This is a genomic window from Brevibacterium antiquum CNRZ 918 (genome assembly GCF_900169145.1).
GTDB classification, from domain to species: Bacteria; Actinomycetota; Actinomycetes; order Actinomycetales; family Brevibacteriaceae; genus Brevibacterium; species Brevibacterium koreense.
Map to the genome: position 1 here is coordinate 1 of NZ_FXZD01000012.1, position 57,018 is coordinate 57,018.

Here is a 57,018-nt window from a genome sequence, read left to right on the forward strand (position 1 = left end):
CAGACCACAGCCGAGTCCGTCATTGCCCAGTACAAGCAAGTCGCTGAGAGTCTGCGGGCGTCGTTTCCCGCCATCGCCGACATGCTCGATGCTGCGCTACCGGACTTGACGGCGTTCGCGTCTATGCCGCGGGAGCATTGGCAGAAGATCTGGTCGAATAACCCGATCGAGCGGTTGAACCGGGAGATCAAACGCCGTGCTGATGTCGTTCAGATCTTTCCGAACCGGGAGTCGGTGACTCGGTTGATCGGGGCCGTGTTGCAGGAGCAGCACGAGGAATGGCAGTACGGTGAGCGACGCTATTTGTCGGAGATCTCGATGCGCAAACTCGTGACGGTGTTGCATGGGCAGGCCGAGGTCGACCCGGTCGGGGTGGTGATGCCACTGACCGCGTGATTCGTAGCCCGACCCCGCTGCTTAATACCAAGTTAAAGGAACTACCGAAGAACACCACGAAAAGGGACTTGACCGCCGCATGGTCGTCATGGCTGGGCAGCTCGCTGGAGTACATGGATTTCACCCTCTACACCCTGGCCTCGGCTTTGGTCTTCGGACCGCTCTTCTTTCCCAACGAAACGCCTGCCGTTGCACTGATCGCCAGCCTCGGCGTCTATGGGTCAGGGTTCGTCGTCCGACCGATCGGCGGGTACATCTTCGGACGCGTCGGTGACAAACACGGGCGTCGAATCGTCCTCATCACCACCCTGTCCATGATGGGCATTGCCACCATGGGAATCGGGCTCCTGCCCACCTATGCTCAGATCGGAGTCTGGGCCCCGGCCTTCCTGGTCGTGCTGCGCCTCGTCCAGGGATTCGGAGCCGGAGCCGAACTGGCAGGAGCCTCTGTGCTCCTCGTCGAATCGGCACCGGTTCGACGGCGCGGACTCTTCGGGGCCATCGTCGCGATGGGCACCAACAGCGGAATCTTCCTGGCCACGGTGCTGTGGACACTGCTGACGCTGCTGCCCGATGATGACTTCCTCAGCTGGGGCTGGCGAGTTCCGTTCCTGCTCAGCATCATCACGACCTTCGTGGCGCTGGCCATTCGCACCAAGGTCAAGGAATCTCCCGTGTTCGAGGAAGCCAAGGAACGGCGTGCCGCTCTCAGCGCTGCCGAGGTGGAGCAGCCGAGCATCCTGGTCGAGGCCAGGCGTTCGACGAAGTCGTTCCTGCTCGCCCTCGGCATTCGGATGGGAGAGAACTCCGCGGTGTACCTGGTCAAGGGCTTCATGGTGGGTTGGGTCGTGACCACGACCGGCACGGACTCCTCTGTTGTCACCACGGGGATCATGATCGGAACCATCATCGGCTTCGCCACCGTGCCATTCTTCGGCAAGCTCAGCGACAAGGTGGGCCGGCGACCGGTCTTCTTGGCCTTCACCGTCTTCCAGATCCTCTTCGCCGTGCCGGCCATGCTGCTCATCGACACCGGCAGCCCGGTCCTCATCGCCTGCGTCTTCGCCATCTTCGTCGGTGGTCCACTGCCGAATATGTACGGAGTCGAATCAAGCTGGTTGGTCGAACTCTTCGGATCCACACACCGGTACACCTTCATGACCACGATCAAGGAGATCGGCTCCGTCGTCTCCGGCGGGCTGGCCCCAGTCATCGCGGCGGGTCTTGTCGCCGTGATCACAGACTCCTGGTGGCCTGTCGCGGTGGTGCTCATCCTGTTCGCCGGCTGCGGACTGCTGGGTGCCTACTTCGCGCCGGAGACCCGAGGGCGTGACCTGACCACCGAGGCGGACGCGGTTGATGACCAGGTTGAACACGTGGACAGGACTGCGGCAACCGTCAGATGAACTGTTGGAGTACGCGTCGGCGGAGCCTATTCCACGTCGAGGCCGAAGCCGATACCTGTGAGTTCTTCGGAGACTTCCCATAGCCGGCGGGCCACGGTGAGGTCACTGGCTTCCGCCGACCGGCCGACCAGGGTGGGGGAGCCACGGAGTTCACCGCGTCCGTCCGGGCCGATGTAGCTGGCTCCCGGGAGATCATGGGTCGACGCATACAACGTGGGCAGTGCCGCGTGCTCACTGGTTTGAGCGAAGAGTCGCCCCGCGGCCGTCGCCGCGGCGACGAGAACTCGCGGTTGCCCCTGGGTGCCGAGCTTCGTCGCCGCATAGCCGGGGTGGGAAGCCAAGGAGCGAACGCTCGAACCGGCCTGCCGCAGACGACGTTCGAGCTCGAGGGTGAAGAGCAGATTGGCCAGCTTCGACTGGCCGTAGGACGCAGCGAATCCGTACCTGCGCTGGCGCAGGGCCAAATCGTCGAAATGGATCTCGCCTGCTCTGTGCGCGCCGGAGGCTACCGTGACCACCCGATCGGTGAGGTGGGGCAGGAGGAGATTTGTCAGAGCGAAGTGGCCCAGGTGGTTGGTGCCGAACTGCAGATCGAATCCGTCCTTGGTCCGAGCCCCACGAAGCCCTGCCACTCCGGCATTGTTGACGAGAATGTCGAGCGGAGCGTGCCAGGCCTGTGTGAACGATCTGATCGAGGACAGGTCGGCGAGGTCGAGTTCTCTCACCTCGGTGCTCCCATCCAGGGACCGAGCGGCTGCCTGCCCGCGTTGCGTGTCACGTACGGCCAAGATGACATGCGCTCCGGCCCTCGTGAACGCCGCCGCGGTCGCCGCGCCGACTCCACTGCTGGCGCCGGTGACGACCACCGTACGACCCTCCAGGGAGGGCATATCATCTGCGGTCCACCGATACTTCACCATCATCCGAGACTACTCGCCCCTCCTCGGCGGACGCGGTTTCAGGCCTGCGTGTACAGGACTTCTCCCGCAGCGGCTCCGGCAGCAGTCCCCGCGGCCAAGCGAACGGGGCTTCCGGTGAGGCATAGGCTGTGGCCATGGACGCATACGAAGTACAGCTGGCCAGCTACCCTGACGGCGGCATCGAGGCGAAGAACTTCAGGGTCGAACCGGTGGCCGTCCCGGAGCTGCGTGACGGTCAAGTGAAGGTGCGGCTGCGCAGGCTGGGGCTCAACGCCGGGCTCGCCAACCGGATCGGTGGCCCGGACACCACCTATGGGCCGGGCATCAATCCGGGAGATGTGCCAGGCAGCGACGGCGTGATGGAGATCCTCGAATCCCGCAGCCAGTCATTTGAACCAGGCGACCTCGCCGTTGGGAAGACGCAGTGGCGCAGCATCGACGTCACCGATGCGCCGCAGCTGCGCCGCATCCCTGCATCCGAGGCCGATGTTCCACTGGAAACGCACCTGACGGTGCTCGGACATGTCGGCTTCACCGCATACACAGGGTTGAGACGTTTCGGTGATCTGCGAGCCGAAGACATCGTCTATGTGTCCGGAGCTGCGGGAGGAGTGGGCAGCTGCGCCGTCCAGTTCGCCAAGGCCGTCGGAGCCACAGTCATCGGCAGTGCCGGCACAGCCGAAAAGGTCAGACTTCTGCGCGAGTTGGGAGTCGATGCGGCCATCAACCACCATGATGGGCCGGCACTGGATCTGCTTCGGCAGGCCGCACCGGATGGAATCGATCTGTTCTATGACAATGTAGGCGGAGAACAGTTGGAAGCCGCACTGGAGGCACTGCGCTTCCGCGGACGCATCGTGATCTGCGGGGCCGCCTCACAATACGGGAAAGGCAGTGACCGCCAAGGACCGGCGAACTACCAGCGAATGATCTTCGGGCAGCTGACCATGCGCGGCTTCGACGTGAGTTCGAACGAGGACCTGCGCCAGGACTACGAAGCGGCCGTTGCCAGTTGGCTGAGTGAGGGAAAGGTCCGCAGCCTGCACACACTCAACACGGGCTTCAGCCAGACCCCCGAGGCCTTCGCCTCACTGCTTTCCGGCGGCAATCAGGGCCGCATGATCGTCGACTGCGACAGCTGACTAGGTTGAGACTCCACATCGGGAAGACACAAACCGCATTGGTGAAGGCAGAAAGACAACTGGTGCTGCCTCTGAGGCGTTCTGTCTCGATTTCTGCACGCTGACGTCGGGTGCGACGGCAGAACTTGCACTCTGCACAGCAGTCGACAGAGGTCTCACCGGGCCGCGATCTCGACGAGCTCGGCGAGTGCTCCCACGGGGATTCTGGCTCCGGACCACACCGCGGTCAGCGGGCGCCGGGGCACGGTGATGTCGAGAGGCACCTGCAGCACCTCGCCTGTGGCCAGTTGGCTGGCCACAGCAAGCTGACTGAGCACCGCGGGACCCGCTCCGGAGGCCACGCCTGTGCGCACCGCAGTGTTGCTGTGCAGCACCTGGGCAGGCGGAACGGGATCGCAGCCGACGAGCATCTGCTCGAGAGCCTCCCGGGTTCCCGAGCCGCGTTCACGCACGATGAGTGGGGTGCGTGCCAATTCTTCGAGGCTGAGTCTGCCGCTGAGCTCTGCCCACGGGTGGTCAGAGGAGACGATGACGACGAGTTCGTCCTCGGCGACGACGCTGGCATTGATGCCGACCGGCAGTTGGGGGGGTCTCGACGAACCCCAGGTCGATCTCAGAGAGTTTGATCTTCGCGATGACCTCACTCGAATTGAGCACCTCGAGCGTGGTCCGGGCCTGGGGGACCTCGCGTCGCCACTGCGCCATCCAGCGAGGCAGGAGGCTTTCGGCCACGGTCATGCTCGCGGCCACTCGGATGTCTTCGACGCGGCGGTCGTCGTCGGCCCGGAGAGTCGAATCGAAGGCATGAGCCTGAGCGAGCAGCGCCTGCGCCGCGGTCAGGACGGTCGCACCGCGGGCCGTGAGCTGTGATCCCCGAGGTCCGCGCTGGAGCAGCGTGGTTCCCGCCGCCGCTTCGAGCTGCCGCATCAGCTTGCTGGCATTCGGCTGAGCCATACCGACCCGCCTGGCACCGCTGCCGATGCTGCCCGCCTCGGCGATGGCGACGAAGAGCTCGAGCGTCGGCAGATCGGGAAACGATGGGGGCATATGCCAATCATATGCCCCCATAGTCGAGCAACGTCTACTCAGACTGTGCGTCAGATGAGAATCTGTTGATATGAGCACACGCACCGATCATCCCAGCGCAGAGACCTCAGCGCCGCCGCATATTCTCCGCACCTATGCACCGGGCTTGGGGGTCTGCCTCGTTGCCGTCGCCATCGCGATGGGCGTCAACCACTTCTTCACCGGGCTCAGCCCACTCATCGTCGCGATCGTCCTCGGCATCCTCACGACCAACCTCGTGCGACTGCCCGAAGCCACGTCTCCCGGCATCACCTTCGCCTCGAAGAAGCTCCTGCGGGTGGGCATCGTGTTCCTCGGTCTCCAGCTCGTCCTCGGTGACATCGTGTCGCTGGGGGCCCCGATGCTCATTGTCATCATCTGCATCGTCGCGGGCGGGATCTTCGGCACCGTGCTTCTCGGCAAGCTGCTGAAGATGCGGTCGGGCCAGACCCTGCTCATCGCCTGCGGATTCTCCATCTGCGGTGCCGCCGCGGTGGCAGGTGTGGAAGGCGTCACCGATTCCGATGAAGAGGACGTCGTGACCGCAGTCGCGCTCGTCGTCATCTTCGGCACCCTGATGATCCCCCTCGTTCCACTCGTCGGGGGAGCGCTCGGATTGAGCGCCGAGCTCAACGGACTGTGGGCCGGAGGCTCGATCCATGAGATCGCTCAGGTCGTCGCGGCCGGCGGTGTCATCGGCGGCGGAGCACTTGCGGTGGCCGTCATCGTCAAGCTCGCCCGAGTCCTCATGCTGGCTCCGGTCGTCGCCGTTCTCAGCCTCATGCAGCGACGCAAGACCAAGTCCGAGGGGACCGACACCGGCACACGTCCACCCATCGTGCCGCTGTTCATCATCGCCTTCCTCGCGTTGGTCATCCTGCGCTCGAGCGTCGATCTGCCCGAGGTGGTGCTGTCGACGGGACACTTCATCCAGACCGCCCTGCTGGCCGCTGCGATGTTCGGCCTCGGTTGCGGAGTCAAGATCCGCAACCTCATCCGGGTCGGACTCCGACCCTTCGTCCTCGCCTCACTGTCGACCATCCTCGTCGCGGGCATCGCCCTGGCCGGCATCGTGCTCGTCCACCCAGCCGGCTGAAAGCAGATCACTCCTGCGGGCCTAGAACTCATCACAGACCATCCTGGTCGGGGTCGACGGGGTCGCGGCTCTTCGCCACGCTGCCGGTCTGGCAGGCAGCCTCGGCGCGTCTGCTGGTGATCGGCACTCGCGGGCACTGCGAATCACTGCGGGTTCGGGCAGACGACGCAGCCGAGACCGCGATATGTCACGATGGGCATCGTTGGGCTGGCTGCTCTCCTGCGGGCATGTGTGCGGGACACACCGGCTCTGAGTTGTCCAGCAGAGGAGAGAGCACAGTGGCCCACAGCATTTCACAGCGGATCAAGGACTTCATCCGCCGCCCGGAGTTCCTCACCGACCTGCTCCAGGTCGTCAAGAGTGTGCTTGCGGCCACGCTTGCATGGTGGCTCTCAACCGCTGTGCTCAAATCCGAGATGGCCTTCCTGGCGCCATGGACGGCGTTGCTGACGGTTCACGCCACGGTGTATCGGTCGCTCTCGCGGGGAGTCCAGTCGACGGTGGCTTCGACGATCGGGGTGGGAATCTCCTTTCTCATCGGCAACTTCCTGGGCGTGAGCCTCTGGACGTTTGCGCTGGCGCTGTTCGTGGGTTTGGCCGGAGCCCGCCTGACCTGGATTCGGGATGAAGGTGTGGCGATAGCCACGACAGCGATCTTCATCCTCGGCTCTGGCTTCGACTCCCAGCAGCCGCTGCTCACAGACCGGCTGCTCGAGCTTATTCTCGGTGTGGCAGTCGGACTCGCGGTCAACCTCATCGTCATTCCGCCGGTGCGCGACCAGCAGGCCGTGCGCTACATCGACAGCATCAACCGGCAGATGGGTGATGTTCTCAGCGACATGGCGACTGAGTTCAGCCAGTCATGGAACACCGACCAGGCAGAGAACTGGTTCAACGAGACCGAATCGATGAGCCAGGAGCTGAATTCGGCATGGCAGTCGGTGCGCTTCGCCCGAGAGAGCCGCCGTATCAACCCGCGCATCGTACTTCCGCGCAGTTCTCACCGGGGGCACCAGGTGAACGCCGGTCCCGCGGAGCCAGAGAGCTACGAGAGCATTCTGAAGAGGGTCGATGAAGGGATCTCCCATCTGCGGAACCTGGCGCGGACCCTGCGCGAGGCCAGTTATGCCGAAGGCGAATGGGACACTCGGTTCCGCGAGCAGTGGACGGAGATCGTTGCCGACGCCGGGCGCTCCATCGCCGATCCTGACGCAGAGGTTGAACCGGTCTACGATCGGTTGGAGAAGCTGGCCGTCGACCTCTCCGACGACCAGCTGCTGCCGAAGGCATCCTGGCCGCTCTACGGCTCCCTCATCACGGGCCTGCGCCACATCGTCGTCATCGTCGACGATGTGGCTTCGGCGCGAGAAGCCAGGGAGACCGAGCGCCGGAAGTAGCAGTGCGTGCTTTTAGGGGGTTGATAGTCCTGAGGCATCCGATACCCTGAAGAAACAGGGAGTCATTGCTGGCTCCCTTCTTCGAAATTCTAGGAGGAACCAGTCATGGTTGACACCGTAGGAGTCCCGCAGTCTGCAGGAGCCAAGACCACGAAGACCGAGAATGCCGAGCACGGATTCGAGGCATCACCGTCGTTGGCCAAGAACCTTCAGACCGTGCTGGTCGATTTCATCGCCCTGCAGCTCGTCGGAAAACAAGCCCACTGGAACGTCGTGGGGCCCAACTTCCGGGACCTGCACCTCAACCTCGACGAGGTGGTGAGCATCGCCCGTGAAGGCGCCGACACTATCGCTGAGCGGATGCGTGCGCTCCATGCCACAGCAGACGGCCGTCCTGCAGTCGTCGCCGAACAGACCGCACTTCCGGAATTCCCCGCCGGGGAGGTGCACACCCACGACGCGATCGACCTCGCGGTGCGCGCCGTCGAAACGACCGTGGCCACGATGCGTGGAGTCCACGACGAGGTCGACGAAGTCGATCCGACGACTGCTGATATCTTCCACGATTTCATCGGACAACTGGAACAGCAGGCGTGGTTCCTCAGCGCGGAGACCCGTCAACCGTCGAACTGAGTGCATCGGCTGAGCTTTCGCCGGCGACTTTCTTCACTGCGAGTCGCCGGCGAACCTCATTCATCACCCGCATCTTTGGACTCGTCAGTTCTCGTGATGGTCATAGGGGCGACGTATGAGAGCGCGAGTTTCGCGTGCTTCGCGGCCCTTTGAGGTCAGGTTCAGTCGTCTTGTGGCAATCGCATCACAGGACTAGTGTTGAGCTTCACCGGAGGCAGAAGCTTTTCCGGGAGCGAAGGAGCTCAACATGGACAGCAATACGCCGCGTGAAACACCTACGGACGAGATGTCGGGCCCTGACCCTCGTTCGATCGGAGACTGGTCAGACCTCGGGCGTGAGATGTGGTCGTATCTGACTGGTCGTCAAGCCACGGTCAGTTATGCCTTCGACGACATGGTCATCGAAGTTCCGCGCGACATAGGACCCGATGCGCCCCGGGCCACATGGCGGATCAATGGGACTATCCGAGTCACGACAAGTGACAACTCCGTATCTGACATCTCCTAGGGTGCTGCGATGATCACCGTCGACGCTGAGCTCAGCATCTCTCTCGATGAGGAGGCCGGGGATCTGCCCTTCGACATCAACGTAACCGGTGCAGGATCAACACTGACAGTCCACATCAGTGATCCCACCCGCCTGCCTGCTGGTGACCGAAGTCGCCTCCAGGATCTGGCGACCTTCGCCGGTTCATTGGCCGACGAGGGCGCCCGTGTGCAGGTCGTCGGACCTGATGGTCTGATCATAGAATTCGGCGCAGTGAACGCAGGCATGATCGGGCGCATCTTCTCCGGATCGTCACATATCCGACTGGGTTCTCCTGAGGTTCGTAGGGCCCTGGGGCTTCGGTCCTCAAAAAAAGCGACACTGCCGATTCCTCCAATCGCTCCGATGCTCCGGCCTCTGCTGCCAATGATCCGACGCGGCAGCCACTCGCCCGTGACGACGACTCACTACGCGCGGGGGGCAGGGCGCCCGCGACTGATTTTCACTCGTGAAGCCGATGTCTGGGACGGATCCCCGCCGGGAATCTTCGAGCTCACAAGCGATGTCATACTCCTAGGCTCTGCTCCGAGCTGCGATCTGGTTCTGCCCGGTCTGGCCGAGGTTCACGCAGAGATCCGACATGATGACGATGACGAGTATGTCGTCTTCCCGCGCGAACCGATCGGCGGGGGAGCCCAGGATCCGGCGCTCGAGGCGACAGCAGGGCGGGTTCTGCGTACAGGAGCACGCCTGACCATCGGAAAATGGCGTTTGGCGTTCTTCCGGGAGGAGTATGCGGACCATGGGAGACCATACGGCGGTCGACAAGGTGGCGAACTCTCCCAGCAGCGTCGTCAGCCGCCGCGCAACGAGATCATGGGCAATCGCTCGGACCACCGCACCTGACTGGCCCGCTGCCCCTTCAAACCCACATTGCATAGTCGGCCCGGCACCTTGAGCACAGCCACAGGGGCAGGACCGAGAAGACGAGTTTCGCACGATGAGAGGTCAAGGCTATGACGGATGCGAGCATCACAGCATCGAGGATCATCGATGCGTCATCGGATGCCATCTTCGATGTGCTCTCCAACCCGGAGAAACACGCACAGATCGATGGTTCTGGCATGGTGCAATCCGATGAGAAGACAGATCGCATCACTGCGGTCGGGCAGGTCTTCACGATGAACATGTTCTGGGACAAACTGGGTGGCGACTACAGAACGGACAACCACGTCGTCGGCTTCGACGAGAACAAGCTGTTGGCGTGGAAGACCGCTGACAGTGGGCAGGAGCCTGCAGGGTGGGAATGGGTCTGGGAGCTCGAACCTCAGGGACCTGACTCAACGAATGTCTCGGTGACGTATGACTGGAGCTCGGTCACGGACAAGGACGTTCTGAAGACGATCAGCTTTCCTGTGGTCGAACAGGAATCACTCGAGGAGTCGTTGGGCAATCTGGCCTCCGCAGTCTCGCAGGTCTGATCCGTCGGCGGCTGCGGCACCACTGGGATCGAATGAGGGAGTGTGGGTGACCTATGGCGGGAGGAGAGCAGGTTCCATCTCCGAAGAACAGAGATGATCCCATTCCTGAAGGTCTGAAGGTGGGCGCTCGCTTCACTGGTTATCTGCTGGTGATCATCGCAGGCCTCACCGTCGCGGGTTTCATCGCGTTCCAGCTGTCAGAGATCGTCATCCCCTTCTTGGCCGGGCTGATCCTCTCCGCTCTCCTGGTTCCGATGTCGTCGTTCCTGCAGCGTCATCGTTGGCCGAAATGGTTGGCCGTGATCACGGTGTGGGTGATTGTTCTCGGCGCCCTGGCCGGGTTGATCTTCCTCATCGTCTATCAGGTCAAGAACGAACTCTCCTCAATCCAGGATCAGGTGGGCGTATCGCTTGAAGCCGGGCAGAAGTTTCTCGCGAGCGAACCTTTCGGATTGACCGATCAGAAAGTCAACGAGTTCATTGCTTCCTCGGGCCAATGGCTCCAAGATCATGCGGCGGGTCTGCAGTCGGGAGCTGCGGAGGTCGGATCCACCGCCGCCCATATCGTTGAAGGCATCCTCATCGTCTTGTTCGTGACCCTCTTCGCGCTGATCGACGGCAGAGGAATCTGGTCCTGGGCGGTGCACATCTGGCCGGCCAAATCGCATTCGCGAATCGAAGCAGCCGGAGAAGCCGGGTGGAAGACCCTGTCGAACTTCATCAGAATCCAGCTTGTGGTGGCCGCCACCGACGCCGTCGGAATCGGAGTGGGCGCGCTGATCCTCGGTGTGCCGTTGGCCGTTCCCATCGCAACCGTCGTGTTCCTGGGTGCCTTCGTCCCCTTCGTCGGAGCCATCGTCGGCGGCGTCTTCGCGGTCGGGCTGGCGCTGCTGTTCAACGGGTGGATCCATGCTCTGATCATGCTCGGAATCGTGATCCTGGTGCAGCAGATCGAAAGTCACGTCCTCCACCCGCTGCTGACCGGTTCAAGGGTGAAGATCCACCCCCTGGCGGTGATCCTCGGCGTGACCGCAGGGGCAGCCATGGCCGGCATCGCCGGGGCATTCTTCGCGGTGCCTGTCATTGCGACACTGAATGCGATGGTCCGCGCTGCCCGGCATCACATCGACGACCCCGCAGTGGTGACACCTCAGATGGCGAGTGGAGACGATGACGGGGCTCATCATTGTGATGACGATGCCTCTGAGTGATTGCAGAAGAACTTCCCTGCCGGGCGCAGGACTTCATTGTCGTCAAAGGTCTTCAAAACATGCCACCTGAGCGGTCGGCAACCTCGGCGAAATCGTTGATTTCAGGTGATCTGCCCTGGGTGATGAGCTATGCTGGCGAGGTTGCACGACGTGACCTATGAGGTCAGAGCTCGCCTTTATGCGAGTCGGTCTTGCCCTGCGCGCCCTTGGTTCGTCCTTCACAAAGGATGTGATCCACGTACTGCGCAGACGTCACCGCCACATCCTTGCTGGTGACTGCTCTTCGATTCGACCGCTGCCAGATATGCCCCGTGGTACGGCACTGCGGTTTGACGAACACTGATGACGGCCTCGGCGCGAAGCCTGCCGTCACACGACCACGAGGATCCATTATGACGACACTGCCCGATGCTTCCACCACGACCGATTCCACACCGACCCGGCTGCCGGCCATCACCGACGAGGAGATCTTCTCCGCCCACGAGGGCGGCAAACTCTCTGCCGAGCTCACTCGACCGCTGGAAACGCAGCGCGATCTCTCGATCGCCTACACCCCAGGTGTCGCCAAGGTCTGCACCGCCATCAAGGACACGCCGGAACTGGCTCGGACCCACACCTGGACGGGCCGCCTCGTCGCTGTCGTCTCCGATGGCTCAGCCGTACTAGGGCTCGGCGACATCGGGGCGAAGGCCTCCCTGCCGGTCATGGAGGGCAAGTGCGCCCTGTTCAAACGCTTCTCCGGCCTCGACGCGATCCCGATCGTCCTCGACACGAATGATGTCGACGAGATCGTCGAGACCCTGGTGCGTCTGCGCCCCTCCTTCGGCGCCGTCAACCTCGAAGACATCTCGGCTCCGCGCTGCTTCGAAGTCGAAGAGCGGGTCAAAGCCGCCCTCGACATTCCCGTCATGCATGACGATCAGCACGGAACCGCGATCGTCGTGCTCGCCGCGCTGACGAATGCGCTGCGCGTGGTGGACAAGTCGTTCACATCGATCAAGGTCGTTCTCTCCGGCGCAGGCGCTGCCGGAGTGGCCGTGGCCAAGATCCTCGGGGACGCGGGAGTCGAGAATGTCATCGTCCTCGACTCCAAGGGCATCATCGATTCCCAGCGCTCTGATCTGACTGCGACGAAGGAATGGATTGCGTCGAATACGAACCCGGGAGGCATCTCTGGTGGAATCGACACTGCTCTCGACGGTGCGGACGTGTTCATCGGAGTCTCCGGCGGCACCATCGACGAGGAGCACCTGCCGCAGATGGCCGACGACGCGATCATCTTCGCACTGTCGAACCCGAACCCGGAGATCATCCCGGACATCGCCTCGAAGTACGCGACAGTGGTGGCCACGGGCCGCAGCGACTTCCCGAACCAGATCAACAACGTCCTCGCCTTCCCCGGCATCTTCCGCGGGGCGCTGGACTCAGGTGCCACCGACATCACTGACGCGATGAAGCTGTCCGCGGCGCGTGCCATTGCCGATCTGGTCGGCGACGACCTGGCGCCGGACTATATTGTGCCCGGAGCCCTCGATGCTCGAGTGGCACCGGCCGTTGCCGATGCCGTCGAAAGTGCCGCACACGCCCAGGGTGTGGTTCGGTAGCAGCTCTCCACTGTCCTTGAGCATCGAGGCCAGAGTGTGGCGTTCCATGCGTCCGTCGCCGGGGCCGCTGCCTCCAGGTATGCGAACGGGCGCCAGCACGATATTTCGCGCTGGCGCCCGTTTCGCGGTCGCAGGACCGCGGCTAGGAGATGCTCTGAGGCGCTCGGCTCAGGAGTCGTGGGTCGTCGGACCCTCTCGATCAGCCCTGGTCCCGTGTGCAGCCCGATCCTTCGCCGCCTTGGCGTCGTTCGCTGCTGTCTTCGAGACTGCATATCCGTAGGACTGGGGGCCGGATTCGCCCTCAAGGCCCACGGTGTTTGCGGCGTCCTCAGACGCATTGGCCGCGAACAGGGCGGTCCTGATCTCGCTCCCGATCTCACCGAGTCCGCCGGGATTTGAGGGCATGAACAGCACATTCGAGCGACCTTCTTGGGCCACGTTCTGCATGGTGTCGAAGTACTGGGTCATCATGAGCAGCTGCTCGGCGGTTTTGTCGATGCCCACCTCTTGCAGCTTGGAGTACTGTTCGGCGATGCCTTGGGCAATGGCCTTTCGCTGGGCGGCCACACCCTCACCGTGCAGGCGCATCGCCTCGGATTCTGCCTGAGCCTGGGTGACTCGCTTGATCTTGTCGGCCTCCGCCAGGGACTGCGCCGCCACCCGATCGCGCTGTGCGGCATTGATCGAGTTCATGGAATCGCGGACCTTGGAGTCCGGGGTGATGTCGGTGACCAGTGTGCTCACGATCTTGAACCCGTACCGGCGCATCGACTCCGAGAGGCGACGTTCGACGTTCTCAGCGATGTCGTCCTTCGATTCGAAGGCCGTGTCCAGGGTCAGGCCCGAGAGTGCGGAGCGCACGGTGTCGAAGACATAGGATCTGATCTGCTCCTCGGAATTCGCCAGCTTGTAGTAGGCGTCGGTGACGTTGTCTTCCTCGACGACATACTGCACGGCCACAGGGACGGTGACGAACACGTTGTCACTCGTCTTCGACTCAATATTCACCTCGAGCTGCTGGACGCGCAGCGAGATCGGCTTGCTGATGGTTTCGACGAGAGGCATTTTGAAGCTCAGGCCCGGTTTTGCGACCTTCTTGAACTTGCCGAATCGTTCGACTATGACGTTCTCCTGCGTCTTGACGGTGAAGAACATGCTGGTCCTCAGCTTGCCGAACAGCAGTACGGCGAGGACGATGACGATGACCACGATAGTGATGAGGCTACCGGTGAGGATTTCCATGGCTGCTCCGAGCTCGTGTAGGTATGCTGCCGATCACAACATCTGTTGCTGACCCACTCTAGTGGTCATGGAGCCTGCGGTGTGAGGATGAGGCCGCACGGCTCATTGCGCGGTCTTGATCTCGACCTTCAGTTCCGGGTGCGTGGCCGGGCGTTCGTCCTCGGGGAACGAATCGACGATCTGATCGACGAGCGGCTGCAGGAACAGCCTGCCGAGTTGGCGCACCATGACCGTCACAACCTGCTCTACCCGATCGCGACTGGAAGAGGCCTGCCCCGCGTTGCGCATCGCCTCGACGCTTTCCCGGGACAGTGATGCCAGGCGAGAGATGAGGGTTCCTTCGGTGGGCAGCTCCAGAACCTGCCGGCGCAGGTAACCGACGACGAGGGGGTTGTCCTGAAGCATCTGAGCCACGCTCGCATCGCGGATCGTGACGTCTGCGACCCCGTCGGTGGACCGGGTGTCGGCACGGTCGAGAGCCGCGGTGAAGAGCTCGACTATCCAGGCCTCGACCCCCTCTCGGGTGCCCTCCTTCGATCCGAAATAATGGCCGATGAGGCCGATGGCGACCCCGGCCTCGGAGGCAATGGCGCGCAAGGGCGTGCCAGCGAACCCTTTGACCGCGAACTGATGGAGGGCGGCATTGCGGATGCGGGCACGACTCGTGAGGTCCTCATGTGCGGCTTCCTCGAAGCCGCTGTCGTCAGTCGCCGCCATTTCACCAGTCACAGTCTCGTTCCGTCCTTGTCCTCAGTCACCGGCAATTCTCGCATGCGATCCGTTGAACAATCTTTCAATACATTATACAGTTGTTCAAAAGCGGTGAACGATCCGTCGGTGTGCAACGGGAGGCAACTCAATGAACGACCATGAACCACTGGCCGGCATGACGGTCATCAACCTTGCGATCAATCTGCCCGGGCCTCTCGCCGCGGCGCGGCTCTCGGCCCTCGGGGCGCGGGTCATCAAGGTCGAGCCGCCGGCGGGCGATCCGGTCGCACAAGTTGCTCCCGAGTACTACAAAGAATTGTCTGCGGGACACGAAGTCGTCACGATCAACCTCAAGGACGATGCTGGGATCGGGCAGCTCGACGAACTCGCCGCCGATGCCGATATCCTCATCACCGCGATGCGACCGCGAGCTGCGCAGGGGCTCGGACTCCCCGGCATCGTCGAACGCTATGGGCTCGTCCATGTCGAGATCGTCGGGTTCGCCGGAGATCGGGCGGACGTCCCCGGACACGACCTCACCTACCAAGCAGCCCACGGAACGCTCATTCCGGGCACCACGCCAACCATCCCCGTCGCCGACATCGTCGGCGGCGAGAGCGCCGCGACCGCCGCGCTGGCCGGTCTGCGCCTGCGTGAATCGCAGACGGAGGGGGCGAGGACTGGCGTCGTCAGGCGCGTCGTGCTCGATGACGCCGCAGCCTGGGCCGCAGGCCCGGCCCGTCATGGGCTCACCTCACCGGGAGGACTGCTGGGCGGAGGATCCCCGTTCTACCGGACCTACGACACAGCAGACGGAGCAATCGCAGTCGGCTGCGTCGAACCGGCCTTCGCCAAAGCACTGGCGCAGCAGGTCGGCAGCGACCACGACACGCTCGAGAAGGCATTCGCGGCCAAGCCCACCAGCGAGTGGATGGAACTCGCCCAGGCCCACGATCTGCCCTTCGAACCCGTGACCATGGCCACATCGACAACTGCATTGCCCAACTGAGCGCGAGGCTGCGCGAGGACGAGGCGGGCGAGCCCCGCTGAGCCAGACCACTTAACTCGAACGACGCCAAACCAACTACACAGAGGAGTGACAATGATTCTCGACGGATACCGCGGTACCTGGGAAACACAGGAAACAGACGATCTGCGCGAACTCGTGCGCAACTTCATGAACAAGGAGATCGTGCCCAATCAGCACACGTTCATCGAAGACCACCAGGTCGACCGCGAACTGTGGAACCGGGCCGGGGACGCGGGGCTGCTCTGCATCTCCATTCCCGAAGAATACGGTGGAGGTGGCGGCACCTTCGCCCATGAGGCGATCATCCTCCAGGAGCAGGGATTCGCCGGCGATGCGGCCTGGGGCAACAGCGTCCACTCCACGATCATCGCCCACTACATCAATGCCTTCGGCACCGAAGAGCAGAAGAAGCGGTGGCTGCCGGGCATGGCCACAGGCGAACTGGTCGCAGCGATCGCGATGACCGAACCCGGCACCGGATCGGACCTGCAGAGTGTGAAGACGAAGGCTGTCCGCGATGGCGATGAGTACGTCATCAACGGCTCGAAGACCTTCATCTCCAACGGCACCCACTGCGACATCGTCGTCATCGTCGCCCGCACGAGCGAGGACGCCGGGGCCAAGGGGGTCTCCCTCATCGTCGCCGAGGTTGCCGATCTTCCGGGATTCTCCCGCGGGCGCGTCCTCGACAAGGTTGGCCAGCGCGGTCAAGACACCAGGGAACTGTTCTTCGAAGATATGCGCGTACCCGTCGACAACGTCCTCGGCGGGGTCGAAGGACGCGGATTCATCCAGCTCATGCAGCAGCTGCCGCAGGAGCGCATAGCGCTGGCTGTGGCCGGTGCGACGACGGCCGAGGCCGCCGTGCGTGAGGCGACTGCCTATGCGAAGGAGCGTGAAGCATTCGGGCAGCCGATCATCAAGTTCCAGAACACGAAGTTCGTCCTCGCCGAATGCGCGACGGAGGCGTTCTCCACCAGGACGTTCGTCGACCATCTCACTCAGCTCCACATTGATGGAAAGCTGACGACCGAGCAGGCCTCGGCCGGTAAGTACTGGGCGACGGATGCGCAGTCCAATGTCATCGACCGCTGCCTGCAGATATTCGGCGGATATGGGTACATGCTCGAATACCCGATCGCCCGCATGTATGCCGATGCCCGGGTGCAGAAGATCTACGGCGGCACGAACGAGATCATGAAGGAACTCATCTCCCGCGGGCTCTGAGCCAAGGGGAGCCTTCGCGGAGGAACTGTCTTTCCGCGTCTCGAGCCCACGGCCCCGTCGCATCCTGATATTCGCTCGCAGGTCATCACCGGTTTGGTGGACAATGGCGTGGAACCCGAGAGAGCCAGGACGTCGAGGGAACCTGGACGCCGAGAGAACAGAGAGCTGAGAAACGATGGAAGTCATCATCTCCGACGACCAGGAACTGGCAACGCTGGTAGCGGATGCCATCGAGAGGCTTCTGGGAAGCGAAACAGCGCCTGTGCTGGGCTTGGCAACCGGATCGAGTCCGCTCAGCGTCTATGACGAACTGGTTCGACGTCACGAACACAACGGGTTGACGTTTTCCAACGTCCGCGGATTCATGCTCGACGAATACGTCGGGCTGCCAGAATCACACCCGCAGAGCTATCGCAATGTCATCGACGCCGAATTCGTCTCTCGCGTCGATTTCCGCGAAGGCGCTGTGCAGGGGCCAGACGGAACGGCCGCGGACCTCGTTGCGGCGTCGTCGGACTATGACCGTGCGATCACCGAGGCGGGAGGAATTGACCTGCAGATCCTCGGCATCGGCACGGATGGTCACGTGGCCTTCAACGAGCCCGGTTCGTCCTTGTCCTCGCGTACCCGCATCAAGTCCTTGGCCGACCAGACGCGGGTGGACAACGCCCGCTTCTTCGGTGGCGATGTCGACCAGGTGCCCAGGCACTGCCTGACGCAGGGCCTCGGCACGATCATGGAGGCTCGACACCTCTTGCTCATCGCCACCGGCGGCCATAAGGCAGAGGCCGTTCATCAGATGGTCGAAGGCTCGATCTCATCGATGTGGCCGGCAACAGTGCTGCAGATGCATCCGCACGTCACCGTCCTCGTCGACGACCCTGCCGCGTCGCGGCTGCAGCTGGGTGACTACTACCGGCAGACCTACGCGAACAAGCTCGACAGAGAGAGGCTCTGAAGTGCAACCTGAACCGGTGCCTGATCCCAGGGTCTGAATCAGCAGAATTTTGGTACATTGGTTCGTCTGTTAACAGCTCACCTGTGGAATCAAGCGCGATGTGATGGCAATCGGGGCAGAGGCAGCCTTCAGCTTTCGCCAAGCGGAAGGCCGAGGCCGATTTTGTGCTTAGATTGTTGCATGAGTAGTGTGCCCCCACCTGGCTGGTATGTCGATCCGGGAAATAACACCATGGTCAGATGGTTTGACGGTGTGCGGTGGACACCTCACGCGCAGCCACGGCAGCCTCAGCAACCCCCGAACTTGCAGCAGCCACTGCAACCACAACAGCCATCGAACGCCCGGCCACCAACAGATACCCAGCAGCCAGCGAATGTGGGCCGGCCTCGACCGACCGAAGAACCGGCACGCCAAGAGCAGGAGCAGGAGCAGCCCCACCCCGAGCGCAGCGGCGCGGCGGAAGCCACGAACGAAAAGATCGGGCTCTTCAATGGCAAACGACGTGCTCAGGAACTGCAAGAAGAACTCGATGAGCTCAATCGTTGGATTCGAGACAACAAGATAGACGGAGTCATCAGTGCTCAGCAGATGCAGCGGGAGACCGTCGATCGAACTGAGCAGATCGAGCAATTGCATCAGAGAGAAGTCACAGCTCTCAAATCTGAACTAGAAGCTGCGCAAAGGTCGCTGGAATCGACTCGAGGGCTCATCTCCGATGAGCAGAAGCGACTCGTTGACATCCGAGCTGAAGCAGAGGTCCAGGAATTCGGATTGTTTGATTTCGAGCATCCGGCTGAGATCTCTGTCCAGATTTCTGCGGATCTGGAACAAGCCCGTACCCGCTACAAAAGCATGGTTCGGTCGAATTCGGCGACCACGGTGACCAGCGGTTTCACCTTCAACAATTCGACAAGTCAGGGTAGTCGCTTTCTCAAAAATATGTCGAAGCTCTTGCTCCGTGCCTATAACGCCGAAGCGGAGAACGCGGTGAAGTCGGCAAAGGCCGGAAACCTTGAGTCATGTACAAAACGCCTGTCGAAGGCTCGTGAACAGGTCGAACGCAATGGTCAAATGATAGACCTGCATATTGTGGAGGAATACCACCGATTGAGGTTGTCGGAAATTGAACTGGCCAATCGACATCTGCAAGTCAAAGCCCGGGAAAAGGAGCTTGAACGAGAGCGTCGTGCGCAACTCCGGGAAGAGAAAAAGGCGGAGGCTGAGTTCAAAGCCAAACGTTCCGATTTGCTGAAAGAGCAGATGCACTACCAGAACCTCGCCGATGCAATGCGCGATCGCGGTGACTCTGAAGGTCTGGAGCGTGCGCTGTCCCAGCTACATGATGTTGAGCATTCGATCGCCGACGTCGATTATCGCGCTGCGAATACAAGGGCCGGGTACGTCTATGTCATTTCCAATGTCGGATCATTCGGGAAAAACGTCGTCAAGATCGGCATGACACGACGATTGGACCCAATGGACCGAGTACGCGAACTAGGCGACGCATCAGTACCCTTTACGTTTGACGTTCACGCCCTCTTCTTCTCGAGTGACGCGGTCGGCATCGAGGCGATGCTGCATCGCACGTTTTCGCCTGAGCGGATCAATCGAATCAATCTTCGACGTGAGTACTTCGCAGTCACACCTGAGCAGGTATTGTCAGCGCTGCAAGACCAGAAGGTCGAGGTCGTGGAGTACACCCTCGATGCTCCGGCCGAACAGTATCGGCAAAGCATCGTGATCAGGGACAAACAGTCAGAGTCATCCGAAGACACAACCGTCCGACGCGGGCTTTGAACGCGAGAGCGCCCCGATCCTGATCGGACCCTTGAAGCTGAGTCCTGGTCGATATGGGAAGATTGAAGACGTGTCGAAAATTCTTGAGATCCTGACCCCGGAGGGCCTGCCGCCCCTGGCCGAACGCCCCGGGGTCTCCTTCATCATGCCGGTCCTCAACGAGGCCGAGCACATTGCCAAAGCGATCACCACGATCCTGGCCCAGGACTATGACGGGGACAAGGAAATCGTCCTCGCGCTCGGGCCCTCGACCGACGACACGAACCGCATCATCGCGGACATGGCAGCGCAGGACTCGCGGATCCAGACCGTCGACAATCCGCAGGCAGCCACGCCGATCGGACTCAACCTCGCCATCGCCGCCACCCACCACCCGGTGATCATCCGCGTCGACGCCCACTCCGGGCTGGGCACAGACTACACGAAGCAGGCTATCGACACCCTGCGCCGGACCAAGGCCGCCAACTGCGGCGGGCTCATGCTCGCCCGCGGCCGGACCTCCTTCCAGAAGGCCGTCGCCCGCGCCTACATGTCACCGGTCGGACTCGGCGGTCCTGCCTACCACTCCGGTGACGAAGCAGGCGAGGCCGAGTCGGCCTACCTCGGTGTGTACCGACGTGAGGTCTTTACCCACCTCGGCGGGTTCGATGAAGGCATCAAGCGCGGACAGGATTGGGAACTCAACCTGCGGATCCGCACCTCCGGGGGCCGAATCTGGTTCAACCCGGACATGGAGGTCACCTACTGGCCGCGGGATTCCTGGTCGAAGATCGCCCAGCAGTTCTGGGCCACCGGGATCTGGCGCGCCGAGCTCATCCGCCGCTACGGATCGCAGAACTCGATACGTTACTTCGCGCCACCGGTGCTTGTTCTCGGGATGGGCGCCAGCGTCATCGAAGCCCTTCTGCAGATGACCGGTACGACGAGGACTTGGCCCAAATTCCTGCGCCGCTTCACCTCTCTGGTCCACGTGCCCAGCCTGGGATACGTCTCGGGAATACTCGCGACCGCCTCGGCGGCCAAGGACTGTGGTCGACGCGAACGTGCCTGGTTCGGACTCATTCTGCCCACCATGCATCTGTGCTGGGGCGCCGGCTTCCTTCGGGGCCTGATCACCGGCGCCGGATCGACGAAGGACGGCAGCCGTTGAGCAAGAAGAAACGCCGCTACGGTCGCAGCGAACGTGACCAGAACAGTCGGGCCCAAGCAGGCGGGGAACAGCCTGTCGATGAAACGCTCGAGAGCGAACGCGCTCCTGTGCCCGAGCGTCCGACACCGAAGAAATTCAACGCACCGCTGTGGGCCGGCATCATCGTCGTCATCGCTGTCGTCGCCGTGCTCGGGTTCAACATGTTCGGCAGCAAGGACCACCTGACCGTGGACTCGCTCAACAAGCCTGCGGTCGCCGCCCTCGACGGCGGTTCCGAGGTCTACCCGGCGAACTCCAAACTCGCCTTCACCGAGAACACGAAGTTCGGCTACCTGCCCGCACCGACCCTGTCGGAACTGGGCGATGGCACCATTGTCGCCGCGGACCCGAAGACCGCGCCCAAGGAGATGGAGCTCAAGGACGACCTGCCGTCACTCGATCGTGATTCGTTCCTGGACCAGACCATCAAGCCCCCGCGTAAGAACACCGCACCCGGCGAACCCATCACCTGGGACCAGATGGTCGATGAGATGGCTGGAGCCACTGTGCTCATGCCCCTGATCGAATCGCCCGAGGTGGCGACCCCGGTACTGAAGAAGATCGCCGAGGCCGACATTGCCGAATCGGTGATCGTGCGGACCGACGACGCTGAGGTTGCCAAGGCAGCATCCGACGCGAAGGTGGCTGTGATGTTCACCGGTGACTATTCCTCGAGCTCGCCCGAGGGCTTGGAGAAGTCGGGCTACAGTATGGTGGCCGTCGCACCCGATGCGGTGAGCACCTGGACCGAGTCGGATCTCAAGGTCTGGGTCACAGGAGTCAAGGATGAGAAACAGCTCAAGGAACTCGCTGATGCTGGGATCTTCGGGGCCCTGAGCACCAACCCGTACACGATTCAACCCTCAGACGTGAAGTCCAACTGACCCTGCACAACCGCCGGGGACAGCCTCGGTGAGCGAACAACCACACACTGCACTCGACCAACGATCAGGAGATGACATGACACAGCCCATCGGCAACCCATCACACATCGGAAACCTCGACGCCACACAGCTGGGCCCACAGCCGACCTACCTGCCCGACGACCACGCCGACGTGGAGGCGAAGAAGCGCCTCGAGGCCGGCGAGGAACCGATCGACATCGCCGCCGGTCTGCCTGCCTCGTCATTGGCCTGGGCGATCCTGGCCGATGAAGCTCACGGTGAGGGCCGCCTCGTCGACTCCTATGCCTATGCTCGCGTCGGCTACCACCGTGGCCTCGATTCCCTGCGCGCCGCCGGGTGGCGCGGTGCCGGACCGATCCCGTGGAAGCACGAGATCAACCGCGGATTCCTGCGCGCGCTCAACGCCCTGGGTCGCGCCGCTGGTGCGATCGGCGAGGGTGAAGAGGCTGCTCGGATCGAAGAATTCCTGCGCTCATCCGACCCTGACGCTATCGATGCGATTGCGGCGGGGGAGTAGGGGCGTCGAAAACGCAGCCTTGAGCCGTCACTGATCCGGTGTCGGCTCGGGTGAGGCTTCGTCCTGTGCCCGCTTCACTGCCCTCTCCTGTGCCGCCTTGACGTCTATGGCTCTGCGCCTCTGGACTGACATGCTCTTCTCACCTGACGAGGTGAGATCCTCCCGATCGGGCCCCTTGGGTTGGATCGTGCCAGGAGCCAGCGTGCGCAGCACGTCATCGGCGGTGAGGATCTCGTAGGAATCGGTGTGGTCCACGTACCAATCGGTGAGGTCCGGATCCTGGCTGTTCAACCAGGCGCCGGCACCTTCGTTCTTCGCCACTTCACTCGAGCCGAAGACGAAGTCATCACCGTAGTCGGCGATGCCGAGTCTGACACCCTGGGCGATCGCGGCATGCGCGTACTTGCGGCGCAGCATATACGGATCGGTCTTGAGATCTTTCGCCCACGCGACCATGATGCCCATGACGACGAAGGCGAATGGCAGTGCCGACACCACCATGATGGACTGCAGTCCCGACAAAGCGTCTTGGCCCCCGGCAAGGAGCAGAGACACAGCGGTCAGGCCCAACAGCAGACCCCAGACGATCGTGACCCATGCCGTTGGTTCCGGTTTGCCTCGCTGGGACATCGACCCCATGACGATGGAGGCCGAGTCCGCTGAGGTGACGAAGAAGATGATGATCGAGATCATCGCCAGGACCGGAGTGACGGCGCCGAACGGCAGATTGCCCAGCAGGTTGAACAGCATCGCCTCTGCGGAGCCTCCGACCCCGACATCCGTTCCGTTCATGTCCATCCACATCGACGTTCCGCCGAAGATGCAGAACCACAGGAAGCACACGATTGACGGAACGATGATGACGACGGTGACGAACTCGCGCAGGGTTCGGCCGCGCGAGATCTTGGCGATGAACATGCCGACGAACGGCGTCCACGAGACCCACCAGGCCCAGTAGTAAGTGTTCCACGAAGACATGAAATCGGCGGTCTCGGGGCCCTGGTTCGGGTTTCGTGCGAGCATCGTTCCCAGGTCTCGCACGAAGTCGGCTGCGGCGGCGGGGATGAAGTTCAACAAGAAGATCGTCGGCCCGACCACGAACACGAAAAGGGCGAGAAGCCCGGCGAGAACCATGTTGATGTTCGACAGCATGCGGATTCCGCGCTTGATGCCTGAAACCGCCGAGATGATGAAGAGAACCGTGAGGATCGACATCGTCGCCACCAGGAAGGTATTGCCGACCTCCCCGATGCCGGTGACGAACTCGACGCCTCGTCCGATCTGCAGAGCGCCGATCCCCAGAGAAACCGCGGTGCCGAACAGTGTGACGACGATGGCGAATATATCGATGAAGGCACCGATCGGCCCTTCGGTCTTCGACCCGAAGATCGGTTGGAAGATCGCCGAGATCAAAGGTCGGCGGCCCTTCCGATAGGCGCTGTAGGCAATCGCACCGCCGACCAGTGCATAGAATGCCCAGGCGATCGGCCCCCAATGGAGCAGAGTCTGGGCCAGCGCATGCTGGGAGGCGTCGACGGATCCAGCTGCGACGTCGAAACCGTGGGGCGGATCGGCGAAATACACGGTCGGTTCGTAGGGGCCGTAGAACAGGAGGCCGATTCCCATGCCTGCGGAGAACAGCATGGCGATCCACGAGACCGTTGAGAACTCCGGCTTCTCGTCGTCAGCGCCCAATCGCACTCCACCGGTCCGTCCGTAGCCGAGGATCATCATGAAGAAGAAGATGGCCAGGGCGAGCAGACCGAACATCCAGCCGAAGTTGGTTGAGACCCAGGACAGTGAGGCGTCGCCGACGACGGAGATATTGTCCGGGGCAACTACGGCCCAAGCGATGACGGCGAGGATCAGCACGCCGGCGATGGCGAAGACAGCTCGGTTGGTGGTGAAGACACTGTTGGTGCGTTCGACGCCCACACCGGGGATCAGAGCCGGGTGGACGGCGTCGCGCTCGATGACGCGTTTGACCATGCGCTTAGCGGTGGCGCGGCGTGTACCTGGCGGGCGCGGGGTCTTCTTATCTTCGGCCGCTGGAGCCGGAGAATCCGACGCGGCAGCGTGGTCCCCGGAATCGTCCGGTGACTGTTTCCGGGGTTTTCGGCCTCTGCTGCTCATCGATTCCTCCGTTGGATCCTCTTCGCACTGTGGAGGACACAGTACTCCTCGGAAGCCTGCGGTGGAGGCCTTTGCCCTGACTTATGCGGGCGGAACCGTATCTGCTGACAGGAGATCCTGCCCGCTTGGCTGTGGCAGGCCCATGGCCCCGAACTCAGGCGAAGTAGCGTTTGATCGTCTGCTTCCACGGATTGCTTGGCAGCTCCGGGTAGAGCAGTGACGCTGCCACACAGTACTTGCTGACCTTGTGCGGCCGGACTCCGCGCTGTTTGAGGAGCGTGTCCCAGACGCCGCCACCGCCGGCGGACTTGGTCTCGACCAGAACGTCGTGGGGGCCGTCGTGGCGGCCCTCGTCGTTGATCGCCCGGATGTCGAGGTCACAGGTGAGTCTCTGCTGATCATGGCAGAGCGTGATCCGGTCGTAGATGGTCTCAAGCACCGGTTCCAACTGGTTGGCAGACACGGTCCGACCCGAGCCGCCGCCGATGATCGAGTCGATGAAGTCATGGTCCGACTCCGACAGGGTTCCGGGACTGTCGATGGGATGGGCGATGCGTTCCTTGACCGTCTGACCCCGATAGCCCTTCGACTTGACCTCGAGATGGCAGGTGCCGGTCTCCATATAGGTTCTGGTGCGGACCTTGAACCTGTGGCGACGACCCTGGACGTGGTCGCGGAAGAACCGGAACTGCGGGGAGTCGAAGTAGATGGTGCGGTATTCGAAGCGCTTCTTCTGCCCGATCTGGAGAACCTTGAATTCATTCTCCGTGGCCCGCAGGAGCGAAACGAAGAGGTCCCGCGGAAGGAAGTACTTCCGGTCGATGCGCGTCATGAGGCGAGCCTGCTCATTGAGCTGGCCCAGCGAGATGGGCTCGATCCGTTCGAGCTGGGCGTCGAGGCCGCCGGTGCCCATACTCGCCGAACCCATACACACCGAGCCCATATCCGCCGAACCCATGTCAGCCGCTGCCCTGCCCGAGACCGCCTCGGCGAGGGAATGATCTGCCAGTGTCATCGCAGCGTCGCTGTCGAGTCGTTGCGGTCGGCTCCCGCCTGGCTGTAGGCGTCGACATCGGCGTGCGACTGGGAGGCCTGTGTCTGGTCGGTCTGCGAACGGCGGTGGGGCTTCACCCGGTAGCGCACATCGACCAGGGTGGTGTCGCGGACCAGGTCGAGGTCGAGGACTTCGGCACGGACCGTGTCGGCGGAGAACATGGCCGACAGGTAGTCGATGAGCTCGTCGTGGTCGGTGATCGCCCGGTCCAGGGTCAGAGTGTGACGCATGGTCGACGAAGCGATGAGGGGACTGTCGAGAATCGCGATGGCGACGAGGACCAGCGCCGAGAGTGCGGGAGTCAGCCACGCCGGGTCCGGATGGAGACCGGCCAGGAGGCCCAGTGCCAGAGCGGTGAAGTAGTAGGCGATCTCCTGCTGGGTGATCTGGTTCGAGCGCAGCCGGATGATCGAGAGGATGCCGAAGAGGCCCATGCCCACACCGATGCCGATCTCGACGGAGCCCAGTGCCAGGGTCACGGCGACGACGCCGATGTTGAGTGCAACATAAGACAGCAGCAGGTCGCGGCGACGGTGCCGACGGAAGTACAGGACGTAGGCGAGAATGACTATGGCGACCAGGTCAGTGCACAGTGAGAGAATAAGCGACATTTTTCCTCCTTGATGACGTTCATTCTCCAGATTGCTGGGTGGGGATAAGACGACGATGAGCTGAAGATGAGAGCTCTCTCATCTTCAGCTGGGAGGAGACTCAGCCGCCGACTCGCAGACGATAGCCGGCGCCGCGGATGGTCTCGATCGTGTCGTGTCCGAGCTTCTCCCGCAGATACCTCACATAGACGTCGACGACGTTCGATCCCGGGTCGAAGTCGAGCCCCCACACCCGGCTGAGCAGCTGTGCCCTGCTCAGCACCTGGTCGGGGTGGTGGAGGAAGACCTCGAGGAGGGTGAATTCGCGAGAGCTGAGCTCGATGGCTCGCTCACCCACCAGAGCCCGGCGGGTGTGGATGTCGAGGGCGAGGTCACCGGCCCGCAGCAGAGACGGGTTCTGCGGTCCCGAGGGGCGCAGACGCAGGCGCACCCGGGCGAGGAGCTCGTCGAAGGCGAACGGTTTGCTCATATAGTCATCGGCCCCGCCGGAGAGTCCGGCGACCGTGTCCTCGGTGGACTCCCGGGCAGTGAGGATGATGACCGGGAGATCGAGGCGTGCGCCTCTGATCAGCCGCAGTACGCTGAATCCGTCCAAGCCGGGCAGACCCAGATCGAGGATGACGAGGTCGAAGCGTCCGGTGCGCACAAGTTCGATCGCGGTGTAGCCGTCCTCGGCGATCTCCGGAGAGTAGCCCTCGGCCCGCAGCCCCTTCTCCACGAAGGACGCGATGCGGTCCTCGTCTTCGACGATGAGAATGCGAGTCATCTGTCCTCCTCTTCCGCGTGGTGCCAGGGCAGTTCGATGCGAAACGTTGCGCCCTCGCCTTCGACCGAGCTGACTGAGACGCTACCACCGTGGGCCCGGGCGATGCGGTCGACGATGGTCAGACCCAGGCCGGTTCCCCGACGCCCGTGTTTGGTCCTGCGGCCGCGGGCGAAGCGTTCGAAGATGCGTTCCTGCTCTTCGGAGGAGACTCCGGAGCCCGTGTCGCGGACCCAGAGCTCGATGGTCCCCTGGCCGACGCGGCCGCCGAAGGCGATGGTGTCGTTCACGTCCGTGTGGTCGATGCTGTTGGCCGCCAACTGCAGCAGCGCCTGCGTCAGCCGCTGCTCATCGACGGCCCCGAAAGCCTCTGGGGTGGCGTCGATGACCCAGTGGCGCTGCCCGAGTGCTGTGGCCTTGGTGAAGCTTTCGAACACCAGATCGGTGAGGTCGGTGGTCGAGGTCACGAGGAAGTCGGGCCGTTCGCTGCCGGCGAGCATGATGAGTTCGTCGACGAGCCGGGACATGCGACGCAGCTCGTCGCTGACAAGATCGAGGGTGTGTCTGCGGTCCTCGGGATCATCGCCCATGACGTCAAGGTGTCCGCGGACAACGGTGATCGGGGTGCGCAGTTCGTGCCCGGCATCGTCGAGGAACTGGCGCTGCCCGTCGAATCCGGCTTCGAGGCGGTCGAGCATGCGGTTGAAGGCCACGCCGAGGTGGGCCACATCGTCATTGCCCGTGACCTCGATCCTGCGGGTCAGGTCCTCTTCGCCGATGCTCGCCGCCGTCTCGCTCAACTGGCGTATCGGGGCCAGGACCCGCCCGGCGACCAGCCAGCCGAAGAGGCCGACTAGGATCAGAGCGAGGACGGCGATGATCGTCATGGTCCAGATCGTCGACCGGGCCTCATCGTATTCGGGATTGAGGAACTCGACGACGACCAGTTGGGCCGTGTGCTCTCCGCCCTGCATGCCGACGGGAACGACAGCGTAGGCCAACTGACCCGTGTCGGTGGTCATATCGGTGATCTCCGGGTCCGTCACCTGCGCGGCCCGGGCGACGAAGTCGGCGTCCCTGTCGAGCCGGACCGGCGGATTGTCGAGGCTGCGCTGGGACTCCTGCCCGTCGATGATGGTGAAGAAGGTCTCGGAGCGCTCGGGCAGGTTGTACTGCAGGTGACTGGTCAGCAGCTCCTCGACTGACCCGTAGGCCTTCCCGTTGGCCGGATCCGGCCTGGTGGCGAAGTCACGGAACTTCTCGACTTCATGCTGGAGTTCGGCATGTGCCTGGAACTTCACTCGTGACAGCTCCGCGCGAGCAGTGGTGACGACGATGATCGATACGGCAATCGTGAGGATGAGCAGAATCCACCCCAGAATGCGTGTTCTGGCGGTCACTCCACGGCGTGTGTCAGGCATTGATGTCTTCCGGACGGTCAATCGTCATCGTCGTCCTCATCGTGGTCGCCCTGGTGCCGGTCGTCGTCATGATCGTCGTCATCGTAGTCGTCGTCATGATCATCGTCATCATCATCGTCATCGTCGTCGGAGTCGTAGTCACGGTCGTCATCGTCGTCGCCGGCGGTCCGCGGGGGTGCGGGGGCGATGCGGGCGGCTCCTGTGGAGGTGGATCCGTCATTGCCTCCCTCGGCGCCGGCTGCTCCTGCGCTCCCGCTCGAACCGGAGGGCCGAGGAGCTGGGCTGTGAGTGGCCTCGAGAGTCGGTTCCTGGCTCGGCGCCTGCGGCGAATGACTCACTGTCGGAGTCGGGACGACGACCGGAGGGCCCAGCTGAGTGTCATCCTCCGTCAGGGTCTTGCCCACGCCGACCCACCCCAGGGCACCGAGAAGCACGACTCCGACCAGCAGCAGCCATCCGTAGCGTCCCATACGACCAGTATGGACGAGACGGTCACATGGGCGGGGCCTGGAGCAATGAGAATGCTCTCATGATGAGAGCCCTCAGATGCTCCCACCGAGCCAGAGGCCGAGCCCGGCCGCCACGGTCGCCAGCACCAGCGTCCCGATTCCGGTGGTCAGGCTGAGGATCCACTTGCGTTCCTGGATGAGGCGGACGGCCTCGAAGCTCGCGGTGGAAAACGTCGTGTACCCGCCGAGGAAGCCGGTCCCGATGATCAGATGCCAGGCCTCGGGCAGCACCTGGGCGCTTGACAACCCGGTGAGCAGGCCCAGGATCAGTGAGCCGCTGACGTTGATGGTGATCGTGCCCCACGGGATCGCCCCACCGATCCGGGACTTGATGAGGCCATCGAGGAACATCCGGCATGAGGCCCCGAGGCCACCGGCCAGAGCCAGTGCGATGAAGAGCAGCGGAGTCATTTTCCACCGCCCGTCTCAGCTGTGTTCGCGGCTGAGGCACCGGGCCGGTGAGTCGGATTCGGCCGGCGGCTGTGTGCAAGGGTCGCGGCCGCAATCCCGGCCCAGGTGGCAAGACCGCCGAGGAGGAGCGTGGCGATCGCGTAGACGAGCCCGATGCCCGGAGCTCCGGCGCCGAGGAGGAGCGCCGTATCCGTGGCCAGCGCACTGTAGGTGGTGAACCCGCCCATGAAGCCGGTGCCGACCATGATGCGCATCCTGCGCCTGCGCCCTTCGTCGGGGCCACGACGGGCCAGCGCGTCGAGGAGAAGGCCGAGAAGGAAGGCTCCGATGACATTGACGGTGAGGATCGCGAAGGGGATGTCGTGTCCCGGTGGAACGAGCAGCCCGAGCGACTCACGAGCGGCCGTGCCCGCCGTCCCGCCGAGAAGTGCCAACCCCAGGTAGGGCAGTCTCAGATGGACGGGCCGGCTCACTTTCCGCCCCCGACGTCCGCAGCGGAGGTCGACTCCGCTCGCAGCGGCACGACGACGAGGGGGCGGTGCTGATGACGTGAGAGCTGGATGGCGACCGAACCGTTGAAGAACTCGTGCAGGGAGCCCTTGACCCCGGACCGTCGAACGCCGACGCAGATCATCTGCGCATCGAGAGCCTCGGCGAGGCGGGAGAGCTCCTGGGCGGGAGACCCGGCCAGGGCGCGCGTCGACCACGCGACTTCGACTTCGTCCAGGATGGAGGCGATGCGAGCGCGCAGGGCGGGGTCGAACTCGGCGCTCGCCTCGGCGGTGGTGTCCGGGTCGATGGGCATCGAGAGGGCCGAGCCGTCCGGGCGGACTTCGACGGTGTACCGCGAGTCGTCGACGTGGGCGCAGATGAGGTCGGCTCCGAAGCGGGCCGCATAGGTGGCCGCGGTGGTGAGCACCTCGGCGGGCTGATCGGAGACGATGCCGACGATGATGGGGGTGTTGCCAGGCTGGGCCTGATCTGATCCATTGGATCCGGTATTGGGTGCGCTGCTCACGGAAACTCCTACCTTCTGGGCATGCTGACGCCGGTCGAGGTAGGGACTGTTGTCGGAGAACCGAGGTTGGGTACGGCGAGCCCCACCGCCGTGACGCTGGCGGACGTCACCTTCATTCTGCCACACGGGATATGAGTCGGGCCGCCGGATGGCTGGCATCCGGCGGCCCCTGAGAGGGAGAGGCGGCTCAGCCCTCGCGGATCGTCATCCGGGTCAGTTTGTCGTTCGCAGTTGCGAAGGTGAACGAGGATCGACCGTTCGCGTATGTTGAACGCCAGTCGCCGATGACGGTGACCTCATCACCGTCGATTGAGACCTCTTCAGGCGTGAGAGTACCGGTCGCGCCGATGAACTCCTTATCACTCCACTCCTTGATGGCGTCGCGGCCAGTGAACTCGCGACCCCAGTCGTCGACGGTGCCGTCGGCGGCGAACGCGTCAAGAAAGCCCTGATCGTCGTGAGCGTTGACGGTGTCGATGAAGCTGGCGATGGGTTCGGGAATCTGGAAATCAGACATGAGTGCTCCTTGGCTTCTTTGAGGTAGGTGCTGTGTTCGGTCGCTCGGCTCAGCGGGTGGTGTATCCGCCGTTGGCGAAGATCGTCTGGCCGGTGATCCACCAGCCTTCGGTCGCGAGGAATCGCACGATCGGGGCGATGTCCTCGATCTGGGTGAGCTGATTGCCCATACCCTGTGATTTGTGGAACTCCACCCGCTCGGGTGTCTCCTGTCCGTAGAAGAACGGAGTGTCCATGGGCCCGGGGGCGATGGCGGTGACTGAGATTCCGCGGTCCGAGTATTCCTTCGCCGCCGCCCTGGTGAAGTGCTCGACAGGGCTTTTTCCGCCGGCATACGTCGAGTAGCCGTCGGTGAATGCTGCGAGCAGCGCGGTCACGATCGTAATGATCTTGCCGTTGTCCGCCAGGTGCTTTCCTGCTTCCTTGATGAAGAAGTAGGCGGCCTTGGAATTGATGTCGAACATCGAGTCGTATTCGTCTTCGGTGGTGTCCGCGATCGGCTTGCGCAGCACCTTGCCAGTGGTATTCACCGCAATGTCGATCGTTCCCAGCGCCGAGGTGGCATCAGCGAACAGCCTCTCGACGTTGGCAGGCTGGGTGAGGTCTCCGGTTAGGAGCACACCCTTCGCACCGTTGGCTTCGACCGCGGCGAGCGTCGCTTCGGCGTCAGCGCGGGAGGACTCGGAGTTGTAGTGGATGGCTATATCAGCACCTGCCTCGGAGGCCTGCCGGGCGATGAGTCCGCCCAGATTCTTTCCGCCGCCGGCGATGAGAACTGACTTGCCCTGAAGCGAGTGGTTGGTCATGGTGACTCCATCTGTATCGTTGGTATATCTGGCCATATCGACAATACACGATAATATAGCGACATGACAGACATGGCTCCACCCGATACACGGACCCGGTTGCTCAACGCAGCAGCAGATCTTATTGCTGCAGCTCCCGGCGAGGACTTCTCGCTGCGAGCAGTCTGTGATGCCGTGGGTGTGAAGATGCCAACTCTGTATCACTTCTTCGGCAATAAGCAGGGACTCATCGAAGCCGTCATCGAGCGTGGCTTCGACATGTATCTGTCGGCCAAGTCCGCTTCCGAATCCAGCGGTGATCCGATCCAGGATCTGCGGATGGGCTGGGATGCACACGTGTCCTTCGGATTGGACAATCCCGGCTTCTACACGCTCATGTACGGCAAGGTCCGTCCGGGGTACTCGCCGGAAGCGCAGTCGAAGCCGAGCGAAATCCTCCGTTCGCTGACGCGACAGGCCGAGGAGCAGGGGCGGCTGGTGGTCAGCTATGAGCAGGCCGCCGCCCACATCCTGGCGACGAACATCGGCGTGACGCTACGCCTGATCATCCAAGGCAAAGGCGATCCGGAACTCTCAGCGGGAGTGCGCGAGGGCGTGCTCGCGTCGATCACCGGCACCGCGCAGTCAAGCGACGACGGACAGCGCCTCGGCCACTCGGTCATCGAACGTGCGGCCGCGCACCCGGAGATCCTTGGTGGGGCCGAGACTCAGCTGCTCATCCAATGGATCAGCCGCCTCGGCGAGGGGTAGGGCACGGCGATAGGAAGCGAACGCCGGCGCGGGGTGCCGAGAAAGTCAGTGGCGGGCGTCTGAACGAGTCGACGTGTACTTGTCGACGGCACGGCGCAGACGCTGCAGACCGTCTTCGATCCGGTCCGGGGCCGCCGAGGCGAAGCACAGGCGCAATGCGTTCGTGAAATCACCGGTCTGGGAGAACGCCGGACCGGGAATGTAGGCCACGCCTTCCTCCAGAGCCACCGGCATGAGGTCCTCGGTGTTGATGGTCTCGTCGTTGAACGTCACCCACAGGAAGAAACCGCCGTCGGGATCCGTCGATCGGATCTCATCGCCGAAGAGTCGCTCGAGCCCCGCGGTCATGGTCGCCTTGCGCTCGCCGTAGGAGCTGCGCAGATGGGCGACGTGCGTTTCGGCATTGCCGTCGTTGAGCCATTTCGCGACCATGTGCTGTGTCGGGAGGCTCGTGCACGAGTCCATGGTCTGCTTGGCGTTGATGACCAGGCCGCGCAGCTGGGGATCGATGTCGAGCCAGCCGATGCGCAGACCGGGGGCAACGAATTTGGAGAACGTACGCACGCCGAAGATCAGCGGATCGTTGGGACTGAGCTGACTGAGCGAGGGGATGTCCTCCCCGGAGAAGCGCAGGGTGCCATAGGGATTGTCCTCGAGGATGACCGAATTGTGGCGGTGGGCGAAGTCGAGGAGCTTCTGGCGCCGGGCCAGCGACATCGTCACCCCGGCCGGGTTCTGGAACGTCGGGACCGTATAGATCACTGAGGGCGCCCGACCGGCCCGTGCCACGATGTCCTCGAGCGCATCCACCTGCATGCCCTCGTCGTCGACCGGAACCTCGGCGATCTCTGCTTCATAGCTCAGCGCTGTGGCCGAGCCGTTCGTGTACGTGGGGGCCTCGCAGAGGACGAGGTCGCCGGGGCTGACGAAGAGCTTGAACCCGAGGTCGATTCCCTGCATCCCGCCGGTAGTGATGACCAGACGGTCACGATTGCCGAAGTGCTCGGCCGGGATCTGCCCGGTCTCCTGCAGGTAATTCAGCAACGCGTCGATGAGGACCGGCTCGCCCTGCGTCTCCCCGTAGGTGAAGCTCTCAGGGGTGAACACGCTGTTCGCAATCAGGGCGAAGTCCTCGGCCGGCAGCATATCGGGGGCAGGTGCCCCCATGCCGAACTTGACGATGTCGTGGTCGTAGGCGGCGAGCATCGCCACGGAGGAATCGATGACAGAGCCGACGAGGTGCTCGGCCCGGCTGGCGAACGGAAGGGGCGGACGCGATGGGGCTGAAGATGAAGCTGACGGGCTCGCGATTGACATGACGACCTCCAACGGGGCTGCAAGCCTGACGTCGACGTCACCGGCGATGTTCAGGAGCAATATGCCCGAACGACGGAACTACTGGTGGACTCAGCATAGGTACGACAGGCTCAGCGGGGCAAGAGGCGTGACCGGGTCGGTGAGTCGGAAGGTCCACACCGGGCCACCTCGGCGAGGTTCGGGGAAGTCGGGGCTGATGGCAGTCGTGTCATAGTGACCCAGTAGACTACCCGGGTAATGTCATCCCCCCTCTTTCACTTCGAGGTGAACAACTCTCATGCCAGCAATCGTTGTCGTCGGCGCCCAATGGGGCGACGAAGGTAAAGGCAAAACGACCGATATCCTCGGCACCAGCGTCGACTACGTAGTCAAGCCCAATGGTGGGAACAATGCAGGCCATACGGTTGTCGTCGGCGGCGAGAAGTACGAACTCAAGCTTCTGCCGGCGGGCATCCTCTCCCCGAACGTCACCCCGGTCATCGGCAACGGCGTCGTGGTCAACCTCGAAGCCCTGTTCGAAGAGATCGAAGCCCTGGAATCGCGTGGGGCGGACACCTCGAAGCTGCGGATCTCGGCCAACGCCCACCTCGTCGCGCCTTACCATCAGACCCTGGACAAAGTGACCGAACGGTTCCTGGGCAAGCGCGCCATCGGCACCACCGGACGCGGCATCGGACCGGCCTACATGGACAAGATCGGACGGCTGGGCATCCGTGTCCAGGATATCTTCGACGAATCGATCCTGCGCCAGAAGGTCGAAGGTTCACTGCGGCAGAAGAACGAACTCCTCGTCAAGGTCTACAACCGTCGGGCCGTCGACGTCGAAGAGATCGTCGAATACTTCGAGCCCTTCATCGAACGCCTGCGCCCCTACGTCGCCGAGACTGAGCAGCTGCTCAATGACGCCCTCGACCGTGACGAGGTCATCGTCATGGAGGGCGGCCAGGCCACGATGCTCGACGTCGACCACGGCACCTACCCGTTCGTGACCTCGTCGAACCCGAGCGCGGGTGGATCCTGTGTGGGCTCAGGCATCGGACCGACCCGCATCAATCGGGTCGTGGGAATCGTCAAGGCATACACCACACGTGTGGGCGCCGGACCGTTCCCCACCGAGCTCTTCGACGACATGGGGGAGTACCTGCAGAAGGCCGGCGGCGAATTCGGAGTCAACACCGGACGTCCGCGCCGCTGCGGTTGGTACGACGCGGTCATCTCCCGCTACGCCGCCCGCGTCAACGGCTTCACCGATTACGTGCTGACGAAGCTCGACGTGCTCACCGGCATCGAGTCCATCCCCGTCTGCGTGGCCTACGAGGTCGACGGCGTCCGGCAGAACGAGATGCCGATGTCTCAGACCGAGTTCCACCACGCCAAGCCCGTCTTCGAATATTTCGAGGGTTGGAGCGAGGACATCACCGGCGCCCGGACCTTCGAAGACCTGCCGGTCAACGCACAGAAGTACGTGCTCGCACTCGAAGAGCGCTCCGGCTGCCGGATCTCGGTCATCGGCGTCGGACCGGACCGTGAGCAGTCGATCGTGCGCTACGACCTGTTGGACTGAGTTTGTCGACAATCAGCTTTCTGCTGGGCTGAGAGCCCAGCTCCGGCCGAATGAGCGAGTTGCCTCGGCGGTGATCTTCGTGGTGATTTTCACTGCGAAGGTCGCCGCCGACTCAGCTTATGCCCGCAAGCTATTCTCACGAGAGGAACCCACATGTCGCAGGATTCGCGATTGACCCAAGCCGCCTACCAGGGACCCGCTCTCGAAGCGGATCGTGATTTCTATCGGCCGATCGGTGAGCAGACCGAACGGCGCGAAGTCGTCGAGGAATTCACCATTCCGATCCGTTCGGGCCAGGCCTGGGAGGTCCCTGCCGGACACGTCTGCCGGATCTCCACAGTAGAGGGCCCGCAGGTCGGCGACCTCAACCTATGGAATCGCCACGACCCCAGGGAACGATTCTGGGCGTCCCGCACCCGTCAGCTCCAGGCCGCGCACGTCTCGACCTTCGATCGGCTGTGGTCGACCCTGCCCTTCCTGCGTCCCATGGCCACGATCGTGGGCGATACCTTGGCCGACTACGGATCGGACGCCGAGGGCGGACGGCTCCACGACACCTTGGGCACCCGCTGCGACCCCTATGTCTCGCAGATGCTCAACGGACTCGACTTCGACTACCACTGCCACTCCAACTTGGTGCGAGCGGTTCTTCCCTTCGGTCTGACCGAGTTCGATGTCCACGACGTGTTGAACATATTCCAGTGCACGGGACTCAACGATCACGACGAATACTTCATGAAGACATGTCCTGCTCAGCCCGGAGACTATTTCGAGATCTTCGCTGAACAGGATCTGCTGGCGGCGTTGTCGACCTGCCCGGGCGGGGACCTGTCCCAGCCGATGTTCGGCGATGACAACGACGACCCGGTGGACAACTGCCACCCTCTCCAGGTCACCGTCTACAAGCTGAGCGATGACCTCCTCGGCGACTGGACGGAACCCGGGTCACCGAAGTACCTCGGTCAGCATGGGCTGAAGCCGCAATCCTGGGCGTGACAACTCCCCGGCAGGCACACCACCTCGCCGGGCGCGGAACACGCGAGGCGCATCGTACGATGTAGGCATGGCTGAACAACGTGGGCCGAGCCTGTCGACGAAGACAACGGTCCGATACGCGCTCGGGTCTCTGGGGACCGGAGGCTTCGCCACGCTGCCGGGACTCGTCCTCATCTACTACCTCACCGACACCCTCGGCATCGCGGCCTTGGCGGCAGGGGCCGTCGTAACTCTTGCGAAGGTGTGGGACGTCGTCATCGATCCCGTCATCGGCGGACTCAGCGACAGGGCACTCCAGGCTCAAGGTTCCAGGCGGGCACCGATGATCCTCGGCGTCATCGGACTGCCCTTCGCCTTCCTCGCCACCTTCTCGGTCCCCGCTGGGCTTCCGCCGCTGCCGGCGGTGGTCTGGGTGCTCATCGCCTTCGTCCTCGCCGCCACCTGCTTCTCCCTGTTCCAAGTCCCCTACATCGCACTCCCAGCCGAGCTCACCTCGAGCTACTCCGCACGTACGCACCTTCTGACCTGGCGCGTCGTCGTCCTCACCGCCGCGATACTGATCTTCGGCGGGGGAGGACCGGAGATCAGGGGACTGTTCTCGAGTCCCTACCTGGGGTACTTCGTGATGGCTCTCGCCTCCGCACTTGTGATCTTCATCGGCACCGCAGCCGCCATCACGATCGTGCCGAAGCCGAACCCGGAGATGAACGGCTCGCTGCCGACCGGGCACCGGGGTGTCTCCCGACCCGTCAACCCTCCACTGCTCGATCACTACCGCAACAGCTGGAAGGCGCTTAAGGGCAGCCAGCCGTTTCGCGCTCTCCTGGCCACCTTCGTCCTCCAGGGGCTGACGACGGGACTCATGCTCGCAAGCGCACAGTTCGTCGCCCGCTGGATCCTCGACGACGAAGGCGCGGTGACCCTCCTCTTCATCTGCCTCATCGGACCGGCGCTGCTCGTGGCTCCCGCATGGAAATCCGTGGCCGGGCGATGGGGCAAGGAACGGGCATTCGCCATCGCGAGCCTCCTCTTCCTCGCAGCCAACCTCTGCTCCATTCCACTGGCCTGGGCGCCGGGATACTGGATCGTCGCCCCGATCGTCGTCGCCGGTGCCGCCTACGCCGGAATGCAGACCCTGCCCTTGGCGATGCTGCCCGACGTCATCGCCGTCGATGCCCGCACCCGCACCGCGCGTGCCGGAGTCCTCGGCGGCGTGTGGACGGCAGGAGAAACGGCAGGCATGGCGTTGGGTGCGACCGTGCTCACCGTCGTCCTGGCACTGAGCGGCTACGTCGAATCCTCGGCCGGGGTCACCGTGGTCCAACCAGACAGCGCCGTGCTGGGCATCGCGCTGTCGTTCTCGGCTGTCCCCGCCGCCCTCATGATCCTGAGCCTGGTGACGTTGGGCAGATACCGGCTGCGGAAGGAGGATGTCGAATATGCCTGATGATGCAGGTGTGAACCGGGGCGAATCACCGTCGGGGCCCGACTCGAAGTCCGCTGAGATCCTCACCCGCCTGAAATCGATGAGGCAGCAGGACGCACCGACCCACGGCGGGAGGGTCCTGTCCTACGTCTACGACCCGGGCAGTGACATCCTCGACGAGCTGGCGGGCAAAGCCATGGAACTCGCCCGTCCACTCAACGGTCTCGACCCGACGACGTTCCCCTCGATCGCGCGGATGGAGAAGGAGCTCACGCGCTTCGCCATCGGCTTGACCGGAGGCAGGATCGGAAAGATCTTCGGATCGGTCACCAGCGGAGGAACAGAATCCTGCCTACTCGCTGTCAAGACGGCACGCGACCTATGGCGCTCGGCCCACCCGGACTCCGCTGTCAGGCCGCGACTGCTGACTTCGACGACCGTTCACGCTGCGTTCCAGAAGGCGGCACTGGCCTTCGACCTTGACTGGGATCCTGTCCCGGTCGGGCCGGATGGCAGGGTCCGTGCCCGTGACGTCCTCGACCGGCTCGGCGATGATGTCGCCCTCGTCGTGCTCTCGGCCCCGGCCTACCCGACCGGGGCCATCGATCCCATCGCCGAGGTGGCCCGCCGCACCCGTGAACGTGGAATCGCGCTGCACGTCGACGCCTGTTTCGGTGGCCTGGCGCTGCCCTGGTGGGGCACCGATGAACAGTGGGACTTCTCGATCCCCGGCGTCACCAGCATCTCCGCGGACTTCCACAAATTCGGCTACGCGCCGAAGGGTGTCTCCGTACTGATGCACCGCGGGCGCAAGCGACACCGCGCGCAGTTCTTCGCCACGAGCTCATGGCCGGCCTACCCGGTCGTCAACCCGACGCTCCTCGGCTCGAAATCGGCCTCGCCCCTGGCAGCAGCCTGGGCGATCGTGTCCTATCTGGGACAGGAGGGCTACGCCGAGGCGGTCGCCTCCTGCCGCAAGTCGACCGCGGCGATCATTGCGGCCGTCGACGGCATCGACGGGCTCCAGATATGGGGCCAGCCCACCGGACCGGCACTCGCACTCATCGCCGACACCAATCTGCCTACTGCCCAACGGGTCGATCCGCACCGTCTCGCCGACGCAGCAGTCGCGGCGGGCTTCAGACTCCAGCACCAGCCTGGGTTCACCCAGTCAGACGGCACGCGATTGCCGCGCAGCGTACATCTGACCATCACCCCGGTCACGGAGACCGTGCTGCCAGAACTGCTGACCACGGTCTCGCAGGCGGCCGACCGTGTGCGCGGGAGACGACCCCACAATGCGACACTGGCTGGCCGTCTGGCCAGGATGCTCTACCCCAGTCCGAAGCGGCCCGGGCCCGGCGTCTGCGCCATGCTGCTGCGACTCAGTGGCGCCGGCAGCGGCGTCCCGGGCAAGATGGCTGGACTCATGGCACTCATCGAAGCACTTCCCACACCAGTGACCGAGGCTCTGCTGACGGAATTGCTCGCCCGCACCAGCGAAGACTGAGCCTCACCGTGCCTGCAAGCTCACACTACGTCTGGTGGAGGCGCTCAGATTTTTTTGGGACTACACTGCTGTCATGTGTTCGGTCCCGCCCGATGACCTGATCCGCAGCCCGCACCCGCGGGTGGGGCCTTTCGTCGGGGACTATGTCGGTTACGACATCTCGGGCGCTCCCGCGGGAACCCACCTCGGTCTGCCGTCAGGGACGATGACATTCATCGTGGCGATCGGCGAACCCCTCCAGCAATACATCCCGGGTTCCGACACCGTGGAGTCGTTCGACGTGCTCTTGGCCGGATTGCATCTGAAGCCCACGCTGATTCGGCACAACGGTTCGATGGCCGGCGTCCAGGTCAACTTCAGCCCATTAGCGCCGCGCAGCTTCTTCGACATGCCCGCCGTCGAGTTCGCTCACCACTCCCTTGACCTCAACGATATTGCACGGCCCATTGCCATCGAACTTCATGAGCGCGTCAACGCCGCGACGTCCTGGCCCGAGCGCTTCGAGGCTATCGACGATGTTCTTCTTCGCGCCGCCCATGGCGGGGGTGCTCCCCGCACTGAGGTGCTGGAGTCCTGGCGGAGGATCGCGCACAGTCACGGCGATTTGCCGGTCTCGCTCGTGGCAGACGAGGTCGGCTGGAGCAGGCGGCACCTCACCGGACAGTTTCGCGCCGAATTCGGTATCGGACCGAAGGAGGCAGCGCGAGTCGTCCGGTTCGACCGGGCCAGACGAATGATCAAGTCAGGGAGGGCACCGTTGGTTGAGGTCGCGGCGGTCTGCGGCTTCACCGACCAATCGCATCTCAATCGCGACTTCAAGCTGCTGACCGGTACGAACCCGACGGTGTGGTTCGACGATGACCCGATTGTGCGCCGCTCCGGGGCAGACGGTGCCGCGAAGTTCGAGGAGCGCTCACTCTAGTTCTCTGATCAGTTCCCATTTGTCCAAGACTGAGCGTCGTCCGTCGGCCCATGATGGTAGGAACGACAGCCGCAGCGAACAGCTTGGGCGACCAGCCCGGCTGACGAGTCACGAGGAGAGGAACTGTCATGTCGAACGACACCACCGGGGCAGTGACAAGTGCAGCGGGCACCAGCGGAGCGAAGGTCTGGCCGACGTTTCGCTACCGCGATGCGAAGGCCGCAATAGCGTTCCTGCAGAACGCCTTCGGCTTCGAAGTCGCAGCTGAATACACGAGTGCCGACGATCCCCAGCACGTTGATCACGCCGAGCTGCGTTGGCCAGACGGTGGGGGAGTGATGCTGGGCTCCGTGCGTGACGACGGCGGGGTGATGACGAAGGCTGGAATTGCCACCGGCTCGGTCTATATCGCCACCGACCAGGTGGAAGAGCTCTACCGCCGGGCGATCAAGGCCGGTGCCACCGAGGTCATGGGACTGAATGAGCAGGACTATGGGTCCAAGGACTTCAGCGTCCAGGACCCCGAAGGCGTGCTGTGGAACTTCGGAACCTATCGGGGTGCTGACCCAGAGTAGATGGAGCAGAGGGGCGCCTCGTGAAGACTCACATTGACGTCACCGAATGCTGGTATCTGCCCGGAGTCATCCCGACCAATGAAGTGAAGACCGTGATGAACGAACCCGGATTGGCCCACCCGCATTCGGCCGCCGTGTCGTAGACGCTCATGCCGTCGGCAAGCAGCAGGAGAGCGCGATGAACCCTGAGTTCGGCCCTCCACTGCCGGAACGTCATCCCGGTCTCCTGCTGGAACAGTCGGGTCAGTGTGCGTTCGCTGGCGCCCACCTGCCGGCCGAGATCGGCGAGAGAGGCCGGGATCGACAGGTCCTGTTCGACCAGCCGGGTCACGGCCAGAAGCCGATCATCACGAGGTTCCGGCAGGTGCAGCGGCTGTTCACCGGTGGCGGTCAGCTCATCGATGGCGACGAAGCGAAGACGGTCTGTGCTCTCCCTCGTCCGCTTTCTGGACCCGGTCAGCGCCAGCAGGGCCTCCCGGGCGAGCGGGGTCGTGGCCAGAACGGCTGGACGGGGAATCAGCGCCTCGGCCATGTCCGCGGGGAGGAATACGACGCGCATGTCCGTCGCTCCATGAGCGCGGTGCTGATGTTCGAAACCTGCAGGCACCCAGACGACTCTGTTCGACGGGGCGATCCATGAGCCGTCGATCGTGACCAGGGACAACACTCCCGAGGCCGGATAGACCAGGTGCCCCCGGTTATGGGTGTGGGCCGGGGTCCGCTCTTCGTGTCCGAGGAGGTGGATCAACTCGGGACTCGTCGATTCGTGGCTGAATTCATTCATCTGCAGTCAGTTTATCGGTTCTGCGCCGATCCGATGGTCGCTTGAATGGGGGAGGACTGGAAGGATGACATGAAGAGACTTGATACGAATTCCGAACTGGAATTCCCATTGACCGCAGATGATGCACACACCGGCGAGCCGCCTCGGCGGTGGAGGCCGGTGAGGGCGCCCGGCAGACTCACCGTCTTCATCCTGGGTGCGGGGCTCATCCTCATCGGGCTCAATCTGCGCATCGGGGTCGCCTCGGTCGGGCCGCTGCTGGGCAACATCCTCGGCGACCTCCACCTCAGCGCAACGACCGCGAGCCTCTTGACGACGATCCCCGTGTTCGCCTTCGGCGCGTTCGCATTCCTCACTCCGAGTCTGACCCGGCGGTTCGGGATGCATCGTGTGCTCGGCGCCGTGATGATCATCCTGGCCGCCGGCATCGCCCTGCGGCTGCACCCGAGCCTTCTCGCGCTCTTCGCTGGAACGGTCCTCGTCGGCGCGGCCATCGCTGTCGGCAACGTCCTGCTGCCCACCGCGATCAAAAGCGACTTCTCGCATCGGGCCGGTCTGATGATGGGACTGTATTCGACGGCTCTGTTCCTGGGCGCTGCGCTGGCTTCCGGGCTGACAGTGCCGATGCTGCCGCTCTTCGACGGATCCTGGCGATGGGCCATGGGCATCTGGGCGGTGCCAGCGGCCTTGGCCGCAGTGCTGTGGATCCCGCAGATGACGAGGCGTGGGACTGCTGCGCGACCCTCAGGCTCTGCGACCGGCAACGAGGCCCAGCCGCCGTTCCGGGCGATCCTCACCGATCCGATCGCTTGGGCGGTCACCGGTTTCATGGGGCTGCAGTCCATGAGCTATTACGCTGCGCTGACGTGGGTGCCGGCGATCTTCCACGACAGCGGCATGCCTGCAGACACAGCGGGATGGATGCTCTCATTCTCCGCTTTTCCCGCGATCCTCACGTGTCTGGTCACGCCTGCCATTGCGAAGCGACTCAGGCCCCGGTGGGCTCCTGTCGTCTTCGCAGTCGTTCTCACCGGTGCCGCCTTCGTCGGTCTGCTCCTGGCGCCGCAGGCCGGTGGCTATCTGTGGATGACGCTGCTGGGCATGGGCCAGGGTGCTGCAATCAGCCTGTCACTGTCCTATATCGTGTGGCGCTCACCGGATACGCATCACACCGGTCACGTCTCGACGATGGCCCAGGGAATCGGGTACCTGTTCGCCGGCATGGGCCCCGTCGGGCTGGGCTGGCTGCATGCCTCAACCGGCTCGTGGACCGCGCCCCTCATCGCTCTCCTCGTCATGCTGGTCTTGCAGCTGATCGCCGGCGCACTGGCCAGTCGGGACCGATACGTCGGGTCGCGCTCGCCTGCCAGGACGGTCATCGTTCCCGCAGTGCCGACGGAGGATCAGGCGCGGCAAGGTCAATGACGACACCTTCGCCATCTTCGGTGGTCTGGGCTGCGGGCTGATCAGAATTGTCCCGCGAAACCGAATCGGGGCCGTAGCCAGCATCAGGACGTGGACGAAGCGGCCCCGCCGAACCGCGCGGTCACTCCCTCGGCCCAGCGGTAGGGCTGAGTCGCCAAGAGTGCGCCGATCGAGCGCCGCAGTCGGGACACCTCGGCGCGGACCGTGACCTGATGGTCGGCATCACCGTAGAGCGTTCGGCTGAGTTCAGCGGCTGTGACCCCCGCGGAGCCCGCCGAGGTGATCGCGGCCAGGATCTGTGCACGCCGCGGCGTGAGCGGAATGACAAGTGGATCGGTACTCGAATCGACTTCGAGCACATCCTGCGCAGCCATCTGCCGGAGAGTCACCGAGACCGGGCTGCTCTCGATCTCGCCCGAGGGTCGCAGCAGCCAGCCGCCGGAGATCTTCTCCGGCAGACACAGTCCGGCACCAGGGATGAGGATCGTCCGATCGGACGCGGGTGCCTCGACCCGATCCTGGCTCCGGACACCCTGCTGGTAGGCGACCCAGCCGTCATCATCGACGACGAGCGCCGGTCCCCGGCTGCCGCTGAGGACTGTGGACATGCGATTGCGCAGACTGCTCAGCTGATCCTGCTGAATGAGAGACAGTCGTGCCTGAGCCAGTCGAACCGCCGTTGTGACCAATGATTGAACGGCAGGGTGGAGAGTCAGTGCGGGCCCGCTGATGTCGACGACGCCCAGGAGTCGGCCATCACTGGGATCGTGCACCGGGACGGCGCTGCAGTACCAAGGGTGCTGTGAGGTCTCGAAATGCTCGGCGGAGAACAATTGGACGGGAGCCTCTTCGGCCAGCGCCGTACCAATGGCATTGGTGCCCACCACGGATTCCGACCAGTGAGCGCCCTCGACGAAACCGAGGCCGTCAGCCTGCCGCTGGGCAGCACTGGCGCCGTCGCGCCAGAGGATCACGCCCTCGGCGTCGGTGACCACCAGAATGAAGGTCGCGGCATCGGGCATTCTCAGCAGCACGGCCCTGAGCTCATCGACGATGAGGCGCAGCTTCGAACGGTGCCTCCGGGACTCGACGTCCGCCTCGGCGGATAGAATTCGGCGATTGCCGCCCGCTGGATCCAACCCCAGACGCAGCATTCTCTTCCACGAACGCGCAACGAGCGCTCGCGGCTGCTCCGGCGGTGAACCACCGGTGATCACAGCATCGTGAATGCGGGACAGATCCCGGGCAAGATGCGCCAGGTCGAGCTGAGGCATGCCCTGAGTATAGGCGGGATGCACCTGACTGCCTATGCAACTCGATGCAACTCTTTCCCCGTTGCCACCCGGGGCATAGCTTGGAGGCACACAGCTCAACGAAGAGGAGTGACATGACAACGACGATTGACCGCCAGCAGCTCACAGCCGACGACATCGCAACCGGATGGTTCGAGAGCTTCGAATCCGCACTGCGCAGCCGTGACATCGAGACTGCGACAAAACTGTTCGGCGACGAGAGCTTTTGGCGCGACCTCGTGGCCTTCACCTGGAACCTCACGACCGTCGAAAACCACGACGGGATCAGAGACCTGCTGACCCAGAACCTCGCCAGAGTCTCACCCACCGACTTCGAACTGGCTGAGCCAGCAGAGACCGACGACGGCGTGACCACAGCATGGTTCACCTTCGCCACCGCAGTGGGGAGGGGCACGGGACTTGTCCGTCTTATCGACACAGGGGGTGCCGGCACCAAGGCATGGACGCTGCTGACCGCACTGCAGGAGCTCAAAGACCATGAGGAGCCTCAGGGCCCGCGGCGGCCCAAGGGTGCCGAACACGGCGTCGATCCCACGCGCAAGAGCTGGTCGGAGAAGCTGGCGGAAGAGGACGCAGCCTGGGGTGAGACCGCCCAGCCGTACACGCTTGTCGTCGGTGGGGGACAGGGCGGCATCGCACTGGGTGCACGCCTGCGCCAGCTGGGAGTCCCGGCGCTCGTCATCGATAGGTGGGAGCGACCGGGCGACCAGTGGCGATCACGGTACAAGTCGCTGTGCCTGCACGACCCGGTCTGGTATGACCACCTGCCCTACCTCAAGTTCCCGGAGAACTGGCCGGTGTTTGCTCCCAAAGACAAGATTGCCGACTGGTTGGAGTTCTACACCAAGGTGATGGAGATTCCGTACTGGTCGTCGACAACGGCGACCTCGGCGAAGTTCGGTGAGAAGACCAAGCAGTGGACGGTCGAGGTCGAACGTGACGGTGAGAAGCTCACGCTCAAGCCGACCCATCTGGTCATGGCCACTGGAATGTCCGGCAAACCCAACGTTCCGACCTTCCCAGGCTCGGACGTCTTCCAGGGCGAGCAGCAGCACTCCTCACAGCACCCGGGGCCCGATGCCTATGCGGGTAAGAAGGTCGTCGTCATCGGGAGCAACAACTCGGCCTTCGACATCTGCGGGGCGCTGTACGAGAACGACGCCGACGTGACGATGGTCCAGCGTTCGAGCACGCACATCGTCAAGAGCGATTCGCTCATGGATATCGGTCTCGGCGACCTGTACTCGGAGAAGGCGCTTGCCAACGGTGTGACCACGGAGAAGGCGGACCTCACGTTTGCGTCCCTGCCGTACCGGATCATGCACGAATTCCAGATCCCCCTCTACGAACAGATGAAGGAGAGGGACAAGGACTTCTACCAGCGGATGGCCGACGCCGGGTTCGACCTTGACTTCGGTGATGACGACTCGGGGATGTTCCTCAAGTACCTGCGCCGCGGTTCGGGCTACTACATCGACGTCGGCTCGGCGGAACTCATCGCCGATGGCAAGGTGAAGCTGGCCAAAGGCGACGTTGATCACCTGACCTCTGATTCCGTTGTCCTCGCCGACGGCACCGAACTGGCCGCTGACCTTGTGGTCTACGCGACCGGATACGGGTCGATGAACGGCTGGGTCGCCGACCTCATCGATCAGGAGACCGCGGACATGGTCGGCAAGTGCTGGGGCCTGGGCTCGGACACGACGAAGGATCCCGGCCCGTGGGAGGGCGAGCAGCGCAATATGTGGAAGCCCACTCAGCAGGAGAACCTGTGGTTCCAGGGCGGGAATCTGCACCAGTCGCGGCATTACTCGCTGTATCTGGCACTCCAACTCAAGGCTCGGTTCGAGGGGATCGAGACGCCTGTGTACGGGCTGCAGGAAGTGCATCACTTGGCGTAATGGGTGAGTCGGACTTCCCTGGCTGAGCGGAGTGAGTAAAGGCGGCGTCCCGGCGTCCCGGCGTCCCCGGCGTCCCGGGCGTCCGCGGCGTCCCCGGCGTCCGCGGCGTCCGCGGCGTCCCCGGCGTCCGCGGCGCCCCCGGCCGTCTCCGCCGAGTTGAGGAAGGTTTGGGCCGATACGGAGCATAAGTTTCGACCCATAACTTCCTTAACTCTTCCCGATCGGCAGAGAGGGCGTTCTGCTTCTGCCTCTGCTTCTGCGGTGGGAGCGGTTCGACTTCGGCTCTGCGACGACGTCATAGACCGAGATGGAGGCGGATCTTAGCTTCGAGCTGTCGGTAATTTGTCCGGCTGGTGACCTTAAGAACGGTCCAATCCTCATTTCGCAGAGCCTCATCTCGCTCGATGTCGTTCGTCCACTGTCGTTTTGACGCCCGGTGATGGTCTCCCTCGTACTCCAATGCGAGCTTCTTGTCCGGGTAGCCTAAGTCCGGTTCGACGATCCAGTTCAGCGATGGACAGTGGATCTGTGGATGCGCCACTGGTTCGGGGAGCCCAACTGCAATCGCCCACAAGCGGAGATCGGTCTCCGCCGGTGAGTCCACAGTGGGGCGCATCAGATCGATCGCTGCGAGGAGATGTGCTCGTCGGCGGAGGAAGCTGCGTTCGATCACCTGCGTCTGAAGCTCGTTGAGGTCTGCCTGTGGTCGACCGTGCCAATTGCCGATAGCGGCATCGCCGAGCTTGACCAGATCGCGCAGCAGCAGGTCAGGACCGACCCCTATGAATACGTCGACCGCGTCAAGGATCGGCAGATCAAACCACATCCTCTGAGAGAAGTTCTTGCTTCTGTGCAGTGTGATCAGCCGCTGGATGATCCGAGCATTCGGCTCTGCCGTACAGACATGAAGCTGGTCGGTCATCAGGTTCGTTGGCAACGGCCATCCATAGAGACGTGCAGCAAGTGCGTGGCCCGCGACGATCGACGGATGCTTCATCAGAGCGGCTCTGAACCGCAGCGCGTCCCGTTGCCAACTGTGATCGGCCCATATCGGTGTGCGGAATCGGACGAAGGTCTCACGGTCCATGCGAATTCCCGGCACAACGACCGGGTATCTGGGCGTGTGGAGCAGGCTGTGGCGGGTGATACCTCGCTCTGAGGCCTTTCGTGCTTCAAAGAGCAACGGGTAATCACGCAGCTCCCAGCGGTGGTCATTGAACATACTTGTCATGGTCGAGCGCGCCCGGCCAGGTGCGGAAGCCTGGCGGATGCCGCTGTGGACTGCGGTTCGGCATCCACAGGCAATATGCACGCGAGCCCGGTTGTCCGGAGGCTGCCTGTGCACACGAGTGGACGAGTCACGAACCGTTCTCACCGGGCGCTGGTTTCCTGCTGCGCTCCCGCGAATTGAGGAAGATTTGAGTCGAATCGGAGGCCAGTTTTCGGACCGAAACTTCCGCAGCTCGAAGTGCACGCCGGCTGCACCTGACGCATGAGGCCTCGACCGACACGGGGCGGCGTCAACAGGGTGTGGTGGTCGAGTCGAAGTTACGGAAGATCGCGTGTGGACGCGCAGCTGCGCCGAGGCTGTCGCGCCCGGAGGCTTTCGCTTAGAGCCCCAGTCGCGCCCGGAGGCTTTCGCTTAGAGCCCCAGTCGCGCCAGTACGTTCTTCACGTGGGCCAGGGCTTCATCCTGGGACAGGCCGAAGTTCTGGTTGAAGTACATGCCATCGCCGATGAGTTGGATCGTCATGGCAAGGTGCGGATCGCCGAGGTGCTCATTGAGCACGTCGAACCAGGCTTCGCGAGTCGCCCGCAGCGCGTTCTTCGCTTCCACGTGCTCAGGTGCCAGGCAGGTTGCCGCGATGAGGCTGCGATCGAGGGAAGTTCCGACCTCCGCCGAAGTCTCGAGGTAGTAGAGGTGGAGCCGTTCGCCGGCGGCCTTCATCGACTCGACATCGTCATCGACCAGCCTGCTGAGACGTTCGAGACTGCCCTTGATCAGCTCCGCCTTCGACCCGAAATGGTAGAGCAGTCCGCCCTTGGAGACTCCCGCCTTCGCTGCGACCGCGTCGAGTGTCGCTCCGGAAGCGCCGTGTTCGTCGAGCAGGATCTCGAACGCATCGAGGAGCTTGCCTTTGGTGTCGGTGGAGTTGCGTGCCATAGCGCCGAGCCTAGTCGAACCTCCCGGGCCGATCATTTCAGCCCTTGTCTTGTTCACTGTACCGTCTAGACGGTACAGTGTATTCCATGTTCACCACACAGACACCACACGTGCGCGCCGGCCGGCGCGAATGGGCTGGCCTGGCTGTGCTGATGATCCCTGTTCTGCTCATCTCGATCGACAACACCGTCTTGGGATTCGCGATACCGGCCATCAGCACCGGGCTCCATCCCACAGGCACCCAGCTCCTCTGGATCGTCGACATCTATGCGCTCATGCTCGCGGGTCTTCTCGTGGCCATGGGCAGCATCGGCGACAGGGTCGGCCGGCGCAGACTGCTGGTGATAGGAGCCTTCGGCTTCGGGCTGGCCTCGCTGCTGGCTGCCTTCTCCACTTCGGCGGAGATGCTCATCGTCTCTCGTGCGCTGCTTGGTCTCTTCGGCGCCACGCTGATGCCGTCGACCCTGTCGCTGATCCGCAACATCTTCGTCAACGACAAGGACCGCCGAGTCGCGGTCGCCACCTGGGCCGCCATGTTCAGCGGCGGCGCGGCCCTCGGTCCTATCGTGGGCGGAATCCTGCTCGAGCACTTCCACTGGAGCGCGATCTTCTTCATCAATCTGCCGCTCATCGCGGTTTTCATTCCGGCTGCCATCGTGCTGCTGCCGGAGTCGCGGGACCCGAATCCTGGTCGGATCGATCCGCTGTCGATCGTGCTGTCCATGCTCATGCTCGCCCCGCTCGTCTTCGCCATCAAGCACGTCATGGCAGACGGAGTGGATCTGGTCTTCTGGGCCAGCATCATCGTGGCCGTTGCCGCCGGGATCGGCTTCGTGCTGCGTCAGCTCGGCTCATCGAATCCGATGCTCGATGTCAGACTCTTCGCCAACAAGGTCTTCACCTCCGCTGTGCTGTCCAATCTGCTCAGCGTCATGGGCCTGGCCGGGTTCCTCTTCTTCGGCACGCAGCTGCTCCAGCTGGTCCTCGGCCTCTCGCCGGTCGAGGCGGCACTCGTCCTCGTCCCCGGGCTTGGCACCTCGATCGTCGCCGGCTATGTGGCGGTGCCGATCATGGTCCGTCTGCAGCCGCGAGTGGTCGTTCCCTGCGCACTCGTCCTCAACGCGATCGGCCTGGGCATCGTGGCCTTCACACCCGAGCATTCGGTGGCGGGAATGCTCATCTCGTTCCTCATCCTCGGCGTGGGCCTCGGCACGGCCGAGGTCATCACAAACGACCTCATCCTTGCTGCCGTGCCCGCGAACAAAGCCGGAGCCGCCTCGGCGATCTCCGAAACCGCCTACGAGTTCGGTTCGGTCATGGGCACGGCCGTCCTCGGTGGGCTCACAACCGCGGTGTACGGATCCCACCTGCAGTCCACGCTCGGTGCCAAGGCCAGCGGAGCCGAGTTCGAGACCCTCGGTTCAGCTCTCGAACATGCGAGTGCCCAGGGCGGTCGCCTCGGTGACCAACTCGCCGAGGCGGCTGTGGCGTCCTTCGATCTCGGCGTCCAGTGGGCAGCCGGTGGGGCGGTCGTCCTTGTCCTCATCGCTGCGGTCCTGACGTCCTTCGGTCTCAGGGGTGCGGGTCGGCTGCTGCCCGGAAGCGCCGAGGCGATGGACCGGGAGCCAACATCGGTCTCGTGAGCGCAACCGGCCGGTGAATGCGCCGGTGGCCCGGTCCGAACGAGATTCACCCACTCGGGCCGGGCCACCGGAGGGCCGGTCGCAGTCGATCAGCTCACAGTCGCGTCGACCGAATGCTCAGATCTGGCAGCGACCTTCTGGCGCCTCCGCGCCCGCACACGGCCGACGCCGGTGTAGAGCAGCGCGCCGATGAGCACGATGTAGAGGACGATCGTGATCGGTGAGGACACGAGCACCGAGACATCATTGCCCGAGGCCAGAAGCGCATCGCGCAGGTTGGTCTCGGCCAATGGACCCAGAACCATGCCGATCATGAGCGGTGCCAGGGGAACTCCGTAGCGTTTGAGCACGAAGCTGACGATGCCGATGCCCAACAGGATGAACAGCTCGAACGTCGACGCCGAGGTCGCGTAGATGCCCAGGCCACAGAACACCGCGATGCCACCGTAGAGGTAGGGGTCCGGGATCTTGAGCAGCTTCGCCCACAGCGGCGCGAACGGCAGGTTGATGATGAGCAGCACGACCATGGCGATGAAGAAGCTCGCCAGCAGACCCCACACCAGTTCGGGGGAGCGGTCGAAGAGCAGCGGTCCCGGCTGCAGGCCGTACTGGCGGAAGGCCGCGAGCATGATCGCAGCGGTCGCGGAGATCGGCAGCCCCAGAGCCAACAGAGCACCCATGGCAATACCGGTCGTGGCGCTGCCGGCAGCCTCGGGGGCGGCAAGGCCCCTGATCGCACCTTTGTCACCGAACGCCGGATCCTGGCGGCGGGCGTCGAGCTTGCGCTCAAGACCGTAGGCCATGAAGGTCGGCACATCCGCACCGCCGACTGGGATGACTCCGAACGGCAGACCGATCGCGGTTCCTCGCAGCCATGCGGGCACTGCCTCACCGAACTCCTTGCGGGACAGGAACGGTCGGCCCGAGGAGTTGATCGTATTGTCGTTGGCCTTCCGGCGGATCCGCGAAGCGATGTGGAACACCTCGCCCAGGGCCAGGATGCCCACAGTCACGGTCACCAGCGAGACGCCGTCGAAGAGCTCGGGGACACCGAAGGTGAAGCGCTCAGTACCGGAGACCGAGTCGATGCCGATGACGGAGATCCCGATGCCGAGCACCAGCGCCATGAGGCCCTTGAGCACTGAATCCGCAACGACCGAGGAGGTCGCGACGAATGCGAACAGGGCGAGGGCGAAGAACTCGGCCGGGCCGAAGCTCGTCGACAGATCCGCCAAAGCGGGAGCGATGAAGACAACGAGGAAGCACGAGATGATTCCACCGATGAACGCACCGATCGCGGCCGTGGCCAACGCCTGCGGCGCTCGCCCGTTGCGGGCCATCTTGTGGCCTTCGAAGGTCGAGGCGATCGCCGATGCCTGACCGGGAGTATTCATGAGAATAGCCATCGTCGAGTCGCCGAAGAGACCACCGAAGTAGACACCGGCGAACATGATGAACGCGGCAGTCGGGTCGAGTGCGAAGGTCATCGGCAGCAGCAGAGCCACCGCCATCGACGAACCCAGGCCCGGCAGCACGCCGACAGCGGTGCCGAGGAAGCAGCCGAGGATGACCCACAACAGGTTCATTGGCGTCACTGCATGGGTGAAGCCTTCGAAGAGAGACATCAGAGCGTCCATATCAGAGACCACCTCCTAAGATTCCCGAGGGAAGGTTGAGCCCCAGCATCACCGCGAACGCGATGTAGACCAGAGACGAGAAGGTCAGTGCCAGAGTCAGGTCGAACAGGGGCTTCTTCGAACCCATCGACCTGGCCACACACCAGAACAGAAGTGCCGCGGCGATGATCCAGCCGGCGAACTCGAGGATGCCGGCAAAGGCGGCGAAACCGCCCGCACCCCAGGCCAAAGACACGAAGTCCGAATGGGTGCGGTGGCGCGAATCGGCCACCCGTGCCTCGGCGAGGGCCTTGCGGTCGGAGCTCGGTTCATCCTCCTCATGCGGGGAGAGGCGCGAAGCCGAGACCGCCGAGGTGATCGGGGTGGAGAACGCCGTGTCCTCAGCCGTTTCAGCCGGGACCTCGTCGTCGACGTCGACGGGTTCGGGGTTGCGGATATAGGCGAGGATCAGCAGGAGCGTCAGCGAGTAGCCCACGATCATGATGATCATCGGGAAGAACTGAGGACCGGGCGGATCCGTGTCCGCAGGCACCTGCATCGTGAGGATGCCGATGAGCAGATAGGTGGAGAACGCGCCCATGATGAGTGGGATCAGCAGACCTGATCGTCCCTGCCACCAGGTTCCCGCGCCGAGGTGATCCGTCCTGGTTCTCGTCTTCGGTGACGTTTCAGCGCTCACAGTCCCAACTCCTTCAACAGCTTCTCGATCCGAGAGGTGTCCTCTTTGACGAACTCGGCGAGTTCATCACCGGTCAGCCACACGTCTGTCCATTTGTTGCGGTCGACGGCATCGGCCCACTCAGCGCTGTCGCGAGTCTGCTGGAGAATGTCGACAAGCTGTGCAGTCTCGTCCTCGCTGATGCCCGGCGCACCGAGGAAGCCGCGCCAGTTGGTCAGCGTCACCTTGTAGCCCTGTTCGGTCATCGTGGGAACCTCGTCGAATCCGGCGATGCGTTGTGGCGAGGCCACGCCGAGGGCTTTGACGCGCCCGGCTTCGATCTGGTCGGAGACCTCGTTGAAACCTGTGGACGCGAAGTCTGTCGTCCCCGAGAGCAGTGTTTGGATCGCTTCGCCGCCACCGGACTTCGGGATGTAGGTGATGCCGGAGGCGGGGATGCCGCCGAGCAGAGCCAATTGGGCGATCGTGAGGTGATCGACAGAACCTGCTGAACCGCCCGTCCAGACGAATCCTTCGGGATCCTTCTTCCACTTGCCGATGACATCGTCAATGGTGTTGTAGGGGGAGTCCGCGGCGGCGATGAGCACGTCGTAGTCCTCAGCGACCCGGGCGAGCAGGGTTGTGTCGTCGAATCCCACGGGCGACTTGTTGAGTGCGATGCCGCCGACCATCGCGGTGCCGGTGGCGAGAAGGGTGTCGGCACGGCCTTCCATAGTCGAGAACTTGCCGAGGCCGATGGTGCCGCCGGCACCGGGGATGTTGACGACCTGGGCATTGTTGGCGACCTTGATCGCGCGCATGGCCTGCTGGGTCTCTCGCGCGAATCCGTCCCATCCGCCACCGGCACCAGCGGGTGCGATGAGCGTGAGGTTGGAGGAGAGGTCACCCTTGGCGGCGGCAGACTTGATGGAGAATCCAGTAGCCGTCCCGATGGCTGCCACAGCGACGGCACCATAGACGATGCGGCCGAACATGCGCCGACTCGGATGTGGAGGTCCGGGCCGAGGATCTGCGCCAGTGTCTGAGGAGGATTGGTTCGTCATTGACCAAGCTTTCATTGCTGTTGTGAACTACATGTGAGGCTCGTCATAGCCTAGGTTGATGCGCGTCACATTTCGCGCTTGTGCGCACTGATCGCGTTCTGCTCATATTTCACGTTGTGCGCGTTCTGCTCATTTCGGGTGACGGTGGTTTCAGCGGCGACGGCAGCTGCGGTGTCAGCGGCAACGGCACTGAGGTAGCTAGGCTGGGGCTATGAATGACACCACTGCCCCTGTGGCCAAGAAGGTTCCCCACGAGCGGACGCACCACGGCCACACCTTCGTCGATGACTACGAATGGATGCGCGACAAGGAGTCCCCGGACGTCATCGCTCATCTCGAAGCCGAGAACGAATGGACGCACGCCCAGACGACCGCCCTCGCACCCCTGCGCGAATCGATCTTCACCGAGATCAAGACCCGCATCAAGGAAACCGATATGTCCGTGCCGACCAGGCGCGGGAGCTACTGGTACTTCTCACGAACGAAAGCGGGGCTCGACTACGGGATCAGTGTGCGCGCACCGATTGCCGACGCCGATGACTGGACACCACCCGAGGTCGGCGACGAACCGCTGCCCGGCGAAGAGGTCATCTTCGACTCGAACATCGCCGCCGAAGGACAGGAGTTCTTCTCCCTCGGCAGCTTCTCACTCACCGACGACGGCAGGTACCTGCTCGTCGGCGTCGACAACTCCGGCGACGAGCGTTACACGCTCCGGCTGCGCGACCTGAGCACAGGAGAGGACCTGCCCGACACGGTCGACGGCACCTTCGCCGGTGCCTCGATCGACCCCGCAGGACGCTTCGTCTTCTACACCACTGTCGACGACGCCTGGCGGCCGGAAAAGGTCTGGCGCCATGCGGTGGGCACCGACAGCAGCGATGATGTGTGCATCTTCCACGAACCCGACGAGCGCTTCTTCGTCGGCTCGGGATTCTCCCGCTCCGGCAAATACATGTTCGTCGTCACCGGGTCGAAGACCACCACCGGCTTCTGGTCGCTGGAGTCCGAAGACCTTGAGGCAGCACCGCAGGTGGTCTGGCCCCGTATCGATGGGGTCGAATACTCGGTCGAGCACGCGGTCATCGCTGGTGAGGACCGTTTCCTCATCACCCACAACCAGGAGCGCGACGACTTCGACATCATCGACGTTCCCGTCGCCGATCCCGCCGGAACCGGCAGTGAACCTGTTGACGCCGTCGACGAACCTGAGACCATCGCAGATCCGCACTCCGCCGGCCGTTCGCTCCTTGATGACGTCGAGGAGCTGCGCATCGAAGACGTCGACGCCTTCGCGGACTTCATCGTCATCAGCTACCGCCGCAGCGGCTTCGCACGAGTCGGCATCGTCGAACTGGAGACTCGAGACCAGGGTGCGGCGTCGCCCTATGGACCGTTGCGGGAGCTTCCCTTCTCTCGAGAGACCGGAACCCTGGGCTTTGCCGGCAACCCCGAATTCACCCAGACGAGCATCCGACTGCTCTTCACCTCCATGTCCACGCCCGCCGTGATCTATCAGCACAGCGTGACAGACGGCACTGACACGGTCCTCAAGCGTCAGCCCGTTCTCGGCTCCGTCGACCTCAGCAACTACGACGAATCCCTCGTCTGGGCCAGCGCCGAGGACGGGACTCAGATCCCGATCTCATTGGTCTACCGCACCGACCTCGTCGACACCGAACCCGCACCCATGGTCCTCTACGGATACGGATCCTACGAGATGAGCATGGACCCGTTCTTCTCCGTGTCCCGGCTGTCCCTGCTCGACCGGGGAGTCGTCTTCGCCATCGCGCACGTGCGCGGCGGTGGTGAGATGGGCCGACACTGGTACGACCAGGGAAAGACCTCGGCGAAGAAGAACACGTTCACAGACTTCATCGCCGCCGGGCGCCACCTTGTGACCGAAGGTTGGACGAGTCCGGAGAAGCTCGTGGCCACCGGGGGATCGGCCGGCGGGCTGCTCATGGGCGCAGTGACGAACATGGCGCCGGATCTGTTCGCCGGAGTCAGCGCACATGTCGCCTTCGTCGATGCGCTGACCTCGATCCTCATGCCCGAACTTCCGCTCACCGTCATCGAGTGGGAGGAATGGGGTGATCCTCTCCACGATGCGCACGTGTACGAGTACATGCGCTCCTACTCGCCTTACGAGAACGTCGCCGAGGTGGATCATCCGAAGATCTTGGCCGTGACCTCGCTCAACGACACCCGAGTCCTCTACGTCGAACCAGCCAAATGGGTGGCTCGCCTACGCGAGGTCGGTGCCGACGTGCTGCTGAAGACCGAGATGGTCGCCGGGCACGGAGGTGCTTCTGGCCGCTATGACTCGTGGAAGGAAACGGCGTTCGACTTCGCCTGGATACTCGACGTGCTGGGACGAGCCGACGTCGAGATCGACGCCTGACCGCGGCTGCGGCGTCCCCACGGCATCCCCGAGATCGTCAAAACAACATCACCGAGGCGTCACCCCAGCATTCCTGAGGACGTCACGACGGGCACACCTCGGTGAGACACATGGGTGTCGCAAGAGGGGGTGCGGGGGACGTTTGTCGCGGCAGATAACAATACTGGGACGATTGTCTTCAATGCCCTGTTTTGTTCAAGCGTGTCAGTGGCGCCCAATAGAGTGGAACACATCACAGGCGCACCCCGCCGGTCTGCGGAATCAGAATGGTCTGAGCCGCGGTCGGGTGTGGTTCGTCTGCAGTTCCACGGGGGCACCCACCGACGTGTCCGGCCGGGAACAGCACCAGAATTCGTTTCGGTTCCGCGCAGTTGAACCGATTATCCAAAGGGGAGAAGAATGCGTCTCAAACATCTGGCCACAGCGATTGTGGCAGTGAGTTCGGTTATTGCGGTCTCAGCATGTTCGGGTGGAGACAGCGCCAGCGGTGAGGGCGAAGGCGGCGATTCGTACTCGATCGGCATCTCCCAGTTGGTTCAGCACCCGGCGCTCGACGCGGCCAGCGAAGGTTTCAAGAAGTCCTTCGAAGATGCCGATGTCACCGTCGAATGGGACGAACAGAATGCCCAGGGCGAACAGGCCAACGCCACCTCGATCGCGCAGACATTCGCCAACAAGGACCTCGACCTCGCCCTCGCGGTGGCCACCCCCGCGGCACAGGCAGCCGCACAGGCAATCACTGACATTCCTGTGCTCTTCACCGCCGTCACCGATGCCGAAGAAGCAGGCCTTGTGGCGTCAAATGATGCGCCTGGGGCCAATGTCACCGGCACTTCCGACCTCAACCCGGTCGCCGATCAGCTCCAGCTCGTCAAGGATCTCAAGCCTGATGCGAAGACCGTCGGCATCGTCTACAGCTCCGGTGAGGTCAACTCGCAGGTTCAGGTGGACCTGGCGAAGAAGGCCGCGAAGGACATGGGTGTGGAGATCAAGGAAGCGACGATCGCCAACTCAGGTGAACTCGCGCAGGCAGTGGACTCCCTGGGCAAGGTCGATGCCTATTACGTACCGACCGACAACAATGTCGTCTCTGCCGTGTCGACGATGGTTCAGGCCGCTGAGAAGAACAAGGCGCTGCTCGTCGGTTCGGAAGCAGGCCAGGTCGAACAGGGCGCGGCGATCACTCGCGGCATCGACTACACGAAACTGGGCGAGCAGACCGGCAAGATGGCGCTGCAGATCCTCCAGGACGGCAAGAAGCCGGCCGATATGCCCGTCGAGACCAGCTCCAACCTTGAGCTTGTCGTCA

General features: G+C 63.3%; 54 protein-coding genes and 1 pseudogene (1 of these 55 only partly in view). 31 read left to right on the top strand and 24 right to left on the bottom strand.

Annotated features, from left to right (window positions below; translation table 11 throughout):
- Together BANT918_RS14365 and BANT918_RS14370 are read left to right on the top strand one after the other, a co-directional pair.
- Positions 1-396 (top strand): transposase (locus BANT918_RS14365; protein WP_208618124.1); only part of this gene is annotated, 396 nt, incomplete at its 5' end.
- Positions 397-509: 113 nt separating this feature from the next.
- Positions 510-1,802 carry an MFS transporter gene (locus BANT918_RS14370; protein WP_233430519.1) on the top strand — a complete coding sequence of 431 codons (1,293 nt, stop codon included), beginning with the start codon at positions 510-512 and terminating at the stop codon, positions 1,800-1,802.
- 26 nt (positions 1,803-1,828) lie between these two features.
- On the opposite strand, the gene BANT918_RS14375 is transcribed toward BANT918_RS14370, so the two are convergent.
- Positions 1,829-2,725 carry an oxidoreductase gene (locus tag BANT918_RS14375; protein WP_101620907.1) on the bottom strand — a complete coding sequence of 299 codons (897 nt, stop codon included), beginning with the start codon at positions 2,723-2,725 and terminating at the stop codon, positions 1,829-1,831.
- A gap of 131 nt (positions 2,726-2,856) precedes the next feature.
- Between BANT918_RS14375 and BANT918_RS14380 the strand changes: the two genes are divergently transcribed.
- Positions 2,857-3,864, top strand: a complete 1,008-nt coding sequence (locus BANT918_RS14380) for an MDR family NADP-dependent oxidoreductase (protein ID WP_101620908.1) — start codon at positions 2,857-2,859, stop codon at positions 3,862-3,864.
- Between the two features lie 155 nt (positions 3,865-4,019).
- On the opposite strand, the gene BANT918_RS17815 is transcribed toward BANT918_RS14380, so the two are convergent.
- Both BANT918_RS17815 and BANT918_RS17820 read right to left on the bottom strand, forming a co-directional pair.
- Complete coding sequence (locus BANT918_RS17815; RefSeq protein ID WP_233430528.1) at positions 4,020-4,481, bottom strand: LysR substrate-binding domain-containing protein; 462 nt, start codon at positions 4,479-4,481, stop codon at positions 4,020-4,022.
- Positions 4,381-4,911 (bottom strand): LysR family transcriptional regulator, encoded by a 531-nt coding sequence (locus tag BANT918_RS17820; protein ID WP_233430521.1) that lies wholly within the window; start codon positions 4,909-4,911, stop codon positions 4,381-4,383. Before BANT918_RS17820 ends, BANT918_RS17815 begins: the two co-directional genes overlap by 101 nt.
- A gap of 70 nt (positions 4,912-4,981) precedes the next feature.
- Between BANT918_RS17820 and BANT918_RS14390 the strand changes: the two genes are divergently transcribed.
- The 8 genes from BANT918_RS14390 (at position 4,982) to BANT918_RS14425 (ending at position 12,838) form a co-directional block, all read left to right on the top strand.
- Complete coding sequence (locus tag BANT918_RS14390; RefSeq protein WP_101620909.1) at positions 4,982-6,025, top strand: YeiH family protein; 1,044 nt, start codon at positions 4,982-4,984, stop codon at positions 6,023-6,025.
- Between the two features lie 278 nt (positions 6,026-6,303).
- Positions 6,304-7,422: an FUSC family protein gene (locus tag BANT918_RS14395; RefSeq protein WP_233430522.1), complete on the top strand. Its 1,119-nt coding sequence runs from the start codon at positions 6,304-6,306 to the stop codon at positions 7,420-7,422.
- Between the two features lie 105 nt (positions 7,423-7,527).
- On the top strand, positions 7,528-8,055 hold the full coding sequence (locus BANT918_RS14400) for a Dps family protein (protein ID WP_101620911.1): 528 nt from the start codon (positions 7,528-7,530) through the stop codon (positions 8,053-8,055).
- Between the two features lie 247 nt (positions 8,056-8,302).
- Positions 8,303-8,563, top strand: coding sequence for a hypothetical protein (locus BANT918_RS14405; RefSeq protein ID WP_233429459.1), 261 nt, complete (start codon positions 8,303-8,305; stop codon positions 8,561-8,563).
- Between the two features lie 9 nt (positions 8,564-8,572).
- On the top strand, positions 8,573-9,448 hold the full coding sequence (locus BANT918_RS17825) for an FHA domain-containing protein (RefSeq protein WP_233429458.1): 876 nt from the start codon (positions 8,573-8,575) through the stop codon (positions 9,446-9,448).
- Between the two features lie 110 nt (positions 9,449-9,558).
- Positions 9,559-10,023, top strand: a complete 465-nt coding sequence (locus BANT918_RS14415) for an SRPBCC family protein (RefSeq protein ID WP_101620912.1) — start codon at positions 9,559-9,561, stop codon at positions 10,021-10,023.
- Between the two features lie 119 nt (positions 10,024-10,142).
- Complete coding sequence (locus BANT918_RS14420; RefSeq protein ID WP_167389486.1) at positions 10,143-11,234, top strand: AI-2E family transporter; 1,092 nt, start codon at positions 10,143-10,145, stop codon at positions 11,232-11,234.
- A gap of 392 nt (positions 11,235-11,626) precedes the next feature.
- Entirely contained in the window at positions 11,627-12,838 is a 1,212-nt protein-coding gene (locus BANT918_RS14425; RefSeq protein WP_101620914.1) for an NAD(P)-dependent malic enzyme, read from the top strand.
- Between the two features lie 168 nt (positions 12,839-13,006).
- Here BANT918_RS14425 and BANT918_RS14430 read toward each other — a convergent pair whose 3' ends face one another.
- Entirely contained in the window at positions 13,007-14,080 is a 1,074-nt protein-coding gene (locus tag BANT918_RS14430; protein ID WP_233429457.1) for an SPFH domain-containing protein, read from the bottom strand.
- Positions 14,081-14,182: 102 nt separating this feature from the next.
- Positions 14,183-14,809 (bottom strand): TetR/AcrR family transcriptional regulator, encoded by a 627-nt coding sequence (locus tag BANT918_RS14435; RefSeq protein ID WP_233430524.1) that lies wholly within the window; start codon positions 14,807-14,809, stop codon positions 14,183-14,185.
- 130 nt (positions 14,810-14,939) lie between these two features.
- Here BANT918_RS14435 and BANT918_RS14440 point away from each other — a divergent pair, with 130 nt between their 5' ends.
- The 8 genes and pseudogenes from BANT918_RS14440 to BANT918_RS14470 all read left to right on the top strand — a co-directional run bounded on the left by BANT918_RS14440 (position 14,940) and on the right by BANT918_RS14470 (position 22,414).
- Complete coding sequence (locus tag BANT918_RS14440) at positions 14,940-15,800, top strand: CoA transferase (protein ID WP_101620916.1); 861 nt, start codon at positions 14,940-14,942, stop codon at positions 15,798-15,800.
- A gap of 93 nt (positions 15,801-15,893) precedes the next feature.
- Entirely contained in the window at positions 15,894-17,048 is a 1,155-nt protein-coding gene (locus BANT918_RS14445) for an acyl-CoA dehydrogenase family protein (RefSeq protein WP_101620917.1), read from the top strand.
- A 175-nt stretch (positions 17,049-17,223) separates the two neighbouring features.
- Entirely contained in the window at positions 17,224-18,006 is a 783-nt protein-coding gene (gene nagB / locus BANT918_RS14450) for a glucosamine-6-phosphate deaminase (RefSeq protein ID WP_101620918.1), read from the top strand.
- Positions 18,007-18,186: 180 nt separating this feature from the next.
- Positions 18,187-18,291: pseudogene (locus tag BANT918_RS18165) on the top strand (DUF2510 domain-containing protein); the annotation flags it as partial.
- An 18-nt stretch (positions 18,292-18,309) separates the two neighbouring features.
- On the top strand, positions 18,310-19,803 hold the full coding sequence (locus tag BANT918_RS14455) for a DUF4041 domain-containing protein (protein WP_418904423.1): 1,494 nt from the start codon (positions 18,310-18,312) through the stop codon (positions 19,801-19,803).
- Positions 19,804-19,873: 70 nt separating this feature from the next.
- Entirely contained in the window at positions 19,874-20,953 is a 1,080-nt protein-coding gene (locus BANT918_RS14460; protein WP_101620920.1) for a glycosyltransferase family 2 protein, read from the top strand.
- Positions 20,950-21,876 (top strand): hypothetical protein, encoded by a 927-nt coding sequence (locus BANT918_RS14465; protein WP_101620921.1) that lies wholly within the window; start codon positions 20,950-20,952, stop codon positions 21,874-21,876. Before BANT918_RS14460 ends, BANT918_RS14465 begins: the two co-directional genes overlap by 4 nt.
- Before the next feature lie 76 nt (positions 21,877-21,952).
- A complete protein-coding gene (locus tag BANT918_RS14470) occupies positions 21,953-22,414 on the top strand; it encodes a DUF3151 domain-containing protein (RefSeq protein ID WP_101620922.1) in 462 nt (153 codons plus the stop codon).
- 27 nt (positions 22,415-22,441) lie between these two features.
- Here the strand turns inward: BANT918_RS14470 and BANT918_RS14475 are convergent, their stop codons facing one another.
- From BANT918_RS14475 to BANT918_RS14525, 11 genes are all read right to left on the bottom strand, one after another.
- On the bottom strand, positions 22,442-24,547 hold the full coding sequence (locus BANT918_RS14475) for a BCCT family transporter (RefSeq protein WP_324761575.1): 2,106 nt from the start codon (positions 24,545-24,547) through the stop codon (positions 22,442-22,444).
- A gap of 154 nt (positions 24,548-24,701) precedes the next feature.
- Entirely contained in the window at positions 24,702-25,562 is an 861-nt protein-coding gene (locus tag BANT918_RS14480; RefSeq protein WP_101620924.1) for a polyphosphate polymerase domain-containing protein, read from the bottom strand.
- Positions 25,559-26,212: a DUF4956 domain-containing protein gene (locus BANT918_RS14485; RefSeq protein WP_101620925.1), complete on the bottom strand. Its 654-nt coding sequence runs from the start codon at positions 26,210-26,212 to the stop codon at positions 25,559-25,561. Before BANT918_RS14485 ends, BANT918_RS14480 begins: the two co-directional genes overlap by 4 nt.
- Before the next feature lie 100 nt (positions 26,213-26,312).
- Entirely contained in the window at positions 26,313-26,978 is a 666-nt protein-coding gene (locus tag BANT918_RS14490) for a response regulator transcription factor (protein ID WP_101620926.1), read from the bottom strand.
- Positions 26,975-28,396 (bottom strand): sensor histidine kinase, encoded by a 1,422-nt coding sequence (locus BANT918_RS14495; protein WP_101620927.1) that lies wholly within the window; start codon positions 28,394-28,396, stop codon positions 26,975-26,977. The genes BANT918_RS14490 and BANT918_RS14495 overlap by 4 nt, the downstream gene beginning before the upstream one ends.
- Before the next feature lie 17 nt (positions 28,397-28,413).
- Complete coding sequence (locus tag BANT918_RS17570) at positions 28,414-28,866, bottom strand: hypothetical protein (RefSeq protein WP_208618128.1); 453 nt, start codon at positions 28,864-28,866, stop codon at positions 28,414-28,416.
- Between the two features lie 72 nt (positions 28,867-28,938).
- Positions 28,939-29,316, bottom strand: a complete 378-nt coding sequence (gene crcB, locus BANT918_RS14505) for a fluoride efflux transporter CrcB (RefSeq protein WP_101620928.1) — start codon at positions 29,314-29,316, stop codon at positions 28,939-28,941.
- The gene (locus BANT918_RS14510; RefSeq protein ID WP_101620929.1) at positions 29,313-29,789 is read right to left on the bottom strand and encodes a fluoride efflux transporter FluC; all 477 of its coding nucleotides are present in this window, start codon (positions 29,787-29,789) and stop codon (positions 29,313-29,315) included. Before BANT918_RS14510 ends, crcB begins: the two co-directional genes overlap by 4 nt.
- Positions 29,786-30,334: a universal stress protein gene (locus BANT918_RS14515; protein ID WP_167389487.1), complete on the bottom strand. Its 549-nt coding sequence runs from the start codon at positions 30,332-30,334 to the stop codon at positions 29,786-29,788. The genes BANT918_RS14510 and BANT918_RS14515 overlap by 4 nt, the downstream gene beginning before the upstream one ends.
- Before the next feature lie 187 nt (positions 30,335-30,521).
- On the bottom strand, positions 30,522-30,851 hold the full coding sequence (locus tag BANT918_RS14520) for a nuclear transport factor 2 family protein (RefSeq protein WP_101620931.1): 330 nt from the start codon (positions 30,849-30,851) through the stop codon (positions 30,522-30,524).
- A gap of 49 nt (positions 30,852-30,900) precedes the next feature.
- Entirely contained in the window at positions 30,901-31,656 is a 756-nt protein-coding gene (locus BANT918_RS14525; RefSeq protein WP_101620932.1) for an SDR family oxidoreductase, read from the bottom strand.
- A 63-nt stretch (positions 31,657-31,719) separates the two neighbouring features.
- Here BANT918_RS14525 and BANT918_RS14530 point away from each other — a divergent pair, with 63 nt between their 5' ends.
- Positions 31,720-32,406, top strand: coding sequence for a TetR/AcrR family transcriptional regulator (locus BANT918_RS14530; RefSeq protein ID WP_101620933.1), 687 nt, complete (start codon positions 31,720-31,722; stop codon positions 32,404-32,406).
- 45 nt (positions 32,407-32,451) lie between these two features.
- Here BANT918_RS14530 and BANT918_RS14535 read toward each other — a convergent pair whose 3' ends face one another.
- Entirely contained in the window at positions 32,452-33,723 is a 1,272-nt protein-coding gene (locus BANT918_RS14535) for a PLP-dependent aminotransferase family protein (RefSeq protein WP_101620961.1), read from the bottom strand.
- Positions 33,724-34,000: 277 nt separating this feature from the next.
- Between BANT918_RS14535 and BANT918_RS14540 the strand changes: the two genes are divergently transcribed.
- The 6 genes from BANT918_RS14540 to BANT918_RS14565 all read left to right on the top strand — a co-directional run bounded on the left by BANT918_RS14540 (position 34,001) and on the right by BANT918_RS14565 (position 40,716).
- Positions 34,001-35,287, top strand: a complete 1,287-nt coding sequence (locus BANT918_RS14540) for an adenylosuccinate synthase (RefSeq protein WP_101620934.1) — start codon at positions 34,001-34,003, stop codon at positions 35,285-35,287.
- A gap of 153 nt (positions 35,288-35,440) precedes the next feature.
- A complete protein-coding gene (locus BANT918_RS14545; protein ID WP_101620935.1) occupies positions 35,441-36,283 on the top strand; it encodes an urea carboxylase-associated family protein in 843 nt (280 codons plus the stop codon).
- A gap of 67 nt (positions 36,284-36,350) precedes the next feature.
- Positions 36,351-37,730, top strand: a complete 1,380-nt coding sequence (locus BANT918_RS14550) for an MFS transporter (protein WP_101620936.1) — start codon at positions 36,351-36,353, stop codon at positions 37,728-37,730.
- The gene (locus BANT918_RS14555) at positions 37,723-39,219 is read left to right on the top strand and encodes a pyridoxal phosphate-dependent decarboxylase family protein (RefSeq protein WP_101620937.1); all 1,497 of its coding nucleotides are present in this window, start codon (positions 37,723-37,725) and stop codon (positions 39,217-39,219) included. The genes BANT918_RS14550 and BANT918_RS14555 overlap by 8 nt, the downstream gene beginning before the upstream one ends.
- Positions 39,220-39,292: 73 nt before the next feature.
- A complete protein-coding gene (locus tag BANT918_RS14560; RefSeq protein WP_101620938.1) occupies positions 39,293-40,141 on the top strand; it encodes a helix-turn-helix domain-containing protein in 849 nt (282 codons plus the stop codon).
- Positions 40,142-40,269: 128 nt separating this feature from the next.
- Positions 40,270-40,716: a VOC family protein gene (locus BANT918_RS14565; RefSeq protein WP_101620939.1), complete on the top strand. Its 447-nt coding sequence runs from the start codon at positions 40,270-40,272 to the stop codon at positions 40,714-40,716.
- A gap of 28 nt (positions 40,717-40,744) precedes the next feature.
- Here the strand turns inward: BANT918_RS14565 and BANT918_RS14570 are convergent, their stop codons facing one another.
- Positions 40,745-41,500 (bottom strand): AraC family transcriptional regulator, encoded by a 756-nt coding sequence (locus tag BANT918_RS14570; protein ID WP_101620940.1) that lies wholly within the window; start codon positions 41,498-41,500, stop codon positions 40,745-40,747.
- A gap of 69 nt (positions 41,501-41,569) precedes the next feature.
- Here BANT918_RS14570 and BANT918_RS14575 point away from each other — a divergent pair, with 69 nt between their 5' ends.
- Positions 41,570-42,925 (top strand): CynX/NimT family MFS transporter, encoded by a 1,356-nt coding sequence (locus BANT918_RS14575; RefSeq protein ID WP_101620962.1) that lies wholly within the window; start codon positions 41,570-41,572, stop codon positions 42,923-42,925.
- 83 nt (positions 42,926-43,008) lie between these two features.
- Here the strand turns inward: BANT918_RS14575 and BANT918_RS14580 are convergent, their stop codons facing one another.
- A complete protein-coding gene (locus BANT918_RS14580; RefSeq protein ID WP_101620963.1) occupies positions 43,009-44,199 on the bottom strand; it encodes a GAF domain-containing protein in 1,191 nt (396 codons plus the stop codon).
- 113 nt (positions 44,200-44,312) lie between these two features.
- On the opposite strand from BANT918_RS14580, the gene BANT918_RS14585 reads away from it, so the two are divergent.
- The gene (locus BANT918_RS14585; RefSeq protein ID WP_101620941.1) at positions 44,313-46,139 is read left to right on the top strand and encodes a flavin-containing monooxygenase; all 1,827 of its coding nucleotides are present in this window, start codon (positions 44,313-44,315) and stop codon (positions 46,137-46,139) included.
- A gap of 295 nt (positions 46,140-46,434) precedes the next feature.
- Here the strand turns inward: BANT918_RS14585 and BANT918_RS14595 are convergent, their stop codons facing one another.
- Both BANT918_RS14595 and BANT918_RS14600 read right to left on the bottom strand, forming a co-directional pair.
- Positions 46,435-47,136 (bottom strand): hypothetical protein, encoded by a 702-nt coding sequence (locus tag BANT918_RS14595; RefSeq protein ID WP_167389488.1) that lies wholly within the window; start codon positions 47,134-47,136, stop codon positions 46,435-46,437.
- Between the two features lie 645 nt (positions 47,137-47,781).
- Positions 47,782-48,303 (bottom strand): TetR/AcrR family transcriptional regulator, encoded by a 522-nt coding sequence (locus BANT918_RS14600; protein ID WP_101620943.1) that lies wholly within the window; start codon positions 48,301-48,303, stop codon positions 47,782-47,784.
- 86 nt (positions 48,304-48,389) lie between these two features.
- Here BANT918_RS14600 and BANT918_RS14605 point away from each other — a divergent pair, with 86 nt between their 5' ends.
- Positions 48,390-49,946, top strand: coding sequence for an MFS transporter (locus BANT918_RS14605; protein ID WP_167389489.1), 1,557 nt, complete (start codon positions 48,390-48,392; stop codon positions 49,944-49,946).
- Between the two features lie 89 nt (positions 49,947-50,035).
- On the opposite strand, the gene BANT918_RS14610 is transcribed toward BANT918_RS14605, so the two are convergent.
- Genes BANT918_RS14610 through BANT918_RS14620 form a run of 3 tightly spaced genes read right to left on the bottom strand, consistent with a single transcriptional unit; the run spans position 50,036 to position 53,236 of the window.
- The gene (locus BANT918_RS14610; protein WP_101620944.1) at positions 50,036-51,583 is read right to left on the bottom strand and encodes a tripartite tricarboxylate transporter permease; all 1,548 of its coding nucleotides are present in this window, start codon (positions 51,581-51,583) and stop codon (positions 50,036-50,038) included.
- A 1-nt stretch (position 51,584) separates the two neighbouring features.
- A complete protein-coding gene (locus tag BANT918_RS14615) occupies positions 51,585-52,262 on the bottom strand; it encodes a tripartite tricarboxylate transporter TctB family protein (protein ID WP_101620945.1) in 678 nt (225 codons plus the stop codon).
- Positions 52,259-53,236: a Bug family tripartite tricarboxylate transporter substrate binding protein gene (locus BANT918_RS14620; RefSeq protein ID WP_233430525.1), complete on the bottom strand. Its 978-nt coding sequence runs from the start codon at positions 53,234-53,236 to the stop codon at positions 52,259-52,261. The genes BANT918_RS14615 and BANT918_RS14620 overlap by 4 nt, the downstream gene beginning before the upstream one ends.
- Before the next feature lie 280 nt (positions 53,237-53,516).
- On the opposite strand from BANT918_RS14620, the gene BANT918_RS14625 reads away from it, so the two are divergent.
- Both BANT918_RS14625 and BANT918_RS14630 read left to right on the top strand, forming a co-directional pair.
- Positions 53,517-55,709, top strand: a complete 2,193-nt coding sequence (locus BANT918_RS14625) for a S9 family peptidase (RefSeq protein ID WP_101620947.1) — start codon at positions 53,517-53,519, stop codon at positions 55,707-55,709.
- Between the two features lie 399 nt (positions 55,710-56,108).
- Positions 56,109-57,018, top strand: the 5' portion of a protein-coding gene (locus BANT918_RS14630) for an ABC transporter substrate-binding protein (RefSeq protein WP_101620948.1). 77 nt of this gene lie beyond the right edge of the window; only the first 910 of its 987 coding nucleotides appear in the window; its start codon is at positions 56,109-56,111; the stop codon falls past the right edge of the window.

Coding starts and splice junctions, on each gene's coding strand:
- BANT918_RS14565 (WP_101620939.1), top strand. CDS start 40,270: ATGTCGAACGACACCACCGGGGCAGTGACAAGTGCAGCGGGCACCAGC.
- BANT918_RS14440 (WP_101620916.1), top strand. CDS start 14,940: ATGAACGACCATGAACCACTGGCCGGCATGACGGTCATCAACCTTGCG.
- BANT918_RS17825 (WP_233429458.1), top strand. CDS start 8,573: ATGATCACCGTCGACGCTGAGCTCAGCATCTCTCTCGATGAGGAGGCC.
- BANT918_RS14495 (WP_101620927.1), bottom strand. CDS start 28,396: ATGCCTGACACACGCCGTGGAGTGACCGCCAGAACACGCATTCTGGGG.
- BANT918_RS14425 (WP_101620914.1), top strand. CDS start 11,627: ATGACGACACTGCCCGATGCTTCCACCACGACCGATTCCACACCGACC.
- BANT918_RS14560 (WP_101620938.1), top strand. CDS start 39,293: ATGTGTTCGGTCCCGCCCGATGACCTGATCCGCAGCCCGCACCCGCGG.
- BANT918_RS14605 (WP_167389489.1), top strand. CDS start 48,390: ATGTTCACCACACAGACACCACACGTGCGCGCCGGCCGGCGCGAATGG.
- BANT918_RS14415 (WP_101620912.1), top strand. CDS start 9,559: ATGACGGATGCGAGCATCACAGCATCGAGGATCATCGATGCGTCATCG.
- BANT918_RS14525 (WP_101620932.1), bottom strand. CDS start 31,656: ATGACCAACCACTCGCTTCAGGGCAAGTCAGTTCTCATCGCCGGCGGC.
- BANT918_RS14540 (WP_101620934.1), top strand. CDS start 34,001: ATGCCAGCAATCGTTGTCGTCGGCGCCCAATGGGGCGACGAAGGTAAA.
- BANT918_RS14470 (WP_101620922.1), top strand. CDS start 21,953: ATGACACAGCCCATCGGCAACCCATCACACATCGGAAACCTCGACGCC.
- BANT918_RS14380 (WP_101620908.1), top strand. CDS start 2,857: ATGGACGCATACGAAGTACAGCTGGCCAGCTACCCTGACGGCGGCATC.
- BANT918_RS17820 (WP_233430521.1), bottom strand. CDS start 4,911: ATGCCCCCATCGTTTCCCGATCTGCCGACGCTCGAGCTCTTCGTCGCC.
- BANT918_RS14545 (WP_101620935.1), top strand. CDS start 35,441: ATGTCGCAGGATTCGCGATTGACCCAAGCCGCCTACCAGGGACCCGCT.
- BANT918_RS14600 (WP_101620943.1), bottom strand. CDS start 48,303: ATGGCACGCAACTCCACCGACACCAAAGGCAAGCTCCTCGATGCGTTC.
- BANT918_RS14390 (WP_101620909.1), top strand. CDS start 4,982: ATGAGCACACGCACCGATCATCCCAGCGCAGAGACCTCAGCGCCGCCG.
- BANT918_RS14555 (WP_101620937.1), top strand. CDS start 37,723: ATGCCTGATGATGCAGGTGTGAACCGGGGCGAATCACCGTCGGGGCCC.
- BANT918_RS14490 (WP_101620926.1), bottom strand. CDS start 26,978: ATGACTCGCATTCTCATCGTCGAAGACGAGGACCGCATCGCGTCCTTC.
- BANT918_RS14445 (WP_101620917.1), top strand. CDS start 15,894: ATGATTCTCGACGGATACCGCGGTACCTGGGAAACACAGGAAACAGAC.
- BANT918_RS14475 (WP_324761575.1), bottom strand. CDS start 24,547: ATGAGCAGCAGAGGCCGAAAACCCCGGAAACAGTCACCGGACGATTCC.
- BANT918_RS14535 (WP_101620961.1), bottom strand. CDS start 33,723: ATGTCAATCGCGAGCCCGTCAGCTTCATCTTCAGCCCCATCGCGTCCG.
- BANT918_RS14375 (WP_101620907.1), bottom strand. CDS start 2,725: ATGATGGTGAAGTATCGGTGGACCGCAGATGATATGCCCTCCCTGGAG.
- nagB (WP_101620918.1), top strand. CDS start 17,224: ATGGAAGTCATCATCTCCGACGACCAGGAACTGGCAACGCTGGTAGCG.
- BANT918_RS14485 (WP_101620925.1), bottom strand. CDS start 26,212: ATGTCGCTTATTCTCTCACTGTGCACTGACCTGGTCGCCATAGTCATT.
- crcB (WP_101620928.1), bottom strand. CDS start 29,316: ATGACTCCGCTGCTCTTCATCGCACTGGCTCTGGCCGGTGGCCTCGGG.
- BANT918_RS14580 (WP_101620963.1), bottom strand. CDS start 44,199: ATGCCTCAGCTCGACCTGGCGCATCTTGCCCGGGATCTGTCCCGCATT.
- BANT918_RS14570 (WP_101620940.1), bottom strand. CDS start 41,500: ATGAATGAATTCAGCCACGAATCGACGAGTCCCGAGTTGATCCACCTC.
- BANT918_RS14430 (WP_233429457.1), bottom strand. CDS start 14,080: ATGGAAATCCTCACCGGTAGCCTCATCACTATCGTGGTCATCGTCATC.
- BANT918_RS14520 (WP_101620931.1), bottom strand. CDS start 30,851: ATGTCTGATTTCCAGATTCCCGAACCCATCGCCAGCTTCATCGACACC.
- BANT918_RS14585 (WP_101620941.1), top strand. CDS start 44,313: ATGACAACGACGATTGACCGCCAGCAGCTCACAGCCGACGACATCGCA.
- BANT918_RS14550 (WP_101620936.1), top strand. CDS start 36,351: ATGGCTGAACAACGTGGGCCGAGCCTGTCGACGAAGACAACGGTCCGA.
- BANT918_RS14595 (WP_167389488.1), bottom strand. CDS start 47,136: ATGAAGCATCCGTCGATCGTCGCGGGCCACGCACTTGCTGCACGTCTC.
- BANT918_RS14625 (WP_101620947.1), top strand. CDS start 53,517: ATGAATGACACCACTGCCCCTGTGGCCAAGAAGGTTCCCCACGAGCGG.
- BANT918_RS14405 (WP_233429459.1), top strand. CDS start 8,303: ATGGACAGCAATACGCCGCGTGAAACACCTACGGACGAGATGTCGGGC.
- BANT918_RS17570 (WP_208618128.1), bottom strand. CDS start 28,866: ATGGGACGCTACGGATGGCTGCTGCTGGTCGGAGTCGTGCTTCTCGGT.
- BANT918_RS14480 (WP_101620924.1), bottom strand. CDS start 25,562: ATGACACTGGCAGATCATTCCCTCGCCGAGGCGGTCTCGGGCAGGGCA.
- BANT918_RS14370 (WP_233430519.1), top strand. CDS start 510: ATGGATTTCACCCTCTACACCCTGGCCTCGGCTTTGGTCTTCGGACCG.
- BANT918_RS14620 (WP_233430525.1), bottom strand. CDS start 53,236: ATGTTCGGCCGCATCGTCTATGGTGCCGTCGCTGTGGCAGCCATCGGG.
- BANT918_RS14400 (WP_101620911.1), top strand. CDS start 7,528: ATGGTTGACACCGTAGGAGTCCCGCAGTCTGCAGGAGCCAAGACCACG.
- BANT918_RS14575 (WP_101620962.1), top strand. CDS start 41,570: ATGAAGAGACTTGATACGAATTCCGAACTGGAATTCCCATTGACCGCA.
- BANT918_RS14610 (WP_101620944.1), bottom strand. CDS start 51,583: ATGGACGCTCTGATGTCTCTCTTCGAAGGCTTCACCCATGCAGTGACG.
- BANT918_RS14530 (WP_101620933.1), top strand. CDS start 31,720: ATGACAGACATGGCTCCACCCGATACACGGACCCGGTTGCTCAACGCA.